Raw genomic sequence first — 57,671 nt, forward strand, 5'->3', positions numbered from 1 at the left:
GTGTAGAAGCATTAAATCCTATTTCATACCCGATTCCATACAATAACCAGGGAGCTAAAAAACATAAAACGGATATGGGGAGATACCGTTGATCACTTCTTATGTAATAAAAAGAAAGAAATGCAACAACCAGGGTTATTGCTCCGATGATTTCCGAAATGAGAATCATCACCTGCTGGGTCGCATCAGCTTCTGCTGTTACAAAGCTCAGGAATAATAACAATCCTAATAAGCCGACACACCCCACATTTGCATAAAGAAGATTTTTTTCTGACATCACGAAGACTCCTTCCGTCAAAAGCAAAACTTTTCCATACTATCATAACAAAATTTCCAATACTTTGCGGAAGAAAAAAGCAAAAATGTGTCGGGATTACCAGAACTGTGACGAACTCTCTGATTGAGCAAGAACGCTCGCGGGGATAATAAGACCACTCCTTTCATAAAGGAAGTGTCACAATGAGTCACTATGATTACGACAAAGCCCTACATTTCATGATTTGGGGCCAGTGGGACGACTTGCTTGTCCTCATGGTACGCACAAGAGATGAATTCCTTTCAAAGAAAATCGAAACATTCCTGCACTCGGCTTACTATCCGAGCAGACAAAGCGAAATGCTTGAATCTCACGAAGCCTTGTTAAGCTATATCGATCATGCCCAAGCGACAACTCTACAACCAAGCTTTTTCACATAAATAGACAGACCAGGTCATCCAGTTTCTGGATGACCTGATCTTCATTTATTTTCCATTTATACGCGTGGGTAATCTTGGATGAGTGGGTGTAGATGCATTTCATCAATAACCATATGTTTTGGCGCGAGCGCCATATAAACGACAGCTTCCGCAATATCATGAACCTTGAGCCATTCCGATTTTTCAGGGTCCCCCTGTGTCCCATTTGCAAAATAAGTATCCACCATTCCCGGATTGATCGTACCTGCCCGGATGCCATCTTTTCTCACTTCCTGGGCGAGCGATCCCATAAACCCTTGAACCGCATATTTTGTGGACGTATAAAGGGCCCCGCCTTCTGGAATCGTATATCGAGAAACATCGGAGGCCACCGTAATGATGGTACCGAACTTTTGCGATTTCATGATAGGCAGAACAGCTTTGGTTGCGAGAAATACGCCCTGTACGTTGATATCATACGTCCGACGCCATTCCTCTACTGTCACTTCTTCAATTGGTTTGAAGTCTCCAATACCCGCATTATTAACAAGAATGTCCACCTTGCCGTACGCTTTCTTGGTTCCTTCCACAACCTGGTCAATTTCGTTTTCATCACTTACATCAGCCGTATACGCCAATACATTGGTGTAGCCTTGCTTTTCTAATTCTTCCTTTGTATGATGAATTTCTTCAGAGCTTCCTATGATTGATAAATAGGCCCCTTTTTCAGCGAGTTGGAAAGCTATTTCTTTTCCAATCCCACGAGAAGCTCCTGTCACGATGGCTACTTGTTTGTCCAACACAAAACATTCCTCCCTTACGTTCGTTCTGGCTTTTCTTCTGTATCTAATTTAAATCGAAGATCAAATAAATCCCGGCGTCTGTCACGTATCTGCCGGACAGTTCCTGACTTCCGTTGTCTTCTCAGTGTTTCTAAATCAACATCTCCAACAACGACCGTTTCCACATTCGGATTACATTCACCAATGATTCCATCACGGGCAAATTCGAAATCCGATGGTGTGAAAATGCCTGATTGTGCATATTGGATATCCATATTCTCCACTTGTGTCAGATTTCCTACCGTACCTGCAATAACGGTATAGACCTGGTTTTCCACTGCACGAGCCTGGGCGCAATAACGCACGCGTAAATACCCTTGTCTATCATCTGTACAAAACGGAACGAAGATGATGTTCGCTCCTTGATCGACCGCATAGCGGGCGAGCTCGGGAAACTGGATATCATAACAAATCTGAATCGCAATTTTGCCACAGTCCGTATCAAAAACTTTGACCGCATCTCCAGGCTGAATTCCCCACCAGGTCCGCTCGTTAGGAGTTACGTGAATTTTATATTGTTTTTCTATCGTACCATCGCGTCTGAATAAGTATGATATGTTATAAATTTGCTCTTCTTCCTCCACGAAGTGAGACCCACCTATGACGTTCACATTGTATTTCACAGCAAGGTGCGTGAACATTTCAATATATTCTTCGGTGTATGCACTCAATTTACGAACGGCTTGAGACGGTACTTTTTCTTCTAAGAAGGACATGAGCTGCGTGGTGAAAATTTCGGGAAATACTGCAAAATCAGATCCGTAATCAGCAGCGACATCCACGTAATATTCACATTGCTTCACGAACTCTTCAAAGGAATCAATGTTTTTCATCATATATTGAATGACCATGATTCTTACTGGATGACTCGTCTTGAAATAGCGCTTCGTACGAGCACGATAATCTATATTATTCCATTCCATCAGTGTCGCATACTTTAAAGACTGCTCGTCATCGGGTAGATAATCCGGATTGATCCGCATGACAGTAAAGCCATTCATGATTTGGAAGGTGAGGACAGGATCGTAAATGTTTTGGTTGCGGACTTCCTCCACATATTCACGTGGCGTCATCTCATCTTCATATTTGTGGTAATTCGGTATACGCCCTCCAATGATGATACTCTTCAAATTCAACTCGCGGGCTAATTCTTTCCTTGCTTCATACAGACGCCTTCCTATTTTCATCCCTCTATATTCAGGATGGACCATCACTTCAATTCCATACAAGTTGTATCCGTCTGGATCATGATTCGTTATATACCCTTCATCTGTAATGTCATCCCACGTATGCTTATCATCATATTCATCAAAATTAACGATCAAACTTGAACAACTTCCAATAATTTTCCCATCAAACTCAACAACAAACTGCCCTTCGGCAAAATGCGTCAAGTGGCTCTCCAGATGCTCCCTTTTCCATGGATCCATGTCAGGGAAACAAACTTTTTGTAATCTAAAAATCTGTTCGATATCTTTATCCTGCATGTTTCTAACAATCATTTTCTTTTCATACTGAGTCAGATCAAGCTTTGACATCTTATCTTCCTCTCTTCATCATGATCGTTCAACCATTTTCATCGTACTCAACCTCCATCCTTCTTGTCTAGCTTTTTAAAAAGTTATTCCACTGAATAGGAGGTTTCTTGAAGACTCAGTTTCGAGATGTGTCCGGGGTTCGTTGCCTTGTTGGGCGTTAGGGGTGGTCGGGAAGCTACTCGCTTTCCTGCGGGGATGACGGCAAGCCTCCTCGTGCTACGCACTGCGGGGTCTCGCCAGCCAATCCATTCCCGCGGGAGTCTCGCAGCTTCCCAACCACCCCTTTCGATGTAAGAGAGAAACGAACCCCTGCACCAAGTTGAAAGGTCTCCCACTATCCTGATGTGATTAGTATAAAGCGCTCTATCACAAGCTTTCAGCATGCTGGATGGCGTCCTTAGAAGTTCATTCCGTTCGAATGACAACGTGCAAAAGCAGCTTATTCCAGAAGTGGTTTCGAGATACTTATATGGCGAAGGGCGGAGGGGAATGGCGAGACTCCTGCGGGAAAAAAGTGCTTGGTGAGACCCCACAGGACGCAGTCCGAGGAGGCTCACCGCGCTCCCGCGGAAAGCGAGCTATTCCTCGCAGCCCCCATCCGCTCAACAAAATACTCGAAACTGAGTCTTCAAGAAAAGGGAGCTTTTGTGGAAGATTGAGTTGATAAAGTTAATGGGTGTTCAGAAATGAAATGTATGAATTGAATCGGTTCATAACTTCGTGTATGATGGTTTAAGAAGAGGTGTAGACAATGAACGGATTTGAAAGACGGAAAGAGCGCAAAAAGCAAAATATCTTGAACGCCTCCCTGAAGTTGTTTTCAGAATATGGGGTGCAGAAAGTCAGCATCCAGTAAATTGCAAAAAAAGCACAAGTTTCTCAAGTCACCATTTATAATTATTTTGGCGGCAAAGATGAACTCTTATTCGAGACGGTCAAAAAATTCATTTACGAACGATTAGACCGTTTTCGAGACGTCGTCTACAACGAGGATATGGACTTCAAAAAAAAGATTCGATTTGTGATCCAAGATAAAAAAGAAAACATCCTCCATATGGACCCCGGGTTTCTTCAAACAGTGATGAGAGACCAGCCTGAGTTACAAGAGTTGATTCAAACGTTCACAGAAAAAGATGCTGTTCCTTTACTAATGGAGCTCGTGGAACAAGGAAAGTCCCAAGGGTACGTTCATCCGGATATTTCTTTTCGCTCTATCATGTTTTATATAGAAATGTATTATCAGGCGATGCAGTCGAAGGAAGACCTCTTCGACCATTCTTTACCGGAATTAAGCGAAGAAATCACCCATATGTTTTTCTATGGTTTGATGGGGAATCAGGACGAGCATTTGCATGAAGATAAAGAATAGCGGAAATAAAAAATGCGTAGAGATTTTTTCTCTACGCATTTTTTATCCTTGCTTATCTTATTTTTTTCACATACCAACGAATAAGGTCGTTCCATTTACTTCCGAACAGTTTCTCTCTCCAATATAGGTCTGCTGTTTGAGAGACGACATTATTTTTAGCAGGGTAAGGGTGTACAACATTCGAGATGCTCTGGAATTTTTTATTGAGTGCCTGTACGGTCCCAACTTCCTGCATCCATTCTCCTGCTCCTTCACCAATCGCATGAGCCCCTACGATTTTCCCACGGTCCGTTGTCAGCACTTTTACAAGTCCTTCTTTTTTCCGCTCTGCCATAAAGCGATCGTTGTCTGCTAATTTGGTTTTAAAGGTTAACAAGTCTTCTCCATACTTCTCTCGTGCTTCTTCTTCTGTTAAACCCAGATGATAAATTTCAGGGTTTGAGTAGACAACCCATGGAATTTTTTCATAAGAAGCTTTTCTAGAAAGACCCAGAACAGCATTAGATACGGCAATTTTCCCTTCCATTCCTGCGACATGAGTGAAAGGCATCGATCCATTACAGTCACCTACAGCATAAATATGTTTTTTATTGGTTTTTAACGTTGCATCCACTTGGATCGAACCTTTTTCAGTTACAATCCCGGCCTTGTCCAGCCCAAGATCTCCGATATTCGCTTTTCTGCCAGCCGCAACAAGTATGGTATCTGCCGCGATGCTGTTTCGAGCGTCATCTTTCATATAATGAATCTGAACCTGTTCCCCGTGTTTTTCCACGCGTTCAACCTTTGCATTCGTTAAAACATTCAATTCTTCAGATAACAAACGTTGAGATATGCTTGCGATTTCCTTATCCTCTTTTGATAAAATCTGTTCATTGCCTTCGATCACTGTTACACCCACACCTAAACGACTCATCGCCTGAGCCAGTTCCACTCCGATCACTCCTCCACCAATAACTACCATAGATGAAGGTTTCTGATTCAGTGAAAAAATGGTTTCATTTGTTAAGTAATTCACTTTATCCAAACCATCAATTGGAGGAATTGCAGGAGAAGATCCAGTAGCTATGACAAAACGTTTGGCTGTAATCGTCTGTCCCCCAACCTGCAAGGTATGTTCATCTAAGAATGTTCCTTCTGCTTCATAAATATCAATACCAAGATTGATAAAACGTTCCTTCGAATCATGCTCTTGGACATCTTGTAAAGCGTTTGCGACCCGTTCCATCGCTGACTTAAACAAACGACTATAATCTTCTTCCGTCCATTCAGCGTATTGGGAGGCCTCTTTCACCTCTTTAGCCGCTTGAATTAATGCTTTTGAAGGCATGCATCCATAATGGAGACAATCGCCACCAAGTTCGGTTTTCCGTTCAATAAGAGCTACTTTCGCACCAAAACTCGCTGCGCCTGCTGCTACCGTTAAACCACCTGAACCGCCACCTATGACAGCAATTTGATAATCAAACGTCATGGGGATTCTCTCCTCATGGACTCATAATGTTCGGAGATGGCCTGCATTCGTTTCTTATTGACTCCAAAGTCGGAATATCCCACTCTTGAAGCAGACCTGAAATGCACGACCTCTTCCTTCTGATCAAGATAAAATTCGACATCGTCCTTGAATTTCATCCACTTTGATTCAACCACTGCATGGATGTAATTTTCGTTTTCTGTCTCAATCGTTGTTCTTTGTCTCTCACTTAAAATCTCTTTAATCAAGGACTTTGTAGTCTCCAAGTCCTTAGAAAATGTCAGGGATGTCATTTTCTTCTCTTCTTGATCTGTTTGAGTACTGACGCAGTTTGGAGAATTCGGGCAGTCAGAAAGTCTCCCGTTCTTAACGCCTATATAAGCTTTACTCATCATTACTCCTCCTTTTCTACACGATACCCTTATACTCCCTGTTTCTTCAACAAAAAAGCACTCCTAACTGTCTAGGAGTGCTTTCCAATCGAAGAATTTCCGTTCCCGTGAGGAGGTTTCTCTTTTCCGTTCGAACCTTTCTCTTTGTTTCGGTCATCCTGTTTATGATTATCTTTTGAACCAGTATTCTTACCCATCTCTTTTTCTTTTGGTTGGGGAGATGTTTTTTTTAGAGTCCTGATTTTTATTGTTCGCTTTCTTATCTTCTTTTCGTTCGTTTTCATTTTCTCTATGTTTTTTCTTGTTGGCTTTCTTTTCTATGTGTTTTTCCCCTTGATCAGGCTTTTTCTTCTGACCAGGAGCCTGGGATTTTCCTTTTTTGGCCTGCTTGTTCAGGTGCCGGATTCTTTGCATCCTGTTTTTGTGGTTTCACATTAACAGCAGGTGGGACCACTGGTTTAACTTCAGAATCATACACTTCCTCTTGTTTTTCTTCTGAAGAATCTTCTTTATAAAAGGATTGAATAATTTCTCGATCGTTATCTTCAACATGAACAGAGAGCTCTGATTCTCCTGTTTGGTCCTTTTCTTCACTCTTTATTCTATCTGCCACCATTTCGTTGACAGATGCTTTTTGGTCAATGGCTTTCTTTCTCAGGTCCTTCGGAACAAGAAAGGTAGCAACGCTTATATCCGTGGCATTTTCCATGAGGAAGGTTTCAACCTCTTCGGTGTAATTCTGATTCAATTCTTCTTTTAGATAACTGATACCAATGAGGACTTGGTTCGCATCATTGACATACCCTTTAGCTTGACTCAATTCAATCAATTCAAAGGTGACTTCCGATGCATCTTTCTTTTTCCAATCCTTCAAAGAGGACACGATCTCTTCAGCCTCTTCATTTTGAGGAGTCATATCTATGACTTGCATCTGATCATTCAGTTCAAGTTCAACACTAGGATTAATATCAATGTTCATGTAAGCAAACGCTTGATTGCTTCCATACCAAGAAAAGACAGGGAATACCATCAGTAAAAAGATAATGGCTACAACAGCTGCACGCGTATAGTGACTGCGCAAAACCTGAGTCCATTGATGCAGGACTTTACGTTCATCAGCTGTCCTGAATTGGACTTCCATCCCAATATCTGCATGGTTAATCTTCTCAGCTCTATGAAATTTGCCATCACTAGTCATGACAATCATATATTCATTCTGCTGCTCCATGACAATACCTTTTTTCACATACCCACCCCTTTCAGATAATCCTTAAGATATACGTAATCCCCGTTCAGGATGAGAACTAATGCGATGATGAATTTACGGTTTCGTTCTAAGGTTTTCTTACTAACATCGACACGATCGACCAAGTCTTTAATCGGTAACCGGCCTTTGTCAATGACTTGCGAACATAAATATTCATCTTCATAAACGAGCCTGGCCACCTGAACAGCGGATTCTCTGGCATCTCTATGTTTAGGAGATGCATCAATCAGCTCATCAAATGAAAGCTTATACTTTTGCAATTGGGCCTGAAATTCCAAAATTTCCTCTTTACGATGCCAAGCTTCTGTTTCCAATTGAAACTTTTCCTTGGCCGCTGATATTTCTACAGGGTTTTCCATTTGTTCTTCATCATGGAAATCCTCATCCAGCGAAGTGACTTGTACACGTTTTTGTTCATTACGAATGTAATCGATCACTTTCCTCTTAATCACAAGTCTCGCAAAAGAAAGAAATGAACTTCCCTTATCACAAGAATAAGATTGAATGGCCTCATTGAATGCAAGCAAACCAATACTGAACTCATCATCTTTTTTAGGGTCTATATATCTTTTACAAACTTCAGAAACACTTTTGGCGATGAAAGGTTGATACTGTTTCAGCATTTCATTACGTGCATCATCATCTCCCTGTTTGGCTGAAGCTACTTGTTCATCCAGGGAGGGATCTGCTTTTTGAAAAAGACGTTTGATCAACCTTTATCACCTCCAGCCTATTAATGTTTTCGATTAGGGCTTTTATTTTTTGGGTGTCTTTTTTAAGATTATTTCAATTGTGTTACAAAATCGTATCAACCAATATTTCTGAAGTTTGCCTTAATTGGGTCAGGTAAAAAGGTATTGTCCTTGACCATGACCATTTTACTGAACTACGCCTAGACGGTCTACTTCATTGGGGTTACATTTTATTAAATAACCATTTCAAAAAATAAGACCTAAGACCCTTCCGTGGTATACAAGAAACGATAATAAGTGACAAGGTCTAATTTATGGGTGAATATGCCTACGATAATGATTTACGACCTCCCCTATGACATAGAGCAAGAAAAGAAAAAGGAAACCTAGGGTAGGTTTCCTTTTTCTTTCTGTTCAAAATAATAATCAATAGGTACCGCCAGTCCGACCCGACCTTCATCATCATCATATAATGTGGCGAAAACCACTCCGATTACTTTTCCTTGATCATTAATGACTGGGCTCCCTGAGTTTCCTCGGTATATCGGAGCATCAAGCATGAGTACTTGTTGATCCCAATCAGACAACTGTTTATAGCCAATGACGTTCCCCTCATTGGCAATCCCCGTAAACTTAAGAGGATTCCCGATGAAGTACACGTGTTCACTTGCATCAAAAGCCGTTTCATCTGCAAGTTCTAAATGGGGGAGGTTTTCTCCTTCCACATCTAGGACAGCGAGATCGACTTCAGGATAAGAGGCTACTACTTCCGCACCGAAGAGCCCATCATCCGGAAATCCAACAGAAATTCTTTTTTCATCTTCTATGACATGATGGTTAGTAAGGATATAACCATCTTCGGTAAAAGCAAATCCGGTCCCCTTGCTGCGGCCGGCCTCCACCACTACCACGGATTCCTTATAAGTCTGCACCTTTTCATCTGTCGAAAGTTTTGCAGAAGTCATAAGGAAATCAATCGCTGGAATAGAAAATGTATTCGGAAGAACCGCGACGATGTTCAACACCATCATGAAAGCGATCAACCAGAATATCCACTTAGGGAAAGGACGTTTTTCCTTTTGCTGTTCTTTCTCCATCCTTTCCCGTTCATACGCTTTTCTCTTCTCTTGCTGGACAAGTTCATATAATTCTTCGTCATCTATTTCTTCATACAGGTCATCATCGATGATGTCTTTCTTATCGTATTCTTGCTCATGCATGAAACCTGCCTCCATGTCAGCAATTTTGAGACCTATACCGCTTCAATGCCTACAGCTCCTTGCTGTATTTGGTACATACGGTAGTACTCACCCTTGCTATCAATCAATTGCTGGTGGGTCCCTTGTTCCATTATTGTACCATGATTCAAGACAAAAATTTGGTCCGCTTGTTGAATGGTAGACAATCGATGAGCAATCACCAAAGTTGTTCTTCCTTCCTTCAATACTTCCAGTGCTTTTTGTATCAGTTGCTCTGTTTCTGTATCGATGTTGGCTGTTGCTTCATCCAATATTAAAATGGCAGGGTCAAAAGCTAGTGCTCGAGCAAAAGAAATGAGTTGCCTTTCTCCCATCGACAATGTATCCCCTTTTTCAGTGACAGGTTCATCGTATTTTTTGGGTAATTTCTCCACAAAGTGATCAGCACCGACAGCTTTTAAAGAATGTATAGCCATTTCCCGGGAAATACGCTCATCATTCATGGTCACATTCGACAATATCGTTCCACTAAAGATAAAAGGATCTTGTAGGACAATTCCCATGTGGCTGCGCACTTGCTGTTTCGACCATTCGCTCGTCGACTTTCCATTAATCCGAATCGTTCCATGCTGGGGGTCATAGAAACGGAATAAGAGATTCATTATAGAGCTTTTTCCTGAACCCGTATGGCCGACGAAGGCAGCGGTATCTCCAGGATTCACTTTGAACGAAAGATTCTTAAGCACATCATTCCCTCTTTCGTAAGCAAACGTTACCTGATCAAAATGAATATCACCTTTATACCGTTCAATCGGTGTATTTTCGACAGGTTCCCCATGTTCATCAAGGATTTCGAAAACACGACCTGCAGCTACACGGGCTTCTTCGAGCTGAGGCAATTGATTGACCAGATCTGTAACCGGCTGGAACAGTCTGTTCAGATAATCGACGAAAGCATAGAGTACACCGGCCGTAACGATACCTTCAGGACCTATGGAACCTGCTCCGAAATACCAGATAAAAGCTACGAAGGCAAGATTCCTCAGCACATTCACGAGATTAAATGATGTTAAAGCACTTAATCTGATCAATTTCCTCTGGTAAGTAAAGTGGCGCTCATTCAAGCTTTCAAAATCGGCTGACGTCTGTTTTTCCTGCCTAAAAGATTGGATGATTGACATTCCCTGAATCGCTTCATTGATGTTCCCGTTCATATCACTGACAGTGGAACGCACGATTTGGTTATACCTTCCTGCGTACCCTTTAAACAGCTTCATCCAAATCAGCAAAATCGGAATTAATAATAAGCTCAATAGAGCCAGCTTCCAATCCAATAACAGCAAGGCAATGTAAATGCCACCCATATAAAAGAAACTCGTCACAAAGGTCGCCAAAACTTTTACATACAACTCACGGATTGACTCTGTATCATTTGTGACACGAGCGACCACCTTTCCTGCTGGCTGATTAACAAAGAATTGGATCGGTAGAGTCTGTATGTGTGAAAAGAGGTCATCTCTCATCTTTCTAATAATCCTATTTGAAGACTTTTGCAACAAAAACGTATGAGAAAACTGAAACACAGATGCAATGAGCAATAACCCTACGTATAAACTGAGGAGCCAATAGATTGACTTCATTTCAGGAAGAAAAAAGCTGTACAATTCCTGAAGCTCTAATTCTTCAGCACCTACCTCATACGAACGGTCTGGCGTTTCAATGGTCAAAACCCCGTCCTTCCACTGACGACTGCCAACGATAGGCACTTGTTCTTCCGTGAAGTAATAGCTTCTCCCCACTTGCAAAATCGTTCGAGTTTGAAGAACTTCATCCGATTCATCTCTTCGGTCAGAACGTTTATACAGGTCCTCTCTGTACTTAACCGTATGTTCACCCTTTGATTCGACCTGATACCATTGATTTTCAATTCCAATAATATGCTGATCGATCAGCCTTTTGGCGATAAAGGGACCAGTGAGTTCTAAAGCGACTGCGATGATTAAACAAAACAGACCAATGAATATACGTTTGCGGAACAACCACGCATACTGGAACAACTTTTTTTCAGTCGATTTCTTCATCGCCCCACCTCCCCGTTTTCCAACTGTTGATGCTCATACTGTTGTTGATACCATCCGCCATTTTGAAGGAGTTCATCATGTGTCCCCTTTTCAATAACTGCTCCATCGTCGAGGACCAGAATTTGATCCGCATGTGTTACGGCTGAAAGTCGGTGAGCAGCAATAAATGTCGTCTTCCCTTTCCGTTCTCTTCTCAAGTGTTGAATAATTTCAGCTTCTGTTTTTCCGTCTACCGCTGACATGGCATCATCCAGTAATAGAATTTCAGGGTCCATGATGAACGCTCGAGCGATGGAAACCCTTTGTTTTTGTCCACCAGAGAGCGTAACTCCACTTTCTCCGACTTTAGTGTCCAGCCCTTTAGGCAGTTGTTGAATATCATCTGCAAAATGAGCAAGCTCCAATACACGGCTAATTTCATGGTCGGAAGCATCCAGTTTACCAAATTGGATATTCTCTCTGATCGTCTTTGAGAACAGCACTTGATCTTGTGGTACATAACCAATCCAGGCTCTTGTCTGATCAAGACTAAGGTGCCCTAGAGGAACACCATTGACCTCAAGACGTCCCGTAGTCCCAGAATATTCTCGAAGGAGCTGACGGAACAACGTCGTCTTCCCTGCTCCTGTTTTTCCAACAATTCCAACGGTCTCCCCTTGCTTCACTGTTAAATCAATGTCATCAAGACTTTTCTTATCTGCCCCTGGATAAGAGAAGGACAACCCTTTAAACGCAATCTGCTTCGGCTCTTCTATGAAAGCAGGTGATTGAGGATCCTGTACGTCGGGTTCGTAATCAAGCGTCGACTGTACGCGATCCAGGGACGCATTTCCACGTTGTAAAACATTAATCAGTTCTCCAACAGCAAACATCGGCCAAATCAACATCCCTAAATAAACATTAAAAGAAACCATTTCTCCTAAAGTGATTTGGTTTTGAAACACGAGATTCGCTCCGTACCCTAATCCGATAGTATAAGAAAGCCCAACCAATATTTTTATCGTCGGTTCAAATAGAGCATCAATCTTCGCTACTTCTATGTTTTTGTCGTAAACTTTCGTGGTCATCCTGTTGAATGATTGCTCATCATTCTTTTCCTGCACAAAAGCTCGAATGACTCGAACTCCTCGAATGGACTCTAGGACTTGATTGTTCATTTCCCCGAAAGATTCCTGCGCTTCGGTAAAACGCTTATGAATCACTTTACCGTACCGCTTCATGACAAGAGCCATTATCGGTAAAGGAATCAGTGCCGCAAAGGTCAATGGCCAGCTTATCGTAAAACCCATAACAGCAATAATCATCATCATAAATACGGTCGAATCCACCAATGTCAGGATCCCGAAACCCGCTGTCATCGTCAGAGCCTTCAGGTCATTCGTTGCTCTCGCCATAAGGTCCCCTGTACGGTTCTTTCCGAAAAAAGTAGGTGTCATTCGCAAAAAGTGGTTCATCAAACGGGATCTCATCGTCTTCTCCATCATCATCGCACCACTGAACAGCGTATAATCCCATAAGTAGGAAATGGTATAACTCGCGATGATAATGCCCCCGTAAATGAGTAACAATTCCAATAGACGTTCTCTCGTAAAGGAATTGAATTGTATTTCGTCAATCGCGATCCCCACTAGTTTCGGAGGGATCAGATCAATCATACTTACAACGATTAAAGCTATAATCGCTAATGTGTAACGCTTCCAATAAATCTTAAAAAACCAATCAAGCTTGAACAATACACTAAACATCATTTACCACCCTCTCTTCAAAAACAGTCGCTAACCGCTCTCTTTCCAATCTTCGTTCCATTCTTTCTTCTCCATGTAGTGAACCATTTTGATTCCTCCTCTAAAAAAATCATTGATTTATATAAAAATCGGTTGTGTAACCGATTTCTATCCAAACAAAAAAAGACATACGTCCTTTGACGTATGCTTTCACACATAAAAAAAGGCACGTATCTACGTGACCTTGTTCCTTCTATACGGTTTTCATAAAAGTCATATAAACAAAAGGCTCTCAGTCACGATCGATATGAAGTTGTCTTTATATTGAAGACGTTGCTTTTTCATCATCGTGACCTCCTTTTTGTATCAATGATTATATATTATATATTTTTCTGAATTTTAAATCAACCATTATTTTCAAATCGCGATTATTCAAGTATATGGCAGGATTGTGAAAGACTCAGTTTCTAGACTTTTGTTGAGTGGAAGGGGGGCTGCGGGGAATAGCTCGAAAGCACTGCTGGAAAAATCGGCTTGTAGGATTGAATGGAGTGGATAACTTAAACCGCTCCAAAGAACGTAAAAGCTTGATATAGAGAAATTTACACTTCTAACAGTGAGTGGCATAGTGGAAGACAATTCAACTTGGTAAAGTGGTTCGTTTCGCACCTTTATTGAATGGGGTGGTTGGGAAGCTGCGAGATTCCCGTGGGAGAAGGAGTTAGGCGAGATCCCGCAGGACGCAGTCCGAGGAAGCTCGGCACTCCCCCCACAGGAAAGCGAGTAGCTTCCCAACCACCCCTGACGCTTAACAAAGCAACGAACCCCGGTTATCTTGAAACTGAGTCTTCCACAATCGGGAGCGATGGTTAGATAATGTTCTGGCCTTCCAGGATAACGAGAGCTAGGATGAGAACAATGATGATGACGAATACGATGGAGAGTGGGCGGGAGACATTCGCTCGTTGAACCTCATCCCAGCGGACAGGCCGGATGCCACTTAGCGAAAAGATGGAAACAGCAGCCAACAGGATGGACATGATGTTTACCGTCACTAATAAGAATGCACCATATGCGGCTGTCATCGATCCATCTCCGATTGACATCCCCATAGCGACAGAGGGCGGTAGCAAGGCGACAGCCACCATCACCCCCACCAAGTTCCCTGATAAACGATTTAAAAAAGCAAGCGCTCCAGCAGCTCCAGAGGCGACCCCTAAAGGAATATCAATTAAGGTAACCTTCGTTCTATCCAAATATTGAGCGTTTTCCATTCCGACATCAGTGAAATACCCGAAGGCTATGGAAATAAGTAATACAATCGCTACACCATATAAAGAACTAATCGCTGATTGTCCGAGCCCTTTATAGTCTCCAAGAATCGCAAAAAAAGCAACAGAAATCACCGGACCAATCATAGGCGCAATGACCATCGCCCCGATGACAACCGCTTCACTATCTTTAATGATACCTACAGTAGCTACAATCGCTGATAATAAGATAAGTAAGGAATAATTCATTGTAATATGGCCGTTTTTTTCAGCAGCATTCATCAATTCATGCCTACTCGCTCGAAGAAGGCGAGACTTCTCTTCTTCGTCTTCCTCCTTTGCTTCTTCTTCTTTGGTTTCTTCATGAATGGTTTCCTTAGAGAGATAGGTGTGAACAGGGATTAGCAGGGTCTCAAACCCTTCCACCACATTGGATACCTCCTCCAAGTAGTTAAGAATTTCTTCCACTTCATTTTTTTGGACGAGGATACGAACAAGCATACGTTCTTCTGATTCACTGGAAACCCAATACGAACGATGATCATACTTTTTTAACTTTTCATCGATGGAATCAAAGTGTTGGTCAGGAATGTACACTTCAATCAATTGCAAGTTCATGCACTTCACCTCTATTCGTTCATTCTGTGAATCATCTCTTACCTGGTCTAACCCTAACTTTTTATCCTTCTGCTATCACTACAATTAGAGAAGTATTGAACCTCCTTCATAATGTTTCCTATTTTCCACATACTAATTCTACTTAGAAAAGAAGAGAAAGGGGGTTCCTATATGTCGCTCCTACTGCCTATGAAAAAGGAAGAATATCTGTCTTCATCCAAAGAGATGCTTAATCAAAGCCCGGACCTCGTCCAAAAAACATTTAATCATAAGGGGCAATTAATCATTGTCCAATTCATTCATTATCAAGTAAATAAAGAACAACTTGAGGATGAAATTCTAGAAATCATCACTAAATCTACTCGTCCCTGGTCTAATGAACGTCTAGTGAATAGAATTCCTTTAGCTTCTACGAAACAAGAAAACACAATGGATTCCATCGTTGAGCAGATGATTCATGGAAGTGTATGCATTTATATTGAGGGAGAAAAGGAAGCGACATTATTCGCACTCCCTAATCAAGAACATCGAGATTTAAACCAAGCAGAAACGGAATCGCTGGTTTTCGGCCCTCAAGTATCGTTTACAGAATCCCTCATGACGAACCTGAATGTCATCCGTTGGCGTTTAGATACACCAGATCTTGTTACAGAAAAATTGATTGTCGGCGAACGGATTCAGTCCGAAATTCGAATCGTGTACTTAAAATCTCTTGCCAATACAGAAAATGTGAATACCATGAGACAGCGTATTAGGGACTTAAAAGTCTCTGAAGTAGAAGACACGAGTGTCCTTGGACAATTAATCGAAGACTCGTCAAGTACAGTTTTCCCGCAGTTGATATTCACAGAACTGCCTGATCGCTTCTGTAACGCAATTTCTAAAGGTCTTGTAGGGGTTATGGTTGATAAAAGCCCGACCATGTTGATCGGGCCTATGAACCTCTTCAGTTTCTTTGAATCGACGGAAGATTTGTATATGCGTTGGAATATGGGGAGTTTCATACGGTTACTTCGCTTCGTTTCTATGGCTTTGTCCATTATTTTGACACCGATGTATGTAGCTGCATTGACGTTTCACTATGAAATCATCCCAAGCACCCTACTTGTATCGTTAGGACAATCAAGGTCGACTGTTCCCTTCCCTCCCGTGTTAGAAGCGCTTTTACTGGAAATTTTAATTGAATTGCTCAGAGAAGCAGGAGCCCGCTTACCTACGAAGGTCGGTCAAACCATGGGTATCGTTGGAGGGATCGTTCTCGGCCAGGCTGCTGTGGAAGCCGGATTCACAAGCAACATCCTCATTATTATTATTGCTCTTAGTGCATTGGCCTCTTTCACCGCCCCTAGTTATTTAATGGGAACAGCCATACGGATCATCCGCTTTCCTATGATCCTTCTGGCGGGGGCTTGGGGAATCATCGGCATTGTTTTTGCTTTGTCTTTTCTTGTGATCCACTTATTAAAGCAAAAATCATTGGGGCGTCCGTACTTGTCCCCCATCTACCCACTGCAATGGAGTGATTTCAGTGAATCTATATACCGAGTGCCATTTCAAAAAAATGCAAAACGTTCGAAATCCCTCATGACCAAAGACGAGTACAGATATAGTAAATCAAAAGCGGCAGATCGAAATGATGTGGACCGTTTATGAAGACGAATATTCCCTTCCATCCTGATCGTGCCGTGCAAGCTTTCTATCTTTTCTTTATCATCCATACTTCTCAAATTGGAGCGGGATTAATGGGGGTGCCCAGAATCCTTGTCCTTGAAGCGGGGGTGGATGTCTGGATTTCTGTTTTAGTGGCGGGGCTTTACCTTCATTTCATCGTTTTCATCATGCTGCAAATCTTAAAATCTTATGAAAATGCCGACATCCTTGGAATTCAACAAGACTTGTTTGGCGTATGGATTGGGAAAGCGCTGGGCACCGTGTATGTCCTCTATATTTTCCTGCTCCTTTTAACGGTGATTAAAAATTACATTGAAGTGGTCCAGGTGTTTGTCTTTCCTGAGATGCCGATCTGGCTTATGGCTCTCTTCTTACTCTTTCTCATGGTTTATAGTATTTTAGGTGGATTCAGAGTTGTTGTAGGTACGAGTGTGATTTTTTTCTTTCTTACCATCTGGCTTGTCCTTACGATCTATAAACCGATCACATACATGGATTGGGAACACTTCTTACCAGTATTTCAGACACCCGCCCCTGATTTATTAAAGGGTGTGCAGCAAGTCACCTTTTCCGTGCTTGGACTTGAGATTCTACTTTTCGTTTATCCATTTATCCAAGATAAAAAAAGAGCAGCATTACCTGCACACGCGGGCGTCTTTTTTACGACATTCCTAATTCTCTTAGTGACTGTTGTTTCTATCGGTTATTTCAGCCCTGATCAGTTAAAATCGACCGTATGGGCAACTTTATCTTTGTTCAAAATCATTAGTTTTTCCGTTTTAGAACGGTTTGACTTTATTGCCGTGGCGTTATGGATGATGGTTATCATCCCGAATATCGTATTATTTGGATGGATGATTGTCCATTCCTTGAAGCGTCTGTTCAATGCTCCTAAGAAACCAACGCTCTATGGATTGGCCTTTCTCTTATTCCTCACTTCCATAACGGCTGAAAAAAGGGTCGCCCTCAACGAGCTAACCGACTGGACAGGGCAGATTGGATTTTGGATTGTTTTTGTCTATCCATTGTTGATTTACTTGATGGTTTTACTAAAAAAATTAATGAAAAAGAGGAATGCTTCATGAAAAGGTCCTCCATTCTGATCATCGTTTTCCTACTCGCTGGATGTATCCCGAAGTCTTACATCGAAACATTAGGAATTATTACAGCTGTTGGATATGATTTGACTGAAGACCAACGAATACGGGGCACCCTCGTCATGTACCAGTTCGACACGGATCAAGCGAGCACATCACAGGTCGTTACAGGGGAAGCAGATACATCGAAGGGCATTCGTTTTGCCACAAGCAGGCTTACTAGTCATCAACTGGTATCGGGTCAAGTGAGACTCGAAATATTCGAAGATGAGCTTGCTAAACGAGGAATGATGAAGTACATGGACACCCTTCAAAGAGATGCGGCCATATCGGACATGGGTTATTTAGCTACAAGTGCCGTCCCCTCAGAAGACCTCCTGAAATCAAAGAATGACGAAGATCGTCCCAACACAGGGAATTACATTCAGGAGCTGATTAAAAAAAGCATAAAGGAAGAAGCCATCCCCAATGCTGTATTGACCAGCTTCCTGCATGACTATTATGATACCGGCAAAGATCCCATCCTCCCATCTCTTACACTTGAAGACAATAAAGCAGTGATTAACGGGATCAGTTTATTCCAGGATGACCGCTACGTCCATACAACTTCTCATGAAAATACTTTCTATATTATGTTGATGAAACAACAGATCGACCATGGGCAATTTCAAGTCCAACTGGCAGATGATGCGTTAAAGAAATATCACAAGAAGGAAAGCATCGATAAGCCAGGCGAAGGCGCCCTGCATGTTTCCATTCATGAGCTTAGTTCAGAACATGACATCCATCCATCAAAAGGAGATCCGACCAAACAATCATTCGCACTGAAGATGGAAGGCCGTTTGTTGGAAATCACGCAGGATATCGACTTGAAAAATAGAGAAGCTGTAGAAGCGTTGGAAAAACAAATCGAGAAAGAAGTAAAAGAACACCTCCAAGAGACATTGCAGATCCTGATCGAACATCAAGTGGACCCGATCGGTTTCGGTGCTAAATATAACACCCAAAACAGAACAAATCGAGTGACAAAAGAAAATTGGCGTGAACAAATCCCCAATCTTCAAGTTGATTTTGACGTATCGTTTAAGCTTCTGCGCTATGGTATTTCCGAATAAAATTTAAAAACCCTTGTGAAAAAGGTTCGCCTTCATCACAGGGGTTTTATTTCATGTACACCATTTTCACAACCGTTTTTGTTTATCCTTCTACTTACGGATATAAATCTCTGCCTGGGACTTAATCAAAAAACATCAACGAGTCCAAAGTCCAGCCTTGTCAGTTAAGAGAAAGTCCTCAGGCTGTTTGCCCATCATATATAGACGATGGAGAGGCCTCGTCATAGCTACATAGAGCATTTTCAAATCCAGCTCATTTTTTTCATAAGAGTGTTCGTTACAATAGAGAAAAACGACATCAAATTCAAGCCCCTTGGCAAGGTAGGCAGGGAGAATGACACGATCTCCTAAAACGTCTGCGTTCTCTTCCATAATCTCAAAAGAAGGTAGTTCATGATTCAGCTGCTCCGCCTCTTGCTTTGTTTTCGTGACGAAAGCAAAACTATTCATACCTTTTTTGACTAAATCGTTGATCAACTGATAGATGTTGCTTTTTCGATACTCATCCCTATAAAGAAAAGTAGGTACATCCCCATGTCTGACGACAGGCTCCGCTTTCGGAAGTTCATCTGGCATATCGTCTAGAAGACCATTAGCTAAGTTCATAATTTCAATCGTCGTCCGGTACGTCTTTTGCAAAGTGAGGTAGTTGGCTGTTGGAAATATTTCGTTTTGCAGTGTCTCCCAACTCTCTATTCCTCGGTAATGATAAATCCCCTGAGCCAAGTCCCCTACAATGGTGAACAAATCCGTTTGAAAAGCCTTCCTCAAACTAAAAATTTCCATAAAGCTATAATCCTGCGCTTCGTCAATGACCACTTTCTTTGCACGATCGTCAGGATCAAGACCTGTGATAAAGGTCTTCAAATACAACAGAGGCGCTAAGTCCTCCGCACAAAGCTTCCCCGATGCGTGCACTTCTCTCGTATTCTTTCTCATTTGCTCCCATTCGTAAGATTCTTCACTATGAACCGCTGAAAAGGTCCCTTCCTCAAAGAGCTGCTGATAGATTGTCCATACCGCCACTTTTGGGTACTTCTTCATATAACGATGAACAGCAGTCCTGGATTCTTTTTTTATTTCGTCCAATCTTTCCTCTTTCCTTGTTATTAAATAACTGACGCGTATTTTCCTTTTCTCCGCATCTTTCATTCCATAAAGCGCATCATCTAGAGCTTCATCATATTTGGCAGCCATTTTATCCAAGATCCGCTTCTTTTTTCTTTTCAATTCACTATGGAGTACGGCTTTGATTTTTTGAACGCGTACTTCGTAAGGGAAATAGCTGTATTCCTCATAAAACAGGCGATTGATGGCTTTTGCACTTTTGATCTTGAATCCTGCGAGCGTAAAGTCACCCTCAACCTTGTAGGATTTCTTCCATTTTTGCAGATAGCGGTCCAGGATCCCTTTGAAGTCTTTCGATCCTTTTAACCGTGCATTATGAATGGAACTGTCATCTGTGGATTTTTCAACCGCATTCATAAGCACCTCATGCTGAGAGATGACAGGCAGATGAATACCCGTAGCTTGTTGAACAAAATCGGTAAATGTCGTTTGTCTCGCACGATCCACCCCAAGTTCAGGCAAGACTTCAGATATGTACTGAATAAACAAGCGGTTAGGAGCAAGAATAAGCATCTCTTCTGGATGGAAGATTTCCTTCATCGTGTACAAAAAATAAGAAATCCGATGAAGGGCTATCGTTGTTTTCCCACTCCCTGCGGCCCCTTGCACAATAATCGGCTTTCGTAAGTCTGCACGAATAATTGTATTCTGTTCTTCTTGAATGGTGGATACTATTTCAGTTAAACGCTTCTCTGCATTTTGAGATAATGACTCCTGAAGCAATTCATCCTTTGTGGTTAGATCGATATCTCGATAATCCAACAGTTCTCCATCTTCAATCTGATACTGACGTTTTAAAGAAACATCTCCTTCATACGTTTCTCCAAGAGCTTCATAACTCACTCCTCCCAGCCGGCCTTCATAGTACACATTCGCTAGAGGGGAGCGCCAATCCAAAATGATGGGATACTGAGTTTCTCGGTCAAATAACGACGTCTTACCGATATAAAAGGTTTCTCGATCGGGCTTTTCTTTTTGATGAAAATCGATGCGGGCAAAGTACGGTTTGTTTCGTAGATGTTTGAGGTTTTGCAGTTGTTCTTTGGACATTTTCATGAAATTAGCGTGGGAAAGCATCTCTTGATACCTTAGACTGCTGTCTTTGAAGCTTAGGTTCTCGAGCGTATCTTCCTGACGTCTTTTCAGCGTTTCCTGATCTGTTTCCTGTGAGACGATCAGTCTGTCCATGTAAGTTTTAGTAAAGGATAGACGTTCTAATTCTTCTTCAAATTCTGGGTTCCATTCCGTCATTTGAGCCATTCCTCCTTCTTTTCGTTCTGCAAGATTTACAGAACTTCTCCCTAATGGAATGACGCGTGAGCGCTGGCCCATCATGCAGTATTTCAAAGCAACGAATCAATAAGATACCACAACCACGTTGGAAGCGCAATCATTAATGATATCGTTTTATGTAATGTAGGTTCCGTTACGAAAGACGTCACATGTAAGGGCTCGGACTAGCATGATATAAGATAAAATAAAAAGCAGTTTAGTTTAAGGATGCGCTTTGTTTTGCGCTTACACCTAAACTAAACTGCTATTGAAAAGGCACCCTAGGGTCTGTTTTTGTTCTCCACATATTTCGGCAGATGCATCTCAAATATGAAGAAAGAAAGAATACGCAAAAGTACAGGATATAAGGCCAGAAATCCTATCAAATCCCCGATTCCCCCAAGAAGGTTGGTAAAAAGAAGAACGGTGGCCAGAATAAGCATGAGAAAAACAGTCACAAGGCCTACTCTTCCATTGATAGGCGTCCACGCTCCTGCTATTGTCCTCGTATCCTGTTCCAGCAGTTCGAAGCAACGGTAGTGATAAGGACGTATTCTGAACCAGTTGGATGCTGTGACAAGTTCGTCACGGTCCTGAATTTTTTTGTAACAATACCGACAGATGTTTGTGTTCACGAAATCTACTCCTGATTGAGATATTTTTTCATTAGCAAACACTCGTTGCCCTTTTCATTATATCGCAAAACATCCATAACTCTAAGCATTAACGTAATTCCACGTCCACTTTCATCCAAGTCTTCCACACTTGGGAACCAGTGCTTCATATCCCCTGTCACCTGATAAGGCCTCCAGTCAAACCCGTCTCCATGATCGTAGACCCTGACGAGTAACCGTGAATGAAGAAAGTGGATTTTCAATAAGACGGGATAATCTGTTCTCTCTTGATGGCCATGGGCCCACGCATTCCATACAGCTTCGGTAATCGATGCATCCACAAGAAGTTGATCATTCCCGTAGTATTTGGCAAGATATGGTGAATATTTACGTCGGACATCTCTCAGTTCTCTCGGATGTCTGATATTGGCTTCTATAGATGCCTTCATCATTCAGCCTCTCCTCTTCTAAGTCAATAATTTGCAACCATTGCACTTAGTAAATGGATTTGTTCACTTGTCTATTCCCTTTATGCAAATCACTTAAAAGGGGAAGCGTTAACTTTTTCATAAAAAATGGAAAAATGATGATGAATGAATGAGCAACTATCCTTGTTTGACATTCACTTTTATGTCACTTGCTTTAAAAGAAGGATACCTTACTTTTTCCTCTCATGACTTTGGATGATGTCCATCACTTTTTCCTTCGTCTGTTCACTTTGATAGCTTTGCATGGATTCAAGAATCTGCTCGCGATTGTCTATGAGTTGACGGAGGTCCTTTAATAACGTTTCATTTGTGAGCTCTTCTTCCTCTCGTTTCATCGCATAGCCCTGTTTAACAAAAGAGTCTGCGTTCAAAATTTGGTCTCCGCGACTTGCTTTTCTTGATAATGGGATGAGGAGCATCGGTTTTTTCAAAGCTAAAAACTCAAATATAGCGTTTGATCCTGCTCTGGAGACGATATAGTCCGTAGCAGCAAACAAATCCTTCAGCTCATCTTGGACATATTCGAATTGGGCGTATCCACGTTTGTTGATGGACGTGTCTTTGTGCCCTTGCCCACAGATGTGAACAATCTGAACTTCATGGAGCAATTCATCTAAATTATCGCGTATCGCATCATTGATTCTCTTCGACCCTGTACTGCCTCCCATCACCATAACCACAGGTTTCTGCTTGTTGAATTCACACAAGGCTAAACCTTTGGAGCGGTCTCCTTCAAACAGTTCTTCGCGGACTACGGCCCCGATATATTCACCCTTTCCTTCCGGCAGATGTTTCATTGTTTCAGGAAAAGTAGCCAGGATTTTTTTTGCAAACGGGAAGGATAGTTTATTGGCCAGACCCGGCGTATAATCCGATTCATGAATAACGGTCGGAACGCTCTTCAAGCGTGCCGCCATGACGACAGGTACGGAGACAAATCCCCCTTTTGAAAAAATGACTTGAGGCTTCCGTTTTTGGATGATGCGGAGAGATTGAGCTAATCCTTTCAACACCTTAAAAGGATCCTTGAAATTTTCCTTCGACATGTACCTTCTCAGTTTTCCTGTTGAGATGCCGTGGTAGGTGACTCCATCTAAAGGCTCAATCAAATTTCTTTCAATCCCACTATAGGATCCAATGTAATCGACGGTATATCCTTGTTTCTGAAATTCTGGAATAAGCGCAAGGTTCACGATGACGTGTCCCGCTGTCCCTCCACCTGTAAATAAAATCCTTTTTTGACTCATATGTTAATCAACGTCCTTTCAGAGGGCTTCTTGAGTAATTCTGGATGTGTTACTATGCTATAATCCTCGTATTCCTCTAAAGAGAATTGTACCAGAAAAGAGTGTGGCCTATGTATGAAACAAAAACTTTAAAAGAAAAAATCAAACTGTTCATCGTCATCCTCATTCCGATCCTGATCACACAAATTGGAATGTACCTGATGAACTTTTTCGATACGATTATGGCTGGTCAATCCGGCCCTGATCAATTGGCAGGAGTAGCGATAGGGTCAAGCATATGGATGCCTGTCTTTACAGGTTTGAATGGCATTCTCATGGCTATTTCCCCAATTGTCGCTCAATTAAAAGGGGCAAAAAAAGAATATGAAATTTCTTATTCCGTCAAACAAGGGATTTATTTATCCATCTTTTTGGCGGTAGGAATAGGAACACTCGGGTTCTTTTTATTGGATCCGATCTTGTCATTATTGGATATCACTCCAGAAGTTCGGCATGTAGCGAAATATTACTTAGTGACACTGGGAATGGGAATTGTCCCCTTGTTTGTCTTCAACATCCTTCGCTCATTTGTAGATGCCCTAGGTCAAACCAAAGTTTCAATGGCCGTTATACTGATGACACTCCCAGTCAATGTCCTTTTCAATTATATGTTCATCTTTGGTCGGTTGGGTGCCCCTGAACTGGGAGGAATCGGGGCAGGAGTAGCTTCTGCTCTAACTTATTGGGTATCATTAGTCATCATTGCCATCATCATTCACAAACTCCGCCCACTAAGCACTTATAAGATTTTCCAGTCATGGATTTCTCCTGAATGGAAAGAGTGGTGGGCACAATTGAAAATCGGCATTCCCATCGGTTTTGCCATCTTTTTTGAAACGAGTATTTTTGCGGCCGTCACCTTTTTTATGACGGCTTATGACACGAGTACGATCGCTGCTCATCAGGCAGCCATCAACTTTGCATCACTTCTTTATATGATCCCTTTGAGTATCGCCTTTGCACTAACCATTGCTGTTGGATTTGAAGTTGGGGCAGAAAGACACAAAGAAGCGAGAACTTATTCTTATTTAGGCATTGCATCAGCTGTAATGATGAGCGTCTTTGCAGGTTTAATTTTATTTTTGTTCGATGATGCGATTGCAAGACTCTACAGCACAGATGAAAGAGTAATTGAATTGACTAAGAATTTCATCATCTATGCTATCTTCTTTCAGCTGTCGGATGGATTCGGCGCACCTCTGCAAGGGATTCTCCGCGGCTATAAGGATGTGAACATTACGCTTGTTATGGCGTTCATTTCTTATTGGGGCATTGGTTTGCCGAGTGGGTACTGGCTTGCGAACTATACGGCACTTGGACCTTACGGATACTGGTTAAGCTTGACAATCGGCTTAACCGCAGGAGCCATCACCCTCCTCATCCGTATGCTGTACATCCAAAAAAGAAATACTCAAATAAGCAGCACTTCCTAAACAATATGGCAGGATTCTGGAATACTTGATTTCGATACTTTGTTGAGTGGGTTGGGGCTGCAGGGAATAACTCGCTTTCCGCGGGAGCACGGTGAGCCTCCTCAGGCTGACGCCTTGCAGGGTCTCACCCAGCACTCTTTTCCCGCAGGAGTCTCCTCATTCCCCTCCGCCCCTTTGCTATACCAGTGTCTCGAAACCACTTCCCGAATAATCAGTTATTCAGTTTAATGGGAGTATAAGGATAAAACTCCTATGGCCAGGTATTTGAATCCTGAAAACTTGATACAGAGTGTTTTAAACTTTTAACAATCGGGATAGCGGAAGAAAATCCAACTTGGTAAAGGGATTCGTTTCTCACATACACGAAATGGGGTGGTTGGGAAGCTGCGAGACTCCCGTGGGAGAAAGGAGCTAGGCGAGATCCCGCAGGGCATTAGCCCGAGGAAGCTCGCCACTCCCCCACAGGAAAGCGAGTAGCTTCCCCAGCCACCCCTGACTCTCAATCTGGCAAACGAACTCCGGTTATCTCAAAACTGAGTCTTCAACAAACGGGAGCATATTTTGGATATGAAAAGAAGCGTCCTGGGAATGGACGCTTCTTTTTGGTTTATTAGTAATCGCTACTGGTTTAAGTTAAGAACGATCAAGCGTTCTTCTGTCATATCTTCGATCGTGTATTTCGGGCCCTCTTTGCCCCATCCACTATCTTTCACACCACCATAAGGCATGAGGTCGACACGGTATTGAGAAGAGTCATTAACCATGAGTCCCCCAACTTCAACATTTTTCGCTGCGTAAAAAGCGGTGTCAAGGTTCTGCGTGAATATACCGCCCTGGAGCCCGTAAGGTGAATCATTCACTTCTTTAATACAGGATGGAAGATCAGAAAACGGTATCATGCTTACTACAGGAGCAAATATTTCTTCACAAACGACTTTCATATCTGGTTTTACATTTGTTAAAACCGTAGGGTGAAATAAAGCGGCCTCACGATTGCCGCCGTGGATGACTTTGGCCCCTGCTGCCTTTGCTTCCTCCACCCATTGTTCGGCACGCTTGGCTTCTTCCTCGCTTATCATAGGACCGACATCAGTTTTCGGATCATTCGGGTCACCTACATTCAACTTTTCAATGGCTCGGATGAACTTATCCTGAAATACTTCACGAACATCTTCATGTACATACAATCTTTGGACAGAAATACAAACTTGCCCGGCAAAAGCATAACTTTTAGCAGCTACGTTTTCTGCAGCTGCATCAAGGTCCGCTTCTTTATCGATAATGACTGGTGAGTTATTTCCGAGCTCCAGCACGAGTTTGTTCAGACCTGTATTTTGTTTTAACTTCAGCCCGACTTCCGCACTTCCTGTAAACGTGTAAAGGTTGATTCGCTCATCTTTCATCATTTGATTTCCAACCGTGGACCCTGAACCAACCACCACATTAAGAAAACCTTTCGGGATTCCGGCTTCTTCGAACAACTTGGCCAATTTCAACGCGGAAATTGGTGTCTTACTTGCAGGCTTCAAGACTACCGCATTCCCTGCCGCTATAGCAGGTGCTATTTTATGTGCGACAAGGTTGACCGGAAAATTGAAAGGGCTGATGGCTCCGACAACTCCCACTGGGACCTTGATCGTAAAAGCCATACGGTTTTCAGACCCTGGTGCTGCCTCTACTGGAACACCTTCCCCATGGATCCGCTTCGCCTCTTCTGCTGCCAATTCAAAAGTCTGAGCCGCCCGGTCCAATTCGGTTAACGCTTGTTTGATCGGCTTCCCGGCTTCCATCGTGATGACTTTTGCCATCTCCTCCTGGTTCTCTTTCAATAATTCACTCACACGTTTCAATCGTTCAAAGCGTTCGTAAGGAGACATGGCATGCTGTTTATACGCATGCGTCGCTGCTTCAATGGCTGCATCAACTTCTTTCTCAGACGCTTTAGCCACCTGCGCAAAGGTTTCCTGTGTGTATTTGTTCAATACGTCCAGTTGATCATTGGTGTCTATCCATTCTCCATTAATATAGAGCTTATGACGATCCATGAACCTCTCTCCTTTGAAATAGAGTCTACGACTTTTTCTGTTCCTTATCCAAGGTTGGATAAACCGACGAATGCTTTAAAACAAAAAAAGCCTGAATGGAGGAAACCCTCCATTCAGACTTTTCGGCACTTTATAGGAATAATCCTGCAATTGTTGCAGAAAGCATAGAACCTAGAGTCGCACCGATAAGAAGCTTCATACCGAAACCAGATACTCGTCCACCTTTGTCCGCATCAATACCTTGAACAGTACCAGCAATGATACCGATCGAGGAGAAGTTAGCGAAACTTGTAAGGAAGACTGTTACAATACCCACTGTTTTCTCCGATACGCTATCAAGCATATTAGAGAATTCAAGCATCGCGACGAATTCGTTCGTTACGATTTTCGTACCCATGATTGCACCAGCGTCGACGACTTCAGCAGCTGGAATACCCATCAGCAAACCGATTGGTGCAATAATATAACCAAGGAGCTCTTGAAGCGTAAAGCCGTTGAATACAGCTCCAAACACCCAGTTCACAAGTTCAAGAGAGGCGATGAAGGCAATAAGCATAGATGCAACGATTAGTGCGATTTTACCACCATCAAGGGCACCATTACCCATAGCTTCAAAGAAACTTTTCGCATTTGAAACGTCTTGAATATCAACTTTGTCCTCTTCTTTAGAAACTTTAACCGGTGCAATGATGGACGACACGATCAAGGCACTGAACATGTTTAATGGAAGAGCCACAAGGATATATTGACTTGGCAACATTCCAAGATACGCACCTACGATGGACGCAGATACAGATCCCATAGCGGAAGCACTAACAATATACAAACGGTTATCATTCAAGTTGTGGAACTGTGATTTGATAGCGATCAAAGCTTCAGACTGACCGAAGAAAATACTGTTTACTGCGTTGAAAGATTCAACCTTCGGCAAACCGGTAATTTTTGAAAGTCCCCAACCAAGATATTTAATAATGAAAGGCAAGATCTTCAGATATGTCAAAACAGAAAGAATGGTTGCGAAGAAAATGATGATCAAAAGAACGTTGAAGAAGAACACGCCGTTCTCTCCTACTTCTACGCCACCTAGTACGAAGTTAACACCGACCGTTCCAAATTCAATCAACTTGTTGAATCCGGCGGAAATCCCGTCAATGATCATTTTTCCGATGGTCGTATTGAACATGAATGCCGTAATCAGCAATTGAACGACAATCATGACAGCTACGCCTTTGAAATTAATATTTTTACGATCATTGGACATGAGAAAAGCGATTCCAAGAATGATCGCAACAGCAAGAATACCTAAAAGAATACCCACAATAAGTCCTCCCCTAATTGTTAAATAAAGTATTTATGAAAATGCTTACATCAAGTAATTCCACTATGGATTTTATCAGGTTGTCAGACGTCATGCAAGGTTTATTTGTATGTAATAAATAACAAATCATGACATGCTAGTCATCCTATGCTTTAATATGCCTTTATTTAAAAGGGTTTATCCTCTTTTAAGGATCTTAATAAATTTTTGTCATATGGGTATACACTTGTACACATAAAAAAAGAAACGCCAAAAGCGTTTCTTTTTTTCTATGACTTCTGCATTTTTCTCAATAAGAACAAAAAGTACGGGGCTCCAATCACAGCAGTAAAAATTCCTGCTGGGACTTCTGTAGGCGGAAACAAGCCTCGCCCCAAATTATCAGCAACCATTAAGAGGAACGTACCTGTTAGCGCTGAAACAGGAAGCAGATAGATATGCTTATTCCCTACCAGTTGGCGGGCAATATGCGGAGCAATTAACCCGACGAATCCAAGTGTACCGACCACTGCTACTGAGGCACCTGCAAGGATCACTGCTATAATCAATAATAGCAGTCTCGCTTTTCGAACAGGTTCGCCGAGCCCTTCTGCGACATCGTCTCCAAGACTAAGAACATCAAGCTTTGGTGCTAGAAAAAGCGTAATCGGAACAACAATCACAATCCAAGGCAGCAGCAGCCACACATCTGTCCAATCTTTCCCCCATAAGCTGCCGGTCAACCAGACCAGAGCTGCATTCGTCTCCAACGGAAATTTAACGGTCAGAAACTGAATTCCCGCCTGACAAATCGCTCCTAACGCAATACCAACAAGGGCAAGCGTCGCTGGCTGGACGCCTCTTTTAAAAGCGAAAAGATAAAGACCGATTGTGACTAACCCCGCTCCTAAAAATGCGGCAATCGGAAGGCCGATAACAGGCAAAGAAGGAAAGAGGATGATTACAGCGGCGGCTGCAAATCCAGCACCTTTGGTAATCCCAATAACATCCGGAGAAGCAAGAGGATTCCGGATAATCCCCTGCAGTATGGCGCCTGATATCCCTAGTCCAGTGCCCACCAACAGGCTCATAATGATCCGTGGCAAACGGAAATTCTCAATGATGTACCCGCTTCCTCCTGCATCCACTCCAACAAAATAGTTGTATATGGAACCAGGCGGAATCCAAACAGCACCGACACCAATAGAAAGAAAGGCTCCTAACAAGATGAGTATGGAAAGGGAAATAATAATTGTCGTCGGATGCATCTTTTTTAAGCTCATGCCGCTCTCCCTCCCTTACTAGCCAAGTATAAGAAAAATGGGGCTCCGAGTAGCGCTGTTACTATCCCCACCGGTGACTCTGCTGGAAATGAAATGAATCTTGAGAGGACATCAGAGATTGTTAATAATGCCGCACCAAATACTGCTGACACAGGTAGGACCACGCGATAATCTGATCCCATCAGCTTTCGTACAATATTTGGTATGATCAAGCCTACAAAACCGATTGGACCAGCAACAGCCACAGAAATTCCGGCTAATAGGATGACTAAGATGGCCGATGAAGCCCGGATCCACCCAATTCTCTGTCCTAACCCCCTTGCTACATCGTCACCTAATCCAAGAATCGTCAGCCCTTTGCCTAGAAATAGTGCTCCGATGAGCCCGGTCAATGACCAGGGAATCATCAAGTGGACATCGGCCCAGTTACGACCATCGATGCCACCGGCTAGCCAAAAAAGAACATCTTCCGTCGATGTTTCATGAAAAAGGACGATGCCTTCAATTAAAGAGGAAAGAAACAAGTGGACAGTAATTCCGGCCAATGCCAATTTGACAGGCGTCATCCCTCCACCTGTAGAAGAGAGCGAATAGACTATCGCTCCTCCGACGGCTGCACCTATAAATGCGAAATATACGAGTGTGGAAGAACCAAGTCCAGTAAAGAGTACAACTCCGGCGACCACCATTAACGAAGCCCCTGCATTGACTCCGAACACTTGAGGGGAAGCTAAAGGGTTGTTCGTAATCGCCTGCATGATCCCTCCAGCAATAGCTAAACAGGCGCCGACAATGATTCCTATAAGAGCTCTTGGTAAGCGAATCGTATGGATGATGGAAGCGGCTTTTCCTTCATCTGGAGCAAGCAAAAGTTTCACCACATCAGCAAAAGGAATCGCATAGGCACCAATACTTAAACTTGCGATAAAACTCGCAATAAGAATTAAAATCCCCGACAAAAAAATAAGGGCCATTTTATATTTAACTACGGATGACTGCTCAGTTATGTGCTGCACGTCAATTCTCCTATCTATATACTCTTTTCACCATATCACAAACGATAGGATAGCGTCTTCTGATAAAAAAGGAAAGAGCGAAGGGCCTCCCTCCGCTCTTTGAACAGTTATTCTTCATATAAATAGTTGATGGCGTCCTCTAGAATTTTTTCAGATGAAATTAATCCTCGGAAACGGGACCACATGTTACGATCGACCTCGTGGACCTCTCCATTTTCCACAGCTGAAATACCCTGATACAATTCATTGCTTTCCCACTCATCAACAACCGTTTGATCACCAGCGACCATATGGAACATTACATCTGGATTGAATTCAACCACTTGTTCCAAGTTGATTTTATTGTAGCGTTCGTCTCCGCTCTGGATCGCGTTTTTCAAACCAATAGATTCCAATAAAGAGCCTGTGTAAGATTCCATGTTGTGTGCGAAGTAACCGCTGTCCGCCACTACTGCTGGAAGGACGGTACGCTCCTCGTCCTCAGGTACCTGCGCTCGAAGCTCTTCCATTTTTGCCTCATGATCGGCTAGAACTTCTTCACCTTTTTCTTCCATACCCATGGCTTTTGATACGGTTTCGAAGCTTGAAATAATACCCTCATAATCAGCCGCTAGAGAAGGAAGAATGATCGTCGGAGCAATATCAGACAACTGATCATAAATATCTTTGTGTCTCTTCATATCCGCAATGATCAAGTCAGGTTGAAGGGAACTGATGACTTCTAAGGAAGGCTGCTTTCTCGTACCTACTGATGTATAGTCACCGATTTTCTCACGGATCGGTTCGATGATGCGTTCTGTATCATCATCGTCTGCGATGCCGACAGGTGAAACACCTAAAGAAGCAAGGTTGTCAACGAATGAAAACTCAAGAGCAACGACCTTCTCAGGCTGACCTTTAATTTCGGTCTCTCCCATCTCATGTTCAATTACGCGTGTATCTTCCGTGGCTTCACTGCTTTTATCCTGAGTGTCTTCTGAAGTTTGATCTTCTGAAGAACTTCCACATGCCGTGACAATTAGGATAAGAGCGAGCATAATAAACGAAAATAAAATTTTCTTCATATGTAATACCTCCATTGTTATTGATAATCATTATCAAACGCTTCATTTATCATACTTAAAAATGGAATAATTGTAAAGGGTACAACAAAAGGACTGCCGCCTCCAATAGAGCGACAGCCCTTCCATTTATTGCGAAATAAACATCTGGGTCCAATAATGACCGTAACTTCCACCCTCTGCGTACCCTACGCCAATCTGTCTTAAATTCGGATCTAGAATGTTCTTCCTATGCCCAGGGCTATTCATCCATCCATTGACCACTTCCTGTGGCGTTCGTTGACCGGCAGCGATGTTTTCTGCCGCACGATTGTAGGAGATATTGAAATCTCTCATCATATCAAACGGTGAACCATAGGTAGGAGACGTGTGGGAAAAGTAATTCTTATTCGCCATGTCTCTGGACTTGTACCTGGCTACGCGTGATAACTGCCAGTTGGCCTTTAATGCAGGGAGACCGTTTTTCGCTCGTTCCTGGTTCGTCAAGTCAATGACTTGGCTTTCAACTGATTTGATATCCCCTTTCAGAGGGATGGTTACCCTGTCTCCTGGATAAATGAGATCAGGATTGTCGAACTGTGGGTTTGCATTGATGATTTCACTCAAACCAATCTTGTATTTTTTTGAGATTTTCCATAATGTGTCCCCACTCTTAACTGTGTAAGTATCCGTTGCTGCTTGGGTCATTTGAGGGGTTTGAACAAACAACACCGCAGCAAAAATGATCGCGCCAAACCACATCCATACTTTCAAGTGCTCTCACTCCTTTTTTAGTGTCAGATGTAGTGTGGCTCACACTGATAAAATTATGTATGTAAAGGAAAAGTTTAGAAATTAAAACGCACCCACCGGTGGTCAGTCGGTGGGTGCTATACCATAGGGGAGGTATAATCATTTTATGAATGAAACGAGCGGGCCACTTCAACCAATTGTTGTCGTGTCACACTCTGTTCATTACCTTCTTCAGACGCCACACTGGCGCGGTAAGTCATTAAATACGTCACACCATCTTTTTTCCAAGTTAGTTTCTTGGAAAAGCGGTTATTTTCGTATTGGCCGTCTAGATTTTCAAGGATGGAAAGCTCTTCCGGATCTATCCACGGAGTATTAATTTCCCCTTGAGAAAATTGAATGGTCAGCAGATCATTATCAGGCGTATAAAAACTCAAGTCCATCAACTTTGAACCTCCATCCTGATAGATGTCTGTCACGACGCTTATCATAGGTATAGGAATGTACTCAGGAAGCTCGGGTTGAAAGTCTAATTGTTCCACAGCCGAAGACACCTTTTCTACATTATAAGAATGGTATCCACTAGGCACCGCATGAGTTTTATTATTACAAGCACTGATTGCCACCAAGCAGAAAATTAACACACCAAATCTTTTCCACACAATGCTTTCCCCCGTCATTACTATGTTTCTAATATAGAGACGAGATAACTCCCAAAAAGGTTTCACATAGATGAAAAAAAATTAATTAATGATTCCATGCTGGATGACTTCCACTTTCACGGTTGGTTTAATGGATATTTCCGGATACTCTTCCTTCCAGTCTAATTTTTTCCAAGTATCAGGATGATAGGCTTTCACTCTTCTTCCGATGCCAAAAACATCACTGTTCGCTCCTTGAAGCTGAGCGATAATATCTACAGAATCTTCGGTGAGTGTTTCTGAGAGCTTCTTACCGATTTCCTCAACTCTCCCTTTTACGTACAAATGATCCGAGGGGTATTCGACAATCTTCACTTTCATATCGAGATTGATGCTTACTGAAATTTCCCCATCTTCATTTTTAATGTTCATTTTACGATCGTTTTGAGAAACTTCCACAGTAACATAATCCAAAATTTCTTCCTCTTTGTTATCATCGATTTTTTCCGTCAAATGGGCGTCTCTTCCCTTGACCCCTTGCAAAAGCATATACAATGTCGTTTGTTCCGCATCAATCTTTTCACCTGTGTAGGCTTTATCATGAAATAACCCCATACCGCTAAAAGTTAGGAGACTCCCATCATCTTCTATTTTCAACATAGGGACTGAGAAATCAATTCCAGGTTCCAACAATTCAGCACAAAGCAGCTGAAGGTTCTCACCTGTCGCATGAGTGGATGAAATTGCAGCTTCCAGCAGCCCGCCGACGTAGTTGCTAATTCTTGTAGCTCCACTATGATTCATACTTATAACATCCTTAGCTGTTCCTTCTTCTACAACGGCAAGATAGGCATTCAAGTTGCTGCGAGAGTTTCGATACATATCATCAAGAATGGGATAGATGTTCTTCTCAGCAAGGTCTTGCCCTAATATTACTACTTTAACTTTTGATGGATCATAAGACTCTGAGATCATGCGGTCAATCTTATTTCTTGCTTGTAAAGGAGTACTGGCAGAAGTTGATAATACTTGGAGGCTTTCACTACCCGCCCCCTCCGATGACCTACTCACCGTAGGTATGGAGACAGTCTGTATAATTTGTCCTTCCTCTCCTTGATCAAACCCGAGCGAAAGTACCAGCTTTACATTTTTAAACTGTTTTTCATCCCAACACCCCGTAAGAAATAGGAGAACGGCCATAACAATGACCAAGTACCTTCTCATAATGTCCCCTCCCCCTTGTCCTTGTTCCTCCGCCAAATGCTTAAAGGAACCATAATTAGTGGTAGAGTCACAGAAAAAACATAACCAGAATAGGTCACCACATTGTTGAAGTTTTCCATTTTTTTAATATCCATACCAATATACATACTAATGGTAAATATAACGAAACCGATCACCACAATAAATTTTGTAGATAACTGTTTATTGAACAAATCCGATAAGCCGATACTCGATAAGTACAGATATGTCGCAAATGTGGTGGCCACATTAATCACCCATATCGTAATAAAAAACAAGTCAATTCGAGCTACAACAGGGAGAGTGAACGATTTCAACATATACAAAACGGGTTCAGGAACTAGTGGAAGTTCACTGGTACTGAAAAAAGTGAAACTTGCAAGAACCGTAAACAAATAAAAGAGTGTCACAAACCAGTGGGCAAAAACTATGGTTTTCAACTTTTGTTTGTTCGTTCCTTCCACCTTCGAAAAAATAACCAACGTAACAATAAAACCAAAATAGGAAAAAATGGCTTGGTTGATGCCAGAAAATACCCTTCCCCATCCAGTTTCTAAGAAAGGAAATAGATACATGATATTCATCTCTTTTGCTCCGAAGGCCACAAGAATGAGCAAAAACACAATCAATATAGAAAGCATGGTGTACATCCGCCCAAGAACTATCAACCCACCGTGAACCATATACATACACACAGAGATCATTAAAGAAGCAGTGACCCATAAAGGCGTGTTCGGTAAAACCCAGACATTGATCATCCGGCAGAATAACAAAATGATAAGCGTCCCTACACCGACAAAGTACAGGATGTATAAAATGGAGATTGGTCTTCCTATCCATTTTGTAAACAACTTATCATTCATTGTAAATAATGTATCTTGAGGGAAGTTCTTTGCAACAATCCAAATTCCTATAAGCAACAGTTGGATGGCTACTGCTCCTAACAAAAGAGAAATCCACCCATCTTGCTTAGCTACACTGTGCAGTTCAAATGGAACTGACAGTACGCCCACTCCAATTTGGGTTTGGATAATAATGAAAAAATATTGTCTGAGGGACAACTTCTGTTCATTTTTTTGTGTCGGTTGTTGTGGAGGTTTGACTTCCCCCTTTTCCTTGTTTTGATTGGTTTTGTTCATCACGGTTTCTCCACTCCCTTGAAGGGTCCAAAGCTATGGGTTTTACTGCATGAGCATCCTTCGGCCTAAGCTTCATCATATACATGGGCAAACGGACAAACGTATCTTTCAAATCAACCAGACTTAACGGTGCAAGAGGCGCAAAATAAGGAACACCGAAAGAATGAAGACGTGTCAGGTGAGTCAGTATGAATAACATTCCGAATACAATTCCAATAAAACCGATCGTTCCTGCGAGTAAGATCAGTGGGAAAGTTAATAACCTGAGAGCAGTACTCAATTCATTGGAAGGGACCACAAAGGAAGCAATAGCAGTCAATGCCACAACAATAACCATTAAGTTGGAAACAAGTCCTGCACGTACCACCGCGTCACCGATGACAAGACCACCGACAATACCAATGGTCTGGCCAATGGGAGCGGGCAATCGTATCCCGGCTTCCCTGATTAGTTCAATGATGATAACCATTACAAGAGCCTCTAGTATGGGGGGATACGCTATTTCATTAATGGATGCTTTAATTGGAATGATTAGTTCATCAGGAATGACCTCAAAATGGAAACTCACTACTGCAATATATAAGGCAGGTAAACTCACAGCTATCACAAAACTGAAGAGTCGTATCAAACGGACAAACGTGCCTGTGAACCATCGCATATTATAGTCATCCGGCGCTTGATAAAACATAAAAAAAGTAGCGGGGGCAATAAGAGTTGTAGGGCTCCCTTCCGACAAAATAGCGACTCTCCCCTCAACTAAATTAGCTGCCACACGATCAGGCCTTTCTGTATTTAACATTTGAGGAAATGGAGAATTCGATTGATCTTCAATAAATTCTTCCACGTGTCCCGGACTATGAATCATATCTGAATCAACGGAATGTAGTCGGGTCTCTACCTCCTGGACAAGCGTAGGATCCGCGATTCCATCCATGTAGATGACAGCCACATTCGTGTTCGTCTTTTTACCCAACTTAAAATATTTAATTGTTAAATCTCTGTGTTCTACCCTTTTGCGGATGAGGTTGATGTTTGTCATCATGTTTTCCACAAAACCATCATGGGCGCCACGAACCACCTTTTCATTTTGTGGTTCCTCCGGTGTCCGACCAAATGAAGAGGTCACACTGAACTGTGCGATTTCCCTCTTTCCTTCTTCTATAAAAAGGGCATGACCGCGTAAAAGAGTTCGCACGGCTTCTTCTAAGTCAATGGTCTGCTTTGCATTCGGTAGATGGAAAACGTTTTCGGTATGCCCCATTTCGATTGGCGCAAAAATCTTTTCATGAATTTTTTCGTGTTCAGCTAAAGATTCAAAATATAATAAAGCCGCATTACCTTTTTTCAAGACGCGTATTTTCAAATCATTCGTGTTATGAAAAGCATCTAAGAGATACTTGACGTTCTCAGACAACTTTCTTGAGCTGGGTACTTCTTTCTCACCTGATGGTTCGGACATATGACGTTCTACTACCTTATCGCGGTTATTCTTAAAAAATCGCGTAAAGATTCCCATTTTCGCATCACCTAACCTTAATTTGCCACGGATAAAATGGAATATACCAAACAAATCCTCTCCACATAAAAAATCCCCTTTCACTAACGCTCCCTATTGTGGAAGACTCAGTTTCGAGACTTTTGTTGAGTGGATGGTGCTGCGGGGAATAGCTCGCTTTCCGCGGGAGCGCGGTGAGCCTCCTCGGACTTCGTCCTGTGGGGTCTCCCCATGCACTTTTTTTCCCGCAGGAGTCTCGCCATTCCCCTCCGCCCCTTTGCCATATAAGTATCTCGAAATCCTCCAGATAATAATTGGAGGGAAATCAACTCCCCAGAAAGCTATTCTGTATGCGTAAAGCTTGTTATACAGCGCTGTATGCTTATAACATCATGTTAGTGGAAACCCCCACAGTGAAGAGGTTCGTTTCTCTCCAACACCGAATGGGGTGGTCGGGAAGCTGCGAGACTCCCGCGGGAATGGATTGGCTGGCGAGACCCCGCAGTGCGTAGCACGAGGAGGCTTGCCGTCATCCCCGCAGGAAAGCGAGTAGCTTCCCGACCACCCCTAACGCCCAACAAGGCAACGAACCCCGGACACATCTCGAATCTGAGTCTTCCACAATCCTGCCATTTACTTTAATAATAAAAAGAAGCCCTATGGCTGGATTGCCATAGGGCTTGATGGGGTTAGTGGCCTGGGAAAAAGACCATTTGTAAGATGAAAATAATCGCGAACATATATAACATCCAATGCACTTCTTTCCCTTTTCCGGTGACAAGCTTTAACAATGGATACGTAATAAAGCCAAAAGAGATCCCTGTTGCAATACTGGATGTGAGTGGCATGGAAAGGATAATGATGAAGGCTGGGAAAGCATCATCAAAAGTCCCCCAGTTCACTTTTGCAAGACCACCCATCATAAAGCAACCTACAATAATTAGGACAGGAGCGGTAATAGCTGGTAAGCCGGATACTGCTCCAACGATAGGGGCAAAAAACATGGATAAAATAAACAATACTGCAACGACCATTGTCGTTAAGCCTGTTCGACCTCCTGCTGCTACCCCTGAAGAAGATTCAATGTATGCGGATGAAGGACTCGTTCCGAACATAGCTCCAACGGTTGTAGCTGACGCATCCGCCATTAAAGCAGCACGCGCCCTCGGAAGGCTTCCATCTTTGCGGATGAAACCAGCTTGTTCTGCCACACCGATCATCGTTCCTGTGGTGTCAAAAATCGTGACAAGAAGGAAAGCGAAAATAACCGTATATAGGCCATTGCTGAATACCGCTCCAATATCCATATCCCAGAAAACAGGAGCTGGAGGTGCTTCGACGAAGCCTTCAAGCTGAAGCTGTCCTGTAAAAAAGCCGATGATGCCTGTTACAAACATACCGATGAACAATCCACCCGTCACGTTTCTTGCGATGAGGACCAACGTGAAGAAAAGTCCGAATACAGTCAACAATGGACCTTTTGCCGTCAAGTCACCAAGCGTAACCAGCGTCTCTTCACTAGGAACGATGATGCCTGACATTCTTAACCCGAGGAAGGCTATAAATAAACCGATTCCTGATGTGATTCCATATTTCAAGGAAGGAGGAATCGCTGTAATCAACGTTTTCCGTAAGCTTGTCAGACTAAGGAGTACAAATAATATACCAGAAACAAAAACAGCTCCAAGAATAACAGAATAACTGACATCCTGTTGAACAACTTCTGTAACGAAATAAGCATTCAAACCCATACCAGGAGCAATGGCAATGGGATAATTGGCAGCAAAGGCCATGATTAACGTACCAACGACGGCCGCGATGATCGTCGCCATGAACACTTGTTCAAATGGCACCCCTGCACTTGAGAGAATTGCCGGGTTAACGACAACGATATAGACCATCGTCAAAAAAGTCGTTACTCCTGCAAGCAGCTCTGTTTTGACGTCTGTATGATTTTCATTTAATCGGAACCATTTGTTTAACATTTGGAAACACCAAACTTTCAATAAGAATTACAACGTGTATTATAATATTATTTTTACGAACAAAAATCAATAGAAACAATAAAAATGTTCGCTTTTATTACTATTACATAAAAAAAACCGTCAGAGGAATCATTCCTCTGGCGGTTTTTCACTTACTCGCTTAACTCTATACCATTCCATCATTTCTTCCGTATCCGATTTCTCAAGGTAGTAGCAGGAAGCGAGTGACCTGCCTCCTCCCGAAGTCAACATGACCTCCATGCTTGAGAGGTGTTTCCTTTTTTGAAAATACGTCTGTTTTTTGTAAAACGCTTGGATACGGTATTTTTTCATGAAGTAGGTTTGTTTGATGATTCCTCTCGATCTTAAGGTCAGTTGGTCCTCAAGAATATTCCACCCTGCGTCATGATAGGCAAGCCACCCAAGCACGGCCAAGAAGCACCCCGCCACAACGGAAAGCAGACCATAAGGAAAAAAGAAGATGCTGATGGGAATCGCCGCTAAAAAGCCGAACCATGAATGGCGCAGAATGTAACGGAACAACGATCGCCTGGGTGGTCGATGGAAATCATCCACAACATCATAATCAGGAAGCACCTTTGTCAGGATTTTCCCAACTTCTGCTTTTTTAATCATTGGCAGAAGGCGTAACTGATGCTCATCATTTTTTAAGACCGATCCCCCTGCACTGATTAACGTGATCGAAGCGTACCCCAAAGGCTGTCGAATTAAGTTTTCTTCCATTCGAACGCCTTGTATACGATTCAAAGGTATGGTCATCTGCTTTTTCTCAAGCCATCCACGCGTAATAATCAGATCATCTTCGTCAATAAAAACAGAAAAGTTGGCATACCTTAGAATCGTCATCACAATCGAGATCCCATAAGCCACTAATAATATCACAAGAGCCGTAAAGGCGATAACCAGTACACTAATTTGAATCCAATCAAGGATTTCATTGTAGATCGTACCTACGGGTAAAAGGTCCATAAATTGAGAGAAGAAGACAGCTACCCCGGAAATTACTACCCCTGCTCCTCCAGAAGTGATGGCCATCATCACGATCTCCTTCATTGACATAGCATAGACCTTTTCACGTTTCGGTTCTTCTATTTCTGTTTGGGCTTCTTCGGTATCCCAAGTGTCGTCATCCGGTCTAATGTTTCTGCGTTTCTTCTCCTGGAAAATGGCTTCTTCCAAGGAATCTGCTTCTTCTTTCCGGATGGCTGTCAGTTCGGCCTCTGCCTTTTCATTCCCCGTTGAGCCTGCCGTCTCCACCGAAACCTTTACGAGATTTAAAGGACGATGAAAAATGCCCTCTGAGAAATCAAGGCTTTGAATTCGGTCAATAGGGATGTACCTCTTTTTACGGAAAATAAGACCATATTCAATTCTCAGCTCTCCCTCTTCCATACGGTATGTAAAGCGCAGCCAGCGAATGATCCCTGCCCCCAAAACAAGGAGCAGCACACCAATCCATATTAGCAATGGAATCCAATCCACTTCTCCACTGAATATGTTTCCATTTAACACGAGTACAATAATCAATGGCAAAGCGGCATCTTTTAATGTCTTTACAAAGTTGATGATAGCTGAGATTGGGTGAAGTCTTTTTGGTTCAAACATCATCTTCCGCCACCCTTGCTAAGGAAGAGATGGACTGACGTAGACGCTCGGCTTCCTGCTCATCCAATGCCGGAATTTTATGTACCGTCGCAGCCGTAGAAATACTGATGGTGGATAAACGGAATTTCCTGAGTAATGGTCCTTGTTCTGTATCCACATGTTGAACTCTTACCATAGGCACAAGCGTGCGCGTCACGATAAATAATCCGTACTGCAGATCGATTTCTGTTTCAGTGACGTCATACCTCCACCTTTTCCATCGTAAACTTGGCACGAGCCAGACAAATGAAAGGACCTCCAGCAAAGCGATGCCGAGCCCAATTAGGACAATCCACCACGGCCAATCCCATAAGAAAACGGTGACGGTCAGACCGATGGTCAACAAAAGAATGATTCCTACTTGAATCCAACCATAAATGCGCCACACTGTACGTGCTCGCTGTGATATTCTTTGTGTCGGTTGCTGTTCCATTCTTCCACCCCCTGTGTATGAATACGATTGATTGATCGAAATGTTTCACTATTTTAAAAGAAGCCGGACGTAACAGCCCGGCTATCCCTTTATTTTCTTCCTTCTGATAATGCTTTGGACTTTCCTGTGCAAGCAGTCATCCCTTGAATGATCGCATTTCTGTAACCCGCTTCTTCAAGCTTTGTTACACCAGCAATGGTTGTACCGCCCGGAGTGCATACGGCATCCTTCAGCTCCCCAGGGTGTCGTCCGGTCTCTTTGACCATTTGAGCCGCCCCTTGGACAGTCTGAGAAACCATTTTATAGGCTTTGTCTCTTGGGAAACCTTGTTGAACAGCTGCATCTGCCATAGCCTCAATGAGCATGTAAACAAAAGCCGGTGAAGAGCCACTAACGGCCGGAACCGCATCCATCAACTTTTCTTCTACGATTTCAGCTTCTCCAAAGCTTTCAAACACTTCCATCACTTCCGCTAATTCTTCTTTTGTCACGAAATCGTTCGGGCACAAAACGCTCATACCTGCTCCGACAAGCGAAGGGGTGTTCGGCATGGAACGAATCACTTTCACATTGCGACCAAAGGCTTCATTCATAGCTTCAAGTGTGATTCCCGCAGCGATAGTGACAACCACTGTATCCTCAGGTACTTCATCCTTAATTTCATGGACGACTCCCTGATACACGTAGGGTTTAACAGCTAAGAAAAGCAGATCACTCTCTCTTGCCACTCGCTTATTTTCATTGGAAATATTAATTCCGTATTCATCAGTCACAAAGTCAATCGTTTCATCGGATAAAGCCGTCGCAGCGATATCCCGCGCCTTCACAAGGCCTGCATCTATCATGCCTTGAATCATCGCCTGCCCCATTTGGCCACAACCGATAAAACCTATACGTTTGTTCACCGTACATCCCTCCTTGGTGATTCTTATTGTATAGGAAGATTGTCGAACGTACAATTCCATATTCGATTTCCCTTGTTTCTCTAGTAAAAATTACATGTTTTTTCTAGAAAAGGTTTACAAACCCGGCTGTCTTACCTATAATAATAACTGTATTCTTCATATCATAGTGAAACGCCCAAAATATCATAGCTGCTACGAAAAAAGCCGAGCTGCCTTAAGCTCGGCTTTTTTCGTGTTCTCCTTCATCTTCTTTGATCGCTTCAAGAAGCTTCTTCACTTCTTTTTTATTTTTTCTAGCTACAAGGATATACAACGTATCTCCAGCTTTGATTTCTGTTTGACCATAAGGGGTGATTACATCCCCATCACGGATAATTGCATTGATTAATGCTCGGTCAGGCAATTCCATATTCTCTAAAGTCTGACCAACTACGATGTTTCTTTCCGTTACATCAAACTCAATCATTTCAACGTTCGCTTTGCCGATGGAAATCAACTCAAGAGAATGAATCGGATTTCCAAGCTTATCGGAAACAAGTTTGAAACGTTCGGCGATCCGTGTGATGGACGAACCTTGGACAAGAGCTGAGGTGAGGACAGTAAAGAAAACAACGTTAAAGATGAGCTGGTTATTTTGAATTCCTGCAAGCATTGGGAATATGGCAAGTACGATAGGTACAGCACCACGCAGCCCAGCCCAGGAAAGAAAGTACTTTTCCTTCATCGTAAAGGAAAAACCGGCCAGGCTTAAGAACGTGGCTACAGGCCTCGCAATAAAAATAAGCACAAGCGCTATGAACAACCCATCCATCATAACGGGCCATGTGAAAACCTCTGTGGGAGAAACGAACAATCCCAGGATTATGAACATAAGGATTTGCGCCATCCAGCCAAATCCTTCATGGAAACGCAAGATCGAATAACGGTACGCAAGTTCTGCATTTCCAATGACAACCGCTGTTACATATACAGCTAAAAGACCACTCGCTTGGAGAAGTGAACTCGAACTGTATGATAAAAAGGCGAAACCTAAGGCGAACAAAGGATAAAGTCCACTGGAATCAAGATTGATTCGGTTAAGCGATAAGCTCGCCAAGTAACCGATCCCCGCTCCGACAGCGAGTCCTGCCCCCATCTGCCAAAAGAATGAACCGATCATCCCTAATATATTGACTTGATCGATCGTGAGCAATTGGATAAAAGAAATAGTCAGAAACACAGCCATAGGATCGTTTGTACCAGACTCTGCTTCTAGTGTCGCTTCAAGTTTAGGGCGGACATTTTTACCTTTTAAGACAGCAAAAACGGCAGCAGCATCCGTAGATCCTACAATGGACCCTACAAGAAAAGCTTCAAACCAACCGATATGTAAGATGAACTTTGCAGCTAAGGCTACAATGGATGTCGTAAGTACGACACCTACTGTAGCTAAAGAAATGGAAGGAGCCACTACAGGCCGTATGTCTTTCCACTTCGTCAGCATACCACCTTCAAACAAAATAACAATCAAGGCGATGACACCAATCAACTGAGCAATTTCCGGGTTATCAAAGTAAATGAATCCAAGCCCATCATTCCCTACGAGCATCCCTACAGCAATAAACAAAACAAGAGAAGGAACCCCGAGCCTGGAAGAGAACTTTGTAACGACGATACTGACAATAAGCAATAGAGCCATCAGCATGATGAATTGATTGGACTCTAAAATTTCCTGAATCATAAATGATACTCCTTTTATTTTCTATATAGGAACATTATAACAAGGAAATCTTAGGTGCAAGTAATATAACACTCGTCCAAATTTTGAAAACACAAAAAAAGGCCAAGCAACAAGATGTTACTTGGCTTCTTTGCAACATCAGCTTAGCATCTCTTCTACTTGTTCACTGAAGAATTGTTTCATAGCATGAAACACATCTGCTTTTCTTCTCAAAATGTAATAACGGAACTTAGGGTGGTCAATTGATTTATAGGCCTGCATCAAACTTGAGGAACGATTGTATTGGTTGACTTCTCCATACCCAAACATTTGTGAAACTTCAATAAGTTGTTCAATCAATCCCAGGCAGCGTTTATTATCGGATGTTAAATTGTCCCCGTCGGAGAAGTGGAACGGATAAATATTGTAACGCTCCGGCGAATACTTCGTCTCAATTAATTCTAATGCCTTACGATAAGCCGAGGAGCAGATCGTCCCTCCACTCTCTCCTTTGGAAAAGAAATCATCTTCACTGACGACTTTTGCTTGTGTGTGGTGCGCAACAAATTCAATCTCCACGGTTTCATAATTTCGGTTCAGGAACCTAGTCATCCAGAAAAAGAAACTTCTGGCCATATATTTTTCCCATTGTCCCATGGAACCACTTGTATCCATCATTGCAATAACGACAGCTTTTGATTCCGGTTTGGTTTTCTCATTCCACGTTTTAAAGCGAATATCTTCTGGGTATATCGGTGCAAATGAAGCTTCCCCACCTAAAGCGTTCCGTTTGTACGCTTCAAGCATTGTCCTCTTCTTGTCGATGTTCCCAGTCAACCCTGTTTTCCTGATATCACTGAACTCGATATCTGTATGAATGATATTGTCTTTTTCCTTTTCATCCAAATTCGGTAAGGTCAATTCCTTAAACAAGGCTTCCTCTAATTCTGCTAATGAAATCTCTGCCTCATAATAATCTTCGCCAGCTTGATCACCGGCTCCCTCTCCATCGCCAGGCTTACCTTTCGATTGTTGCGGCGCTTGAGCAACGACATCCCCGACTTCACTATCCCCTTCACCTTGTCCTGCATGTTTATTCTTCTCGTGATTATAACGGATCTTATATTCATCAAGTGAACGTATTGGAATCTTAACGACACGCTTTCCATTCGACATCACAATATTTTCTTCAGTAATGAGATCAGGTAACTGCTTGCTCATGGCATCCTTCACTTTTTCTTGATGTCGCCGCTGATCGTCGTAGCCTTTCCGATGGAGGGACCAGTCGTCTTCGGCGATTACGAAACTCATCTCTTCATCCATGTAATTCCCTCCTAATCGAGTATTACTCTATCGTATGCAGGTCCACGGTAATGGATGAAACATATTGAGATATACATGGATTATTTGTTTCTTTCGCCTAAATTATCTATCTTTTCACAATCAGATTGATAGTCCACGTTGGTAAGTAAGTTATTCAAGTATATGACAGGTTTCTTAAAGACTCAGTTTCGAGACTGTTGTTGAGTGGATAGGGGCTGCGGGGAATAGCTCGCTTTCCGCGGGAGCGCGGTGAGCCTCCTCGGACTGCGTCCTATGGGGTCTCACCCTGCACTTTTTTCCCGCAGGAGTCTCACCATTCCCCTCCGCCCCTTTACCAAGGAAGGATTCTCGAAACCACTACTGGAAAAATCAGCTTATATGATTGTTGGAAGTGGATGATATTAAATCTCGCCAGCTGGGATTTAGAGCGTAAATGGTTGATACAGAGCTCTTTATGCCTGCTTAGGAGGGAATAGTGGGAGCCCTCCTTCTTGGTACAGGGGTTCGTTTCTCACCTATATCGAATGGGGTGGCTGGGAAGCTGCGAGACTCCCGTGGGAGAAGGAGTTAGACGAGATCCCGCAGGACGCAGTCCGAGGAAGCTCGGCCCTCCCCCACAGGAAAGCGAGTAGCTTCCCAGCCACCCCCTAACTCCCATTAAGGCAAACGAAGCCCGGAAGCATATCGAAACTGGGGCTTCCAGAATAGGGAGCGTTTGTGGGTTTGAAGCAAAGAAAATCCCCTTCCACGGAAATTGTGGAAGGGGATTTATTTTAACCTTCAAGCAATAGATCGAATGGATCTTCAATCATTTCTTTGATTCTGCGCAAGAACTGTACCGCATCTTTTCCATCTACGATTCTGTGATCGTAGGAAAGAGCAATGTACATCATCGGACGAGCTTCAATTGTGTCATCCGGCATGACTTTCGCGCGTTTTTCAATGTTGTGCAAACCAAGGATTCCTACTTGAGGTGCATTCAAAATCGGTGTGGAAAGCATAGATCCGAATATTCCACCGTTCGTGATTGTAAAGGATCCACCTTGCAAGTCCTCAAGACCCAGCTCTTTGTTACGTGCTTTGGTCGCAAGGTCAGCAATTCCTTTTTCAATACCGGCAAAGTCCAAACGATCCGCATCACGGACAACAGGAACGACTAGACCTTCGTCTGTTGATACCGCCATCCCGATATCGTAGAACTGTTTCTTAATGATTTCGTTGCCTTGAATTTCTGCATTGAGTAATGGGAATTCCTTCAATGCTCCAACTGCAGCTTTTGTGAAGAAGGACATGAATCCTAATTTGATGTCATGTTTCTTAAGGAAGGATTCTTTACGTTCACTTCTCAGCTTCATAACATTGGTCATATCTACTTCGTTGAAGGTTGTAAGCATCGCAGATTCCTGCTGGGCTTCAACGAGTCTCTTAGCAATCGTTTGGCGTCTGCGGGACATTTTCACCCGTTCGACTGGTTTATCAAACTCTGTTTTCTTCGTTTCTTCTTTTTTCTTCTCTTGCTTCTTAGGTGTGTCCTCAGAAGAAGACTTGGAAGAACCTTTAGATTCTTGCTTAGCTTCTCCTTTAGCAGCTGCATCGACATCTTCCGGACGGATGCGGCCAAGGGGATCGCGAGCGGAAATCTCGCTCAAGTCAATCCCTAATTCACGCGCACGTTTGCGAGCGGCAGGAGTAGCAATCACGTCTTTAGAATCCTTACTGGAAGACCCTTTTTTCTCTTCAGAAGACTGTTGCTGCTCTTCTTTCTCAGATTCTTTCTCTTTGTTGGATTCTTCTGCTTTTTCTTCTTGTTCAGATTCTTCTTCATCAGAAGAAGTGTCTTCATCTGAACCTCCGCCTTCACCGTTTTCATCGACTTTAGCAATGACATCGCCGACTTCTACGTCGTCTCCTGCTTCTCTCAACAACTCAGCAATAACTCCACTAGCATCTGCATTCACTTCAACGTTTACTTTATCTGTCTCAAGCTCTAAAATCGGATCGCCTTTTTCCACTTGATCTCCTTTTTTGACGAGCCATTCTGATATTGTACCTTCTGTTATGGATTCAGCTAATTCAGGAACCTTAATTTCCTTCATTTGTTTCTCCTCCTTTAGACATCTGTAGCGCTTCATGAATGATTCGATTCTGCTCCGTTTTATGGATGTTCGGCTCACCGACGGAAGGTGATGCACGGTGCGGACGACCGACAAAGCGGTGAATCTGCCCTTCTTTCAACAGGTTGTGCAAAATCCCTTCGACGAAGTACCAGCTACCCATGTTCTGCGGTTCTTCTTGGACCCATACTAATTCTTCTAAATTCGGATAAGACTCTAACATTTCAGCTAATCGTTGCTCAGGGAAAGGATAGATTTGTTCGATTCTCACGGCATCGATCGTCTCGAAGGTTTGATCGGTACCGTCTACTGTATCTTCAATGTCGACCATGATCTTCCCACTTCCCAGAAGGAGCGTTTTCACTTTTTCTTTATCCTTGTTTTCAGATAAAATTGGTTGTTTCATAATCGGTTCGAATCGTCCATTGCTGAACTGCTCCCCGGAAACCGCCACACGTTGATTTCTTAAGAGACTCTTCGGTGTCATCAACACAAGAGGACGTGCTTCTTCCTGATTACTAATGGCCGCTTGTCTTCTTAGTAAGTGGAAATATTGAGCAGAAGACGTGACATTAGCAACCGTCCAGTTGTTTTCAGCAGCTAGCTGTAAGAAACGCTCCAAGCGCGCACTGGAGTGCTCCGGCCCTTGACCTTCGTATCCGTGAGGAAGAAGGAAGACCATATTGGATTTTTCGCCCCATTTGGCACGTCCAGCAGAAACGAACTGGTCAAAGATGACTTGTCCAGCATTAGCGAAATCACCGAATTGCGCTTCCCAAAGGACAAGAGATTCTGGAGCCTGGACACTGTATCCATACTCAAACCCGATGACTCCTGCTTCAGATAATGGACTGTTATGAATATCAAAGGACGCATTCGCCTGTTCTAAACCATGCATTGGACAGTATGTTTCCCCTGTTTCCACATCATGTAGAACGAGATGACGGTGGGCGAATGTTCCGCGTTCCGTATCTTGACCTGTGATTCGAATTGGACGACCATCTTCAAGAATCGATGCAAATGCTAAGGCTTCAGCTGTTGCCCAGTCAACCTTCTGTCCATCATCAAGCATTTTACTACGTCTTTGAAGAATTTTCTCAAGCTTTTTGAAGCCATTAAATCCTTCAGGACGTTTCAGCAATCCTTCGTTTAAGCCTCTAAGACGGTCAAGATCGATGGCTGTATCAATTTCATCAAGGTTTCGTTCCACTCCGCTCGGGCGTTCTTTCACATCAGGAGAAGACGTTTCATGCTCGTTCATATTGTTGTATATGTCACGGAGTTTTTTCTCTACTTCCGCTTTCATATCATCAAGAGCACCATCACCTACGACAGATGCTTCATGGAGCTGTTTTTCAAACACAGCAGCAGCCGTTGGGTGTTCATCGATTTCCTTATAGAGTTTCGGTTGTGTCGAGCGTGGTTCATCCATTTCATTGTGACCAAAACGACGATAACCTACGAGATCGATTAAGAAATCTTTATGGAATTTCTGGCGGTACTCATAAGCAAGAGCCATAGCTGATAAACAAGCTAGTGGATCATCAGCATTGACATGAAGAACAGGAATTTCGAATCCTTTGGCAAGGTCACTTGCATATCGCGTGGAGCGTCCATCTTTCCGGTTTGTCGTGAACCCGACAAGGTTGTTAGCGATAATGTGAACCGTTCCACCCGTACGATAGCCAGGGAGGTCACTCATATTCAATGTCTCTGCTACAACACCTTCTCCGATGAAAGCAGCGTCACCATGAATTAACAGGCCGAAAGCCTCGTCTTCATCCATTTTTGCATAACCTGGCTCTGAACGGTCATCTTGAGCCGCACGTGTGAAGCCTTCGACTACTGGATTGACGTATTCCAAGTGTGAAGGGTTATGGCTAAGAGTCACTCGAGTAGCGGACTGTTCGCCGTTCTCAATTTCCCTTCTCGCACCAAAGTGATATTTCACATCTCCTGTCCAACCGTAGTTGATTCCCATTGAACCTTCGGATGGCATGAGCTCCTTATCTGGAGAAAGGTGGAATTCAGAAAAAATGCGATCATAAGGCTTGCCAAGAATATGCGCAAGTACATTTAAACGTCCACGGTGAGCCATGCCCATCATGATATGTTTAATTCTGTCACCCGAAGCCGATTGGATGATATGATCAAGCATCGGCACCATAATATCTAATCCTTCAATAGAAAACCGCTTCTGCGCAACGAATGTTTTGGCAAGGAAGTTTTCAAAACCTTCTACTTCAGCCAGACGGTAAAGCAGTTGTTTCTTCTCTTGATCTGTGAGTGACACCGTATAGGAACCTGTGTCCACTTTATCTTGGAGCCATTTTCTTTCATCTTCGTTATTTACATGACCGATTTCAAAAGAGATAGTCCCTGCATAACGTTCTTTTAACGTTTTGACTACTTGAAGTGCGTTATCCAGTTTCATTGGGGCATCAGGCCACACCCAATCAGCCGGCATTTCTTTTAAATCTTTTTCTTGTAGTCCATATGTCTCTAATTCAAGCAAATTTGTTTTAGGTCGTTCATCACTACCTACCGCGTAAATATTCGCTTGTAGATGACCATGACGACGAATAGCCTCAACAAGTTTCAACGCTGAGGTAATTTTAGCTATGTCCTTCTCAGAAGGTGAAGCGGAACCATTGGTTTCAGTAACCGTTTCGCTTCCCATCCATTCAGGAGCCCCGTGCTCATCAAAAATTTCCTTCAAGGAAGGATCGACAGCACTAGGATCGTTTTCATATTGTTCGAATTGTTCTTCGATGTACCCCATGTTGGGGCCATGGAAATTTTCCCAAAAGTTTTGAGTGGAGCCTTGTTTAGACACGTAGAATACCCCCAAGTAGTTGTTGGCTATTGTTTTCTCGAAAACGTTTCCAAGTCCATGTACTATTATAGAATTGAAACGCTTCCGTATTCAACAAATTTCGCTTAATTTTTTAAGGAATGACCAAATCCATTCCATTATAACAAGAAAGACGCACCGATGGGTACGTCTTTTTCACTTTTTGCCACTAAAGTGATATGTCGTTGTTATTCTTCATCCTCTAAGACACGGTAGGCCATATCATAGAGTTTCATTTGACTGTTGATCGGCTGTACGTTTTCGGCGCGTTTGACATGCTCATAGGATCCGTCATTCTTTTGCTCCCTCGCTTTAACATTATCACTCAGCATGACAGATAAAATCTTCTGCAAACGATTTTTAATCACTGGTTCATAAATTGGGAACAAAAGCTCGACCCGCTTGACCATATTTCTTGTCATCATATCAGCCGAAGATAAAAAGACACGATCATCTCCATTATGGTGGAAATAATAAATTCGACTGTGCTCGAGAAAACGTCCGACAATACTAATGACACGAATGTTATCGCTGAAACCCTGGATCCCCGGACGCAAGCAACAGATCCCACGCACAATCAAATCAATCTGAACACCTGCTTGAGAGGCTTCGTAAAGCTTCATAATTAAATTTTTATCCGTCAGGGAATTCATTTTTAATATGATACGCCCATTGCCATGTTGTTTTTGAAAACGGATTTCATTATTAATATAACGAATAAAATCATTTCGTATATCAAACGGGGCCATCGACAGGTGGTGGAATTGCGGTTTCTCGGTAAACCCGCTTAAGTAATTGAAAAAGTCTGTGGCATCAATTCCGAACTTCCGCTTCGCCGTGATGATTCCCATGTCTGTATAAAGCGATGCTGTCTGGTCATTGTAGTTCCCCGTTCCCAGGTGAACGAAACGTTCAATTTTCTCGTTTTTCTTCCTGACGACCAAAGTGATTTTGCTGTGGGTTTTTAAATAGGTCATTCCATAAATCACATGACAGCCTGCTTTTTCCAATTCTTTCGCCCACTGTACATTATTTTCTTCATCAAATCGTGCTTTCAGTTCTACAAGTACGGTTACTTGTTTCCCTTTCTCCGCCGCACGCTTGAGGGCCTCAATAATCGGTGAATCTCCACTAACCCGATATAATGTCTGTTTAATGGCCAAAACATGGGGATCATCTGCTGCTTCTGCAACAAAATCAACCACTGGTTCAAAGGATTCAAACGGATGGTGCAGGAAAACATCGCGGTCCATCACTTGTTCGAAGATATTTTCATCACTACTCAAATCCCGTGGAGGCTGAGGCATTAAAGTTTCGTAATACAGGTGATCTTTAATGTCTTCAAACGTTTTATGGAATTTAAATAAGAACGTTAAGTCCAGCGGTCCATTCGTGATGTACAAGTCATCTCTATGGATTTCCGGGACTTTCAGTAAAAAGTTGACCAATTTTTCGTCATACTTTCCATCCCGGACTTCCAGCCGAACTGCGGCTCCCCACTTCCTTTTTTTCAATTCTTTCTCAATCTCTTTCAGTAGATCACGTGCACCTTCTTCATGAATTGTCATGTCGGCATTTCTTGTTATTCTGAACTCTGTGATCGATTCAACTACATACCCTTTGAACAACTTACTCATGAAATAACCGATGATTTCTTCCAATAGGACATATTGATACTTATCGTCATGATTTACAGTTACGAAACGATCCAGTACGGATGGTACTTGGACAATCGCCGTTTTCGTTGCTCCTTCTCGATCAAGTTCGTCGCTAATGACGACAGCAAGATTGATGGACTTATTCAAGAGCATTGGAAAAGGGCGATAAGCATCCACCGCCATCGGGGTTAATACGGGAAAGATCTCTTCATCGAAATAGGTTTCAAAACGCTGGATCTCTTCTTTTGTCAGGTCATCAATGGACAAAATGGAGATTCCCTCTTTTTCCAATTCCGGTTTCATCGCCTGATAGGCTGAATATTGCTTTTCCACATTTTTGTGGTTGATCTCAGCGATTTTGTTAAGTTGCTGCTTCGGAGTCAAGCCCGCTTTGTTTTCCGGTTTATTGAAACCAGCTTTGACTTGGTCCTTCAACCCCGCGACCCGCACCATGAAAAACTCATCAAGATTGGAAGATACGATAGCTAAAAACTTCAACCGTTCGAGTAAAGGGTTGTCCATATCAAGAGCTTCATCTAACACCCGCTCATTGAAGCCAAGCCAGCTGAGCTCTCGATTATTATAAAAAAGTGGATTGTCCAATTCTTTCGTCTTCATTTCTGTTGACATTACGCACACCCTTTACACATGTATTCACAACCAGATTAGTACATCAATGTATTCCACATATAAACACCAAGTTAACTTTTTGTAAAATTTTGATTAAAAATGTCGAACTTTTATGCACGAAAATAGAATGACAAAAAAAGCAGCCCGGAACGGACTACTTTTTATTTTCCACAAAAGAGAGCTCGATACTCTTCTTCAATGACTTTTCCAAATGTTTTTTCTGTTTCTCTGCTTGATATTCTTCAGGCATGTAAGCACCGTTACAATAGAGAGTGACACGAAGGTCGTCCCCATCATTGGATAGTTCCAGCTTTTCGACCGTCTGCCTTCGAGTGCTGTCTAGACTATAACAAAACTTCAACATCGACCCGAGAAGGCGGATCTTTTTTCGTTCATCTTTCAAGAACCACTGTTTGAATGGGTCAAGGAATTGCTTGAATACTGTTTTGTTTTTAAAGGAAGCCATTAAAGCCATCCGCAGCCTTTCCATATGCATTAGCCCATCAATGGTTCGGTTTGCGAGGAGATAAAAAGTATGCTGCGAGCTTGATTCATTGTCAATATATTCACCGAGATTGAAGACGTAGCTTGCTCTTTTCACTTCCTGCCAGTCTTTTTTCCTCAAGGAGCCGATCCCATAATCGTGAAGCTGATGGAACAAGTCATGAGCCAGGTGCTGAACGTGCTGGATGTGTTTTACATTCAACTCATAATCACTGATCAGTTCCTGAATGCTCTCCTCTAACACATTCGGAAATAAGGCTGTACCCATATCACTAGTGAGCTGCTCGAAAAAGATGCCGTCGCGCAATCCTTTTCTGCTTAAGATGAACCCTGAAGCATGGACAGTATCGTACAAAGAATGAAAAACTTCTGTTGCAGGAAGGATGATGTCCGCTCGGTCCTTCGATAACCCTTCAACCTTCTGTAACTTCTTCATATTCAAGGTGAAAAGATAGTTCTTGATAAATGCCAGGTCACTATCTTTCATTTTATATTGGTGTAGGCCAGCGAGCGGATATTCTTTCAAGTTTTGATCGATTTGAACGAGGTTACGCGCCCCTCCCCCAATTCCAATCAACGGAACGTTTTTTTTTCTTCAGCCAAGGGAGAGATTGAAACTGTTCAATTAGATAATCCCGAAGGTCTGACATCTCTTTCTCTGTTGGAAGATCCTTTTTAAAGAAATCTTGTTTAAGCGTAAGCGCTCCGAATGGGAAACTATGGGACTCAATCAATTCCCTGTCCTTGAAATATGTAACTTCAGTACTTCCTCCACCGATGTCTACAGTAATTCCCTCTGTCACAGGCGTCGAATTTACCACAGCTAGATAACCATAATAAGCTTCTTCATGATCTGAAAGAATGCGCATATCAAACCCTGTATGTTCAGATACTTGATGAATGATTTCAGCTTGATTTTGTGCTTGTCTGATGGTGGCGGTCGCTACACAAACCATTTCCTCTAAAGGGTAAGACTCTGCGACTTGCTTGAAGCTTTTTAATGTGGTCAGAAGGATCTGGATCCCTTCTGTTGATAAGAGGCCGTCGTCCATGAGGTGATTCCTCAACCTGGCAACAGCTTTCACATTTTCCACTTCCCGAAGACGTCCACCTTTCTCTCTCAAATAAATGACTAGACGCATTGTGTTCGATCCGACATCAATAATTGCATAATAATTTTTGGCCATCGTCTCACCACACTTCATTTTTTGCCATTATACCACAAGAAACCGCCCTCTTAATATAATAAGAGGACGGCTGTGGGATGCTATTATCTATTCAGTAAGCTACCGACGTACTTCAATAATTCATTGGCAGAGCTGGAATTGTAACCATGCTCATCGACGAGAGTCGCGACAACTTCATTGATCTTCTTAAGCTGCTGTTCATCCGGCGTTTTTGTGGACGTCGTAATTTTCACTACATCCTTCAGGTCTGCGAACAATTTCTTTTGAATCGCTTCACGCAACCGCTCATGAGACTGATAATCGAACTTCTTGCCTTTTCTAGCATAAGCAGAAATGCGGATCAAGATCTCTTCACGGAACGCCTTCTTCGCGTTTTCCGATACACCGATCTGTTCTTCAATGGAACGCATGAGGCGCTCATCAGGGTTCAATTCCTCCCCTGTCAGCGGATCTCTAAGCTTCGCTTTGTTGCAGTATGCCTCTACATTATCCAAATAGTTATCCATCAATGTGACCGCTGACTCTTCATAAGAGTAGACAAAAGCTTTCTGCACTTCTTTCTTCGCGATTTCATCGTATTCTTTCCTAGCGAGTGAAATGAAGTCAAGATAACGCTCTTTATCTTCACTGGAAATGGAAGCGTGACTTCCGAGACCGTCTTTCAACGAACGCAGAACATCCAGTGCGTTGATCGACGTCAACTCTTTCTTAATAATGGTAGAGGAAATGCGGTTAATCACATAACGAGGGTCAATGCCGCTCATCCCTTCATCCGCATGCTCTCTCTTCAGCTCTTCCACATCTACATCGCTGAATCCTTCTAAAATTTCGCCGTCATATAAACGCATTTTCTTCAGCACATCGACAGAAGCTTTTTTCGATTCTTTCAGTCGGGTCAGTATCGTAAACATCGCAGCAACCCTCAGTGTATGCGGAGCGATGTGCACATCCCTGATGTCACTCTCTCTGATCATCTTTTCATAGATCCGTTCTTCCTGACTAACCTTCAAATTATAAGGGACAGGCATAACAATCATTCGTGAATGCAAGGCCTCATTTTTCTTGTTGGCAATGAAAGAACGATATTCCGCTTCGTTCGTATGGGCAATGATTAATTCATCTGCAGAAATCAGTGCAAAACGTCCAGCCTTGAAGTTTCCTTCCTGCGTCAAGCTGAGCAAGTGCCATAAAAACTTTTCATCACACTTCAGCATTTCCTGAAACTCCATGATTCCACGGTTCGCTTTGTTCAATTCCCCATCGAAACGGTAAGCTCGAGGATCTGATTCAGAACCATACTGGGCAATCGTAGAGAAGTCAATTGAACCGGTCAAGTCAGCTATATCCTGGGACTTTGGATCGGAAGGACTGAACGTACCTATGCCTGTACGCTTATCCTCTGAGAAAAAGATACGTTCAACTAAAACGTCTTCAATCCTTCCCCCATACTCAGTTTCAACTCTCATCGTGTTTAATGGGGATAGACTTCCCTCAACACGAATGCCATACTCTTCCTGCAAATCCTTACGCAGATGGTTCGGAACGAGGTGTAAAGGGTCCTCATGCATCGGACAACCCTTAATGGCAAAAACAGCCCCTTCATCAGTATGCGTGTAGTGCTCCATCCCTCGTTTAAGTAAGTTAACGAGCGTTGACTTACCACCACTAACAGGTCCCATCAGTAAAAGAATACGTTTTCTAACGTCCAATCTTCTTGCTGCGGGGTGGAAATATTCTTCAACAAGTTTCTCCATTGATTCATCCAAGCCATAAATATCCTCATCGAAAAACTTGTAACGCTTATGATCGTGCTCTTCTGCTACTCCCGCACTTTTAATCATATTGTAAACGCGGGAATGGGCGGATTGAGCTAAATACGGGCGCTCTTTCAGTAATTCCAAATATTCTGAGAATGTACCTTCCCATTTCAGTTCTTCTTCTTGTTCCCGGTGGTCTTGTATTTTCTTTAAAATGTCCACTTCGCGACCTCCCCCGTCGTAAGAGACGAATTTTAATACATCCTATGCCTGGCTACTGTAAAACATGTGTAAATGAATTCGAAATGCGGAGGCATCCTGGTAGACGCGACAAGCATAAGACAAACGGTGCAGTGGTGCGTTCTTTCACCACGGAAGCGGTTGTCTTATGTCTCTAGCGTCTGGATGCCGGAGCTGGACACTACACGAGAAATGTGGAAGCGGCCTGCTTAGACACGACAAGCATAAGACAATCGGCGCAGTGGTGTGTTCTTCCACCACGTAGGCGGTTGACTTATGTCTCGAGTGTCTGGCCGCTTAAAAACAGAATAAATAGGGCAAAATCCTGCTCTGATTTCGGCTACCACAACCCTTTAGAAGAAACAAACTCAAAACCCTGCTTTAAGAGACAACTAAAAAGTGAGGGAAAAGCCCTCTTATCCACCCTATGCCGCCCTTGTTCATTCATGACAGAAAAAGAGGACCAACATAAAAGTCAGTCCTCTTCGTAATCCTTTTCCTCCATATACCTACGCCTTTTGGATAACCCCATGACCAAAAAAGCAACAAATAGAAATAAATTAAGCCACCTGAAATCATCATAAAATATAGCTAATAATGCCCAAATTGCCGCACTGATTAAGAAAAGAATGCTGGAAAGCAACGTTTGGCTCACGATCATCCCTCCTTCCTTTATTATAAATCAACAGAACCATATTGTATGTCCATTTTTTCGCAATGAGCATGTAGTCCTAAAGGTTGAATTGAACCCTCTTAGTAAATTTTGACACGATGATAGACCCTTGTTAAAATTGTTACGAATATTTTAATAGGATAAAGTGCTACACAATAGAAAGAAGGACTGCAAATGGAAACATGGTACTTTGTCGATTCAGGTCATTGCACCCCTGCTATGAACATGGCATTGGATGAAGCCTTGATGAATTGGCACCGTAATGGAGACATTCCTCCTGTACTCCGCTTTTATGGATGGGAGCCTGCTGGATTATCTGTAGGATATTTTCAGAAAGTCAAAGGAAAGATTGATTTGGAAGGCGTCCAAAAGCATGGGTATGAACTTGTTCGCCGTCAGACTGGAGGACGAGCTGTCCTACATGACAATGAACTCACATATAGTGTAATAGTGTCAGAAAATCATCCGGATATGCCGGACTCTGTAAAAGAAGCATATCTTGTACTATCCAAAGGTTTGCTTGAAGGGTTCACAAACCTTGGCATACAAGCAGAATTCGCTGTTCCTGAAGGAAAATTAGATGTTGCAGGATCCGCTGTATGCTTTGAAGAACCATCGTGGTATGAACTAATTGTCGAAGGTAAAAAAGCAGCTGGAAGTGCACAGACAAGAAAGAAAGGGATTATCCTTCAACATGGATCCATCCCCATTGATGTCGATGACGTCAAACTATTCGATATGTTTATCTATAAAAATGAACGGATTAAAGAACGCGCTCGAAAAGCCTTCGGTGACAAAGCCGTAGCTATTAACCAAATCGTCGATCAACCCGTAACTTTCGAAGATA

Annotated in this window: 43 protein-coding genes and 1 pseudogene (2 of these 44 cut by a window edge); 7 read left to right on the forward strand and 37 right to left on the reverse strand. The window is 42.7% G+C overall.

Going from position 1 to position 57,671, the window contains the following annotated elements; translation table 11 throughout:
* Positions 1-277, reverse strand: the 5' portion of a protein-coding gene (locus LC065_RS19685; RefSeq protein WP_226587840.1) for a hypothetical protein. The gene continues 194 nt to the left of window position 1, outside the view; only the first 277 of its 471 coding nucleotides appear in the window; the start codon lies at positions 275-277; the stop codon falls past the left edge of the window.
* Positions 278-459: 182 nt separating this feature from the next.
* Here LC065_RS19685 and LC065_RS19690 point away from each other — a divergent pair, with 182 nt between their 5' ends.
* The gene (locus LC065_RS19690; RefSeq protein WP_226587837.1) at positions 460-696 is read left to right on the forward strand and encodes a YhdB family protein; all 237 of its coding nucleotides are present in this window, start codon (positions 460-462) and stop codon (positions 694-696) included.
* 56 nt (positions 697-752) lie between these two features.
* On the opposite strand, the gene LC065_RS19695 is transcribed toward LC065_RS19690, so the two are convergent.
* Both LC065_RS19695 and LC065_RS19700 read right to left on the reverse strand, forming a co-directional pair.
* A complete protein-coding gene (locus LC065_RS19695) occupies positions 753-1,478 on the reverse strand; it encodes an SDR family oxidoreductase (protein WP_226587835.1) in 726 nt (241 codons plus the stop codon).
* Positions 1,479-1,492: 14 nt separating this feature from the next.
* The gene (locus LC065_RS19700; RefSeq protein WP_226587833.1) at positions 1,493-3,055 is read right to left on the reverse strand and encodes a GNAT family N-acetyltransferase; all 1,563 of its coding nucleotides are present in this window, start codon (positions 3,053-3,055) and stop codon (positions 1,493-1,495) included.
* 994 nt (positions 3,056-4,049) lie between these two features.
* On the opposite strand from LC065_RS19700, the gene LC065_RS19705 reads away from it, so the two are divergent.
* Positions 4,050-4,424: a hypothetical protein gene (locus LC065_RS19705; RefSeq protein ID WP_306163656.1), complete on the forward strand. Its 375-nt coding sequence runs from the start codon at positions 4,050-4,052 to the stop codon at positions 4,422-4,424.
* Positions 4,425-4,476: 52 nt separating this feature from the next.
* Here the strand turns inward: LC065_RS19705 and LC065_RS19710 are convergent, their stop codons facing one another.
* From LC065_RS19710 to LC065_RS19745, 8 genes are all read right to left on the reverse strand, one after another.
* Entirely contained in the window at positions 4,477-5,898 is a 1,422-nt protein-coding gene (locus LC065_RS19710) for a dihydrolipoyl dehydrogenase family protein (protein ID WP_226594639.1), read from the reverse strand.
* Positions 5,895-6,290 (reverse strand): DUF1499 domain-containing protein, encoded by a 396-nt coding sequence (locus LC065_RS19715; RefSeq protein ID WP_226594641.1) that lies wholly within the window; start codon positions 6,288-6,290, stop codon positions 5,895-5,897. The genes LC065_RS19710 and LC065_RS19715 overlap by 4 nt, the downstream gene beginning before the upstream one ends.
* Before the next feature lie 337 nt (positions 6,291-6,627).
* Positions 6,628-7,536, reverse strand: coding sequence for an anti-sigma factor domain-containing protein (locus LC065_RS19720; protein WP_306163657.1), 909 nt, complete (start codon positions 7,534-7,536; stop codon positions 6,628-6,630).
* Positions 7,533-8,270 carry an RNA polymerase sigma factor SigI gene (sigI, locus tag LC065_RS19725; RefSeq protein ID WP_160917155.1) on the reverse strand — a complete coding sequence of 246 codons (738 nt, stop codon included), beginning with the start codon at positions 8,268-8,270 and terminating at the stop codon, positions 7,533-7,535. The genes LC065_RS19720 and sigI overlap by 4 nt, the downstream gene beginning before the upstream one ends.
* 365 nt (positions 8,271-8,635) lie before the next feature.
* The gene (locus tag LC065_RS19730; RefSeq protein WP_226594645.1) at positions 8,636-9,469 is read right to left on the reverse strand and encodes a S1C family serine protease; all 834 of its coding nucleotides are present in this window, start codon (positions 9,467-9,469) and stop codon (positions 8,636-8,638) included.
* Between the two features lie 32 nt (positions 9,470-9,501).
* On the reverse strand, positions 9,502-11,529 hold the full coding sequence (locus LC065_RS19735; protein WP_226594647.1) for an ABC transporter ATP-binding protein: 2,028 nt from the start codon (positions 11,527-11,529) through the stop codon (positions 9,502-9,504).
* Complete coding sequence (locus LC065_RS19740) at positions 11,526-13,274, reverse strand: ABC transporter ATP-binding protein (RefSeq protein ID WP_306163965.1); 1,749 nt, start codon at positions 13,272-13,274, stop codon at positions 11,526-11,528. Before LC065_RS19740 ends, LC065_RS19735 begins: the two co-directional genes overlap by 4 nt.
* A gap of 848 nt (positions 13,275-14,122) precedes the next feature.
* A complete protein-coding gene (locus LC065_RS19745; RefSeq protein ID WP_226594649.1) occupies positions 14,123-15,142 on the reverse strand; it encodes a TIGR00341 family protein in 1,020 nt (339 codons plus the stop codon).
* A gap of 171 nt (positions 15,143-15,313) precedes the next feature.
* Here LC065_RS19745 and LC065_RS19750 point away from each other — a divergent pair, with 171 nt between their 5' ends.
* The 3 genes from LC065_RS19750 to LC065_RS19760 are packed head-to-tail and all read left to right on the forward strand — an operon-like array spanning position 15,314 to position 19,025.
* Positions 15,314-16,795, forward strand: a complete 1,482-nt coding sequence (locus LC065_RS19750; RefSeq protein ID WP_226594650.1) for a spore germination protein — start codon at positions 15,314-15,316, stop codon at positions 16,793-16,795.
* Entirely contained in the window at positions 16,792-17,898 is a 1,107-nt protein-coding gene (locus LC065_RS19755) for a GerAB/ArcD/ProY family transporter (RefSeq protein ID WP_306163658.1), read from the forward strand. The genes LC065_RS19750 and LC065_RS19755 overlap by 4 nt, the downstream gene beginning before the upstream one ends.
* The gene (locus LC065_RS19760; RefSeq protein ID WP_226594654.1) at positions 17,895-19,025 is read left to right on the forward strand and encodes a Ger(x)C family spore germination protein; all 1,131 of its coding nucleotides are present in this window, start codon (positions 17,895-17,897) and stop codon (positions 19,023-19,025) included. Before LC065_RS19755 ends, LC065_RS19760 begins: the two co-directional genes overlap by 4 nt.
* Before the next feature lie 135 nt (positions 19,026-19,160).
* Here the strand turns inward: LC065_RS19760 and helD are convergent, their stop codons facing one another.
* The 4 genes from helD to LC065_RS19780 all read right to left on the reverse strand — a co-directional run bounded on the left by helD (position 19,161) and on the right by LC065_RS19780 (position 23,774).
* A complete protein-coding gene (gene helD, locus LC065_RS19765; protein WP_226594656.1) occupies positions 19,161-21,404 on the reverse strand; it encodes an RNA polymerase recycling motor HelD in 2,244 nt (747 codons plus the stop codon).
* A gap of 302 nt (positions 21,405-21,706) precedes the next feature.
* Positions 21,707-22,060 carry a hypothetical protein gene (locus LC065_RS19770; RefSeq protein ID WP_226594658.1) on the reverse strand — a complete coding sequence of 118 codons (354 nt, stop codon included), beginning with the start codon at positions 22,058-22,060 and terminating at the stop codon, positions 21,707-21,709.
* Positions 22,061-22,065: 5 nt separating this feature from the next.
* A complete protein-coding gene (locus tag LC065_RS19775; RefSeq protein WP_226594659.1) occupies positions 22,066-22,491 on the reverse strand; it encodes an ATP-binding protein in 426 nt (141 codons plus the stop codon).
* Positions 22,492-22,697: 206 nt separating this feature from the next.
* Positions 22,698-23,774, reverse strand: coding sequence for an undecaprenyldiphospho-muramoylpentapeptide beta-N-acetylglucosaminyltransferase (locus tag LC065_RS19780; RefSeq protein ID WP_306163659.1), 1,077 nt, complete (start codon positions 23,772-23,774; stop codon positions 22,698-22,700).
* A 110-nt stretch (positions 23,775-23,884) separates the two neighbouring features.
* On the opposite strand from LC065_RS19780, the gene LC065_RS19785 reads away from it, so the two are divergent.
* A complete protein-coding gene (locus LC065_RS19785) occupies positions 23,885-25,246 on the forward strand; it encodes an MATE family efflux transporter (protein WP_226594661.1) in 1,362 nt (453 codons plus the stop codon).
* A gap of 620 nt (positions 25,247-25,866) precedes the next feature.
* On the opposite strand, the gene LC065_RS19790 is transcribed toward LC065_RS19785, so the two are convergent.
* The 22 genes and pseudogenes from LC065_RS19790 to LC065_RS19895 all read right to left on the reverse strand — a co-directional run bounded on the left by LC065_RS19790 (position 25,867) and on the right by LC065_RS19895 (position 56,806).
* Complete coding sequence (locus tag LC065_RS19790) at positions 25,867-27,291, reverse strand: aldehyde dehydrogenase family protein (protein WP_226594663.1); 1,425 nt, start codon at positions 27,289-27,291, stop codon at positions 25,867-25,869.
* A 130-nt stretch (positions 27,292-27,421) separates the two neighbouring features.
* A complete protein-coding gene (locus LC065_RS19795; RefSeq protein ID WP_226594664.1) occupies positions 27,422-28,609 on the reverse strand; it encodes a NupC/NupG family nucleoside CNT transporter in 1,188 nt (395 codons plus the stop codon).
* A 269-nt stretch (positions 28,610-28,878) separates the two neighbouring features.
* Entirely contained in the window at positions 28,879-29,871 is a 993-nt protein-coding gene (locus tag LC065_RS19800; protein WP_226594666.1) for a FecCD family ABC transporter permease, read from the reverse strand.
* Positions 29,868-30,845 carry a FecCD family ABC transporter permease gene (locus tag LC065_RS19805; RefSeq protein ID WP_306163966.1) on the reverse strand — a complete coding sequence of 326 codons (978 nt, stop codon included), beginning with the start codon at positions 30,843-30,845 and terminating at the stop codon, positions 29,868-29,870. Before LC065_RS19805 ends, LC065_RS19800 begins: the two co-directional genes overlap by 4 nt.
* A 149-nt stretch (positions 30,846-30,994) precedes the next feature.
* Complete coding sequence (locus LC065_RS19810; protein WP_226594667.1) at positions 30,995-31,951, reverse strand: ABC transporter substrate-binding protein; 957 nt, start codon at positions 31,949-31,951, stop codon at positions 30,995-30,997.
* Between the two features lie 126 nt (positions 31,952-32,077).
* The gene (gene safA / locus LC065_RS19815; protein ID WP_371933376.1) at positions 32,078-32,701 is read right to left on the reverse strand and encodes a SafA/ExsA family spore coat assembly protein; all 624 of its coding nucleotides are present in this window, start codon (positions 32,699-32,701) and stop codon (positions 32,078-32,080) included.
* Between the two features lie 143 nt (positions 32,702-32,844).
* Complete coding sequence (locus LC065_RS19820; protein WP_226594669.1) at positions 32,845-33,342, reverse strand: hypothetical protein; 498 nt, start codon at positions 33,340-33,342, stop codon at positions 32,845-32,847.
* A gap of 81 nt (positions 33,343-33,423) precedes the next feature.
* Positions 33,424-34,545, reverse strand: a complete 1,122-nt coding sequence (locus LC065_RS19825; protein ID WP_226594670.1) for a Ger(x)C family spore germination protein — start codon at positions 34,543-34,545, stop codon at positions 33,424-33,426.
* The gene (locus LC065_RS19830; protein ID WP_226594672.1) at positions 34,542-35,702 is read right to left on the reverse strand and encodes a GerAB/ArcD/ProY family transporter; all 1,161 of its coding nucleotides are present in this window, start codon (positions 35,700-35,702) and stop codon (positions 34,542-34,544) included. Before LC065_RS19830 ends, LC065_RS19825 begins: the two co-directional genes overlap by 4 nt.
* Positions 35,632-37,161 (reverse strand): spore germination protein, encoded by a 1,530-nt coding sequence (locus LC065_RS19835; RefSeq protein WP_371933460.1) that lies wholly within the window; start codon positions 37,159-37,161, stop codon positions 35,632-35,634. Before LC065_RS19835 ends, LC065_RS19830 begins: the two co-directional genes overlap by 71 nt.
* A 725-nt stretch (positions 37,162-37,886) precedes the next feature.
* The gene (locus tag LC065_RS19840; RefSeq protein WP_226594676.1) at positions 37,887-39,182 is read right to left on the reverse strand and encodes an NCS2 family permease; all 1,296 of its coding nucleotides are present in this window, start codon (positions 39,180-39,182) and stop codon (positions 37,887-37,889) included.
* Positions 39,183-39,311: 129 nt separating this feature from the next.
* Positions 39,312-40,811 (reverse strand): PH domain-containing protein, encoded by a 1,500-nt coding sequence (locus LC065_RS19845; protein WP_226594678.1) that lies wholly within the window; start codon positions 40,809-40,811, stop codon positions 39,312-39,314.
* Complete coding sequence (locus tag LC065_RS19850) at positions 40,801-41,280, reverse strand: PH domain-containing protein (protein WP_226594679.1); 480 nt, start codon at positions 41,278-41,280, stop codon at positions 40,801-40,803. Before LC065_RS19850 ends, LC065_RS19845 begins: the two co-directional genes overlap by 11 nt.
* 89 nt (positions 41,281-41,369) lie before the next feature.
* Positions 41,370-42,185 carry a pyrroline-5-carboxylate reductase gene (gene proC / locus LC065_RS19855; protein WP_306163660.1) on the reverse strand — a complete coding sequence of 272 codons (816 nt, stop codon included), beginning with the start codon at positions 42,183-42,185 and terminating at the stop codon, positions 41,370-41,372.
* Between the two features lie 214 nt (positions 42,186-42,399).
* Positions 42,400-43,905, reverse strand: a complete 1,506-nt coding sequence (locus LC065_RS19860; protein WP_226594683.1) for a potassium/proton antiporter — start codon at positions 43,903-43,905, stop codon at positions 42,400-42,402.
* 138 nt (positions 43,906-44,043) lie between these two features.
* A complete protein-coding gene (gene yhbH, locus LC065_RS19865) occupies positions 44,044-45,207 on the reverse strand; it encodes a sporulation protein YhbH (RefSeq protein ID WP_226594684.1) in 1,164 nt (387 codons plus the stop codon).
* 773 nt (positions 45,208-45,980) lie between these two features.
* On the reverse strand, positions 45,981-47,303 hold the full coding sequence (gene odhB, locus LC065_RS19870) for a 2-oxoglutarate dehydrogenase complex dihydrolipoyllysine-residue succinyltransferase (RefSeq protein WP_226594686.1): 1,323 nt from the start codon (positions 47,301-47,303) through the stop codon (positions 45,981-45,983).
* Positions 47,290-50,157 carry a 2-oxoglutarate dehydrogenase E1 component gene (locus LC065_RS19875; protein WP_306163661.1) on the reverse strand — a complete coding sequence of 956 codons (2,868 nt, stop codon included), beginning with the start codon at positions 50,155-50,157 and terminating at the stop codon, positions 47,290-47,292. Before LC065_RS19875 ends, odhB begins: the two co-directional genes overlap by 14 nt.
* A gap of 206 nt (positions 50,158-50,363) precedes the next feature.
* A complete protein-coding gene (locus LC065_RS19880; protein ID WP_306163662.1) occupies positions 50,364-52,463 on the reverse strand; it encodes an RNA degradosome polyphosphate kinase in 2,100 nt (699 codons plus the stop codon).
* Between the two features lie 154 nt (positions 52,464-52,617).
* Positions 52,618-54,154: pseudogene (gene ppx / locus LC065_RS19885) on the reverse strand (exopolyphosphatase).
* An 83-nt stretch (positions 54,155-54,237) separates the two neighbouring features.
* A complete protein-coding gene (locus LC065_RS19890) occupies positions 54,238-56,133 on the reverse strand; it encodes a PrkA family serine protein kinase (protein ID WP_306163663.1) in 1,896 nt (631 codons plus the stop codon).
* A gap of 493 nt (positions 56,134-56,626) precedes the next feature.
* Positions 56,627-56,806, reverse strand: coding sequence for a hypothetical protein (locus tag LC065_RS19895; protein ID WP_226594694.1), 180 nt, complete (start codon positions 56,804-56,806; stop codon positions 56,627-56,629).
* Positions 56,807-56,998: 192 nt separating this feature from the next.
* Here LC065_RS19895 and LC065_RS19900 point away from each other — a divergent pair, with 192 nt between their 5' ends.
* Positions 56,999-57,671: the 5' portion of a lipoate--protein ligase family protein gene (locus LC065_RS19900; RefSeq protein ID WP_306163664.1), read on the forward strand. Its footprint extends 143 nt past the window's final position; only the first 673 of its 816 coding nucleotides appear in the window; it begins with the start codon at positions 56,999-57,001; the stop codon falls past the right edge of the window.

The sequence above is a fragment of the Halobacillus litoralis genome, assembly GCF_020524085.2.
GTDB lineage: Bacteria > Bacillota > Bacilli > Bacillales > Halobacillaceae > Halobacillus > Halobacillus litoralis_E.

Excerpts from the sequence above, each read along its gene's own strand:
- LC065_RS19690 (WP_226587837.1), top strand. The coding sequence starts at position 460 with ATGAGTCACTATGATTACGACAAAGCCCTACATTTCATGATTTGGGGC.
- LC065_RS19700 (WP_226587833.1), bottom strand. The coding sequence starts at position 3,055 with ATGTCAAAGCTTGATCTGACTCAGTATGAAAAGAAAATGATTGTTAGA.
- LC065_RS19705 (WP_306163656.1), top strand. The coding sequence starts at position 4,050 with ATGGACTTCAAAAAAAAGATTCGATTTGTGATCCAAGATAAAAAAGAA.
- LC065_RS19710 (WP_226594639.1), bottom strand. The coding sequence starts at position 5,898 with ATGACGTTTGATTATCAAATTGCTGTCATAGGTGGCGGTTCAGGTGGT.
- LC065_RS19715 (WP_226594641.1), bottom strand. The coding sequence starts at position 6,290 with ATGAGTAAAGCTTATATAGGCGTTAAGAACGGGAGACTTTCTGACTGC.
- LC065_RS19730 (WP_226594645.1), bottom strand. The coding sequence starts at position 9,469 with ATGCATGAGCAAGAATACGATAAGAAAGACATCATCGATGATGACCTG.
- LC065_RS19735 (WP_226594647.1), bottom strand. The coding sequence starts at position 11,529 with ATGAAGAAATCGACTGAAAAAAAGTTGTTCCAGTATGCGTGGTTGTTC.
- LC065_RS19740 (WP_306163965.1), bottom strand. The coding sequence starts at position 13,274 with ATGTTTAGTGTATTGTTCAAGCTTGATTGGTTTTTTAAGATTTATTGG.
- LC065_RS19745 (WP_226594649.1), bottom strand. The coding sequence starts at position 15,142 with ATGAACTTGCAATTGATTGAAGTGTACATTCCTGACCAACACTTTGAT.
- LC065_RS19750 (WP_226594650.1), top strand. The coding sequence starts at position 15,314 with ATGTCGCTCCTACTGCCTATGAAAAAGGAAGAATATCTGTCTTCATCC.
- LC065_RS19755 (WP_306163658.1), top strand. The coding sequence starts at position 16,792 with ATGAAGACGAATATTCCCTTCCATCCTGATCGTGCCGTGCAAGCTTTC.
- LC065_RS19760 (WP_226594654.1), top strand. The coding sequence starts at position 17,895 with ATGAAAAGGTCCTCCATTCTGATCATCGTTTTCCTACTCGCTGGATGT.
- helD (WP_226594656.1), bottom strand. The coding sequence starts at position 21,404 with ATGACGGAATGGAACCCAGAATTTGAAGAAGAATTAGAACGTCTATCC.
- LC065_RS19775 (WP_226594659.1), bottom strand. The coding sequence starts at position 22,491 with ATGATGAAGGCATCTATAGAAGCCAATATCAGACATCCGAGAGAACTG.
- LC065_RS19780 (WP_306163659.1), bottom strand. The coding sequence starts at position 23,774 with ATGAGTCAAAAAAGGATTTTATTTACAGGTGGAGGGACAGCGGGACAC.
- LC065_RS19785 (WP_226594661.1), top strand. The coding sequence starts at position 23,885 with ATGTATGAAACAAAAACTTTAAAAGAAAAAATCAAACTGTTCATCGTC.
- LC065_RS19790 (WP_226594663.1), bottom strand. The coding sequence starts at position 27,291 with ATGGATCGTCATAAGCTCTATATTAATGGAGAATGGATAGACACCAAT.
- LC065_RS19800 (WP_226594666.1), bottom strand. The coding sequence starts at position 29,871 with ATGAGCTTAAAAAAGATGCATCCGACGACAATTATTATTTCCCTTTCC.
- LC065_RS19805 (WP_306163966.1), bottom strand. The coding sequence starts at position 30,845 with ATGGCCCTTATTTTTTTGTCGGGGATTTTAATTCTTATTGCGAGTTTT.
- LC065_RS19810 (WP_226594667.1), bottom strand. The coding sequence starts at position 31,951 with ATGAAGAAAATTTTATTTTCGTTTATTATGCTCGCTCTTATCCTAATT.
- LC065_RS19825 (WP_226594670.1), bottom strand. The coding sequence starts at position 34,545 with ATGAGAAGGTACTTGGTCATTGTTATGGCCGTTCTCCTATTTCTTACG.
- LC065_RS19830 (WP_226594672.1), bottom strand. The coding sequence starts at position 35,702 with ATGAACAAAACCAATCAAAACAAGGAAAAGGGGGAAGTCAAACCTCCA.
- LC065_RS19835 (WP_371933460.1), bottom strand. The coding sequence starts at position 37,161 with ATGTCCGAACCATCAGGTGAGAAAGAAGTACCCAGCTCAAGAAAGTTG.
- LC065_RS19840 (WP_226594676.1), bottom strand. The coding sequence starts at position 39,182 with ATGTTAAACAAATGGTTCCGATTAAATGAAAATCATACAGACGTCAAA.
- LC065_RS19845 (WP_226594678.1), bottom strand. The coding sequence starts at position 40,811 with ATGATGTTTGAACCAAAAAGACTTCACCCAATCTCAGCTATCATCAAC.
- LC065_RS19850 (WP_226594679.1), bottom strand. The coding sequence starts at position 41,280 with ATGGAACAGCAACCGACACAAAGAATATCACAGCGAGCACGTACAGTG.
- LC065_RS19860 (WP_226594683.1), bottom strand. The coding sequence starts at position 43,905 with ATGATTCAGGAAATTTTAGAGTCCAATCAATTCATCATGCTGATGGCT.
- yhbH (WP_226594684.1), bottom strand. The coding sequence starts at position 45,207 with ATGGATGAAGAGATGAGTTTCGTAATCGCCGAAGACGACTGGTCCCTC.
- odhB (WP_226594686.1), bottom strand. The coding sequence starts at position 47,303 with ATGAAGGAAATTAAGGTTCCTGAATTAGCTGAATCCATAACAGAAGGT.
- LC065_RS19880 (WP_306163662.1), bottom strand. The coding sequence starts at position 52,463 with ATGTCAACAGAAATGAAGACGAAAGAATTGGACAATCCACTTTTTTAT.